Genomic DNA, 42,221 nt, shown 5'->3' with positions numbered 1-42,221 from the left:
ATCTAGTACTAATGTTAGTAATCGATGCTTCGATTCTTTCCATCCATTGATTTATTGTCCTAAGATCCATGTATAATACTTGAGATATCGCAGATAGAATTTTTGAATACTGTTCGATATAACTACTATCTCCTACTTCAACAATGAACCAACTATTGTTTTTATTTCCAAGATGGTTCTGTAAAATCACACTAGAAGATACTATTTCAAATATAAATTCATAATGATTCGGTTTTCTTAATGTTAATGTTCTATTAAAAAACCTATTTAGATATCGTTGTGAATCAAAACCGATCCCATAAACCGCTTTTATTGAGTGTTCTAGTTGTTCTTTATCTGTAGCAATAACAAATACAACTCTTTTCATATCAAATAGATGCTTGATTGTCTCCAACATTTCGATTGCATAAGTAGGTCTGCATCTATCTAATTCATCGATAAATATGAATAATGGATAATCATAACCATTATTTGTACCAATAACTGATTCCAACCATGAATTAATTGCTTTCTTAAAATCCTCTATAGATTTATTAGCTTCCTCATGAGCACTCATTGCTGCCTCAACGAGTTTAGCACCTATGTCAGCCACCCCCTCACCACTTATGAGGTCTGTTGCCTTATCAATATCTACACCAAACTTTGTTTTAATTACAGCTTTTGTAGCCTCAGGTGCAACTGATTTTATCATTCTCCAGGCATTTTTTATGAATGGAGACTTAAGCAATGACTTATCTGTTTTATTTATTAGGCTATGTTGTATCTCTGTAATCACTGCCAGAAAAGGATCTTTTGAGTGGTCACTTTTCCACGCATCAATGAAAACAACTGGATATTTATCCTCTATTTCTTCAGCCCATCGACGTAAAAACCATGTCTTACCTGCTCCCCATTGGGCATTTAAATTTAAAACATAATTCTCACTCTTACCTTTTTCTATTAAGAAATTGGTCAGAAACTCTGCATACTTCGCTCTATCAAGTTTATCAGCAGGGTACTCACTTCCACTTGTTTTTGACCAATCAAATAACATTTACACTTCCTTGAAGTTTATTTTAAACATTGCCCACAGAACCTTTATCAATTTTTGACCTTATATCTTCAATTACTTTTTCATAATAAGATTCACCACTGTCATCAATCGATATTATTCTCATCCCTACACTTTGAAGAAGTTCAATCTTGGGATTTTCGTTGGCATTCTCACATTGCCTGTGGTAATAGAATATCTTATTTTTTACTATATTATCGGATATTCGTCTTGCCCTGTATGTTAATAGCCACCAAAGATCTGATTCAACAAAAGACAATTCCAATCCAAAAATATATATATCTTGAGTAAAAAATAATTCGACCCACGAGTCAATGTTTATTTTTTCATTATTTATCAATCGACTCACTAGAGGCTTATATTTAACTGTATATGCACCGTCAGTACCATTTACAACATAATCTCTCATCTTTTGCATATAACCAACGTAATGCTCATATCCAAGTGTAATTGTATTAGGGGAAGATTGTACACCATGTATATGCCAGATATATGTTTCACGGTCAGGAAGTAAATTCTTTCTAAATAAATTAAATTTTTTTTCCTTTATAACTCCGTCATTAACACTACCTGTAAATTTATCATTTAATGATAGCTCCAATGATAAATCATAGTTTGTTGTCAATATGTTCGATGCTCCAATACTGCATATTTCGGAGTGAATTTTACTTGGTCTTATTGATTTAGAGAAATCTGCTACAATTTTTTTCAATTCTACTTCTATAGCAGCTGCCTCCCTACAATCGCAACCTTCATTTAAAGATGATAAGTATATTTCCTCATATTCCATAGGAAATGGTTTGTTATCATCACTACGAACGGTCTTGCTACACTTTTTTTTGAGAATTAATAATAAATCCTTCCATGTACTACCGGGAGTTACATTATTAACTCCATTTCCAACTAGTAAAGTGAATTTATTCATTTGCTATACTCTAGTAACTTCTCTCTATGCCAAGCCAAATATACTTTAGCCTTTTCATAAATATGGATTTTTACATCAGTGGGTACATTAAGTGCATGGATAACTTCATATATCTTAGGATCATTCTTAATAACAATACTCCCATCATCCGTGAAACTAATTAACCTATGATCAAACAATACATCTACATGTGGAGCTAGCATTAATCCATTATAAGGGTCTAATCGCTCCTCATCTGAACTATCTCGCCAAGGTTTAATATGACTAGCCCTAAGCAACTCAGGCATAGATACGCCTGTAACAGGGCACTGAGGATAGAGGGCCAGCACATTTTGCCGGAATAAGCCTTGCCCCACTCGCGCCTGAATCAATCGTTCTGCCGTAGTGGGATCTCCAAGTTTATGAGCCTTGATTTCAGCAATATCCTTTTCAATTTCTTTATAATCAGAAGTATCGTTTTGTTGTATTAAACTGATTGATTGACATAGTTTTAACAGTAAATGGCCGAGCTCAGGGCTGATTTTTGACAAGTACATCTCATTGCCATTGCCATTAAGCGGTTTTATCGGTGAATGAGTTTCAGGTAATAACGGAGCGATTTCCTCAAGATGTACTTTTGGCGAGATAGGAGTATTTAACATTGTAAAATCTACATCAACCTTCCACCCTTGGTCGTCCCAAAAGCTATCAAAGGCAGGAGGTTGCATAGCGTCATAGCAATTGGACTTAGCAACACCGACTGCTCCTATTTTAGTGAATGCATAGGAAAATATTACGTCACCAGGATTGACTAATTTAAGCGTATCGTATGCTGGCCTCGGTTTTCCGTCCTTTGCTCGACGAGGAGCCCAGATAAATCCCTCTTTACGCGCAATTTTGAATGTTTGTTTGTGATTAACCCAAAAGAATTGTTGCTCGGCTGGTTTATTGCTCATGATTATCTTAAAAAATTATATTTGTAGATAAATTACAGCCCAATCCGTTGCATATCAACTAATGTAACTAAATATTAACCGTCCGTGATTGAAATCACAAAACCATTAATTACATGACGTTACGCTATTATAAAATATAATAACCAACCGAAATTAATGAAAATTGAAGTATGGGTATAAAACACGATTAAAAAGTTCTAAACATCCATTTTTATAATTAATTTAGGATAAGTAATATTGAATCTGTGCCTGGGCGTGCTTAAATCCATAACAAACTTTAGCCATATATCCCGCTCTTGTTAGCCTAGTTATCCACGCAACCTGTGCTTCTGTTGGCATTCCTTTTCCCGACTTCATCTCTATCCACAACCCCGCATACCCGCCACGCGGTAGCGCCAGAAACAAATCTGGCACTCCTTTCCTCAATCCTAGTCGCTTAGCATCCCTCGCCGCCTTTGGCCCGCGCTTCCCCTCATTGGGGATATGGATCAGATAATCCCCGATACAAATACCATCGATAACAGTTTTATCTGCCCACGCAATCAGCGCAGCCTGTTCCTCGGTTTCGATTTGGTGGTTAACTTTACGGACCTTGCCGTTGCGTATCTCAAACTTGGCTACTGTTCCGATAATTCCAATGACATCAATACTATTGATCATTTTCTGGGGAAAACTTTTGTTTAGAAACTTTATTTATAATTGCCCTGCAAAAAAGCATGAATAATGCGCCAGGAAATAATAAAAAAATCAGTTGTGGTGAATCTTTTACCACATGAACACTTAACCCAGATATAAATATGCCTACTGATATCCCTAACAGACTTAACGTTAGGTCGCCTAGCCAAGGTTTAGCTCCTAATGCCTTAATGTATAAGTCGCCTCGCCACTTACCCTCAGGGGTTCCAAGCGAAAACTGTCTTGATATAAGAAGAAACATAACGCTCATACAACCCGACACTGTTGCTATGAATGCAGCACTGAAAAAGGCTATTTGTGTTGATAGAGATGTTTCACTGTAACCAGCAATCCCCACCATTGATATGGTGAAAAAAGAAAATAGTGCTCCATGTAATTTCATTTCAAAACCAAACTCATTATTCATTTATTAATTCCTTTTCAAAACACCAATTAGTCCCTCATTAATCCATACTTTTTGTGTGTCGTGAATAGCTTGCAATAAGATTTCATCCTTCTCTCCCGTCCTCCAGTCATATGGTATCCTCGTTGCGGACAGTTCTGACCTGTTTCACCAGCCTATGGCGGACAGGATTAATTTCACGCAGACGTGCGCTTATAGCGGCCTGAGTATCACCTTCACCGGGAAACATCTGTGACAGTATCTTTTCAAGGTCGCGTAATGTCCGCCAATCAGCACCACTGGCGGCGTTGATCACACGGTTTAACTGGCTGTTTGCATCACTGATACGGCCAGCAAGGCGCATCGACCTGATACCGTTATTGATGCCAACCCTTTCGGCATTGAGGACGAGAGGTTTTATCACCATTACGCGCCCTCCCCGATAAATACATGACGGGTTACTGTTTCTTTGTCCCATCCCTCGGACACTGACCACTCAGGTGATCTACCTGTCCCCTGCGCTGCCCTAGTCAATCGCTCATAAGCCGCAATGAAAGCCATACGCGCACCCACTTTGTCACCCTCCAGCATGATGGGTTGGGCAATGCTCCATGCCTGGGCAATTTCATTCGTCCAAATGACGGTGTTAGCTTCATCTTGCGCGGGTAATGCCAATGCCCACGCCTCATTCGCTGAGAGCCAATCCGGTTTACCGGCAATATGTTGGATATTGCGAATAATATCGGCAGGTTTTGGCGAGAAACGGCCTTGATCCGGATCTGTCAGCCAGTTACTGAATGCCTGGCGTACTGTGTCGATATCGTATGGCAGCAACGCATTCCAATAGATATCGAGCACGGCTTTTGATGCATCTTTCCCGTATATCGCCAGAGTGGCTTTCATGACTTCCGCGAATTCACGCCTATCAAGATCCCGCATACGCACACCCACCATTAACAAAATCATCAGCAACTTGTGCATTGCGGGCCTCTAGTGCTTCCTGACGGCTCATGCCGGTATTACCTGCATACTGATTTTGTGGCCGACTACGATTCTGTAACCATTCAAATTTGAACCCCTGCCAACCAGCAGCCATCGCTTCAGATAACGCATCATCCACTGACCAACCAGACGCAGCCGCTTTTCTCAATTCCTTACCCAGCATGTTCACCACAGTTTGAGTAATGGGTGCGCGTTTTGCTTTTCGGTGTTTTAGGTAGTCATCCCAAATCTCTGGACTAACCGCCATTGGGAAAGCTGAGAAGTCTATTGCCGAACTTTTAGCCGCCTTACGTGTGCGCTTCTCTGTAGTAATCTCTGTAGTAATCTCTGTAGTAATCTCTGTATGATCGAAATGGGGAATCCCTTGCCCGCCAGTTAGGGAATCCCTTGCTGGCGGCTTGGGCTTTTCCTCTTTCGCCAATTGGGCTTTCCCAGTTTCCCGAAATGGGTTTTCCCCATTTGGGGATTTATCAATAGGTTGCGATAACATTCCGTCCAACCGGTCGGTATCAATCTGATAGTAAATACGGTGCTCCAACCGCTTATTTGTTTCTTTCAAAACCCCCGCTTGCTTGAGTTTTTTACGGGCTGTAAGTTGTTCCTCGTAGGTCAATCCTGTTTCAGATTCAATCTCTTCCGTAGTTTTAAAAATGCCAAACTCTGAAGTTTCTTTGCCAGTCCAATAGAAGAACTGGCAGAACAAAATGACTGCGTTTACGCTCCCAAGATATGGAACCAGACCAGGGTAGTAAGCAATCGGTCGGCCAAATTGGTATATGAGTTCAGATGGCGTCATAGATCCCCCTACGGCTGCTTTGTATCTGAGGGACTGTGTTGCCGCGAATAATACGCATTGGTAACCCCTGCCAGAGCCCCTGTGATAGCCATACGGCGGGCCTCCTGCCCGTCAATAGCCAGTTTTTTACCCACAATGTTGGCAATCATTTCTACCGATTGTGTGGTGGTTATCGCAGCCCCTGCCGTTATACCGGCAGGTTGATAAATTGTGGTCATTGGTCAGTCCTTAAATATCTTTGGTGATTACACGCATGGACATAAACTGTGAATCGTTTCTTTTTTAGTCCGCCATGGAGGCGCAATGTCCAGTGATAATTCCCTTAGTTACATTAGAGCCTTGGTCGATGTTGTCGCTATTACCGTGCTATCCGGCAGTGATGAACAACATAAGCTCCGCATCAAGCAAAGTTTGGATGCCATCATGAATCATCCGACACTGGAGATTTCACCTGAGGGTCAGGAATTATTTGCTCACTTTGCTGCCCTTCTGGATGGCTCAAGCACTGAGGTTTTCCTTTCAGCGCGGATAAGCCAAGAAGATCCAGATCCTGAAAAGTCACACTCCTCCCCACATTTGCGTTTATTGAGAGGGGGCAAAGAGAAGTAGCAGTTTTTTGTGTCTTACGTTTAGCTCTCCAGCTAGCGAGCCAACGCTTTGGGCTAATAGTCATTGGTCAGTCCTCTATCTTTACTGATGAGCTGGTTTGGTCAGAACCAGACTGAGATTTTCAGGGTTACGGCCATAGTCGGCCGGGTTATAGGTGTATGGGATGTTCGTAGACATATGGCAAAGTAAGGCAACCTTTTCAGGTAACCCACGCTTACGGTAGGTTTTGATCGCTTCATATGAACACTCAAGAGCTGCAGCTGCTTGATATGGGCTGCTAAAATAATTGATTACCTGCTCAGCCACTTTTACCCGCTCGTGAAGTGGAGTGATGTTGGTGCAGTTCATTGTAAGTTTTCACCTTCAGTTTAAAGGTAGAATTATACCCATAAAGCGAATATATACCGAAACTATACCGAGCGCAAAGTTTACTAAAGTTGAGTTACTTTTATACCTATGACTACATACAGTACTTTCGGTGAACGTCTGTTAGCACGGCGCGATGAACTTGGCATGACGCAGGAAGATCTTGCGGCAAAGGCTGGGGTTACTCGCATGGCTATCAGTAAAATTGAGCTTGGGATGACACAGAAACCCCGAGCAGACAATCTATTTGCAATAGCCAAAGCATTACAATTAAATCCAAATTGGCTGGTATCAGGGAAAGGTGAAAAGGAAGCGAACAACCAATCACAAATAAGGGTTGATAATGCCTCATCTGCGGAGGTGATAACCAGGGAGGTTCCTTTGATTAGTTGGGTGCAAGCAGGTGCATTTACTGAAGTGACCCTATTGCCTCGCGATGAATATATCTATTACCCATGCCCAGTGATGTGTAGCCCGGAAAGTTTCGCACTTCGTATTGAAGGTGAGTCAATGCTTCCCCGCTTTGAGCCGGAAGATATTATCTACGTTGATCCTGAATTGAATGATCCGCCTAGTGGTAAATTCGTTATTGCCAGAATGGAAGGTAGTGCTGAAGCGACATTTAAACAATTACAAATTTTGGATAATCATAAGTATCTCAAAGCGCTCAACCCCGACTATCCAGCGGATGCTCGATTTATAAAAATAAATGGTAACTGTGAAATCATTGGTACTGTGGTATGTCATGTGAAACCAGTGTAAGGATATGAAATGAAAGTTAATTATCCGATAGCAAAAGATGATGAACCAGGATGGCTGGGTAAATTAGCTAGTGGAAAACTAGGTGTTGCTAAGACTTACCTCCACTTTCTACTCGCTATTATTTTTATCTCTGTAGCTACTTTTTTTGCAGAGTATGCTAACTGGAATTTCTGGGTTATTGTGCTGGTAATGGTCCTTTACTCAATCTACATATTCAATGTTGCTCAAGGTCTTTGGCGTACATCTAAAAACATAAACAACACAGCTTTCAGCATCTTGACTAAGTTCGTGTCCGTATTCTCTTTCTTCTGTGGGATATCCTCTTTATTAAGAGCGGGTAGCCTCGTACTTCTATACCTTCAGTCATAATCTATACCATCTGAATTAACCGGCAAATGCCGGTTTTTTTGTCTCAAATTTATCCCAACACAAAAGTACCGAAACTTTTCGATCTTTTTAGTTGCAAAAGTACCGGTATAGTTGTACCTTTCAAACATCCCATAAGGATAAGCTCTTTAACAAATAGGTTAAGTGACACTAAAACGGTCCGCGTGTACCGGTCACGGCTCAGCTAAACCACGAATCACCAGTGTGCCTTCTATGAGGGTATAGCGGTGATAGACACTACTGAGGACTGACCAATGGCCACAACATCTCGACAAAAGCGTATGGCAAAAAAACGTAATGCCCATATCCAGGCACTGGTAAAACGTGAAAGTAACCGAGTTGAAAAAGCAGTATTAGTGATGGTGCGGTGCAAACCGATGCCAGACATATCAGCAGTACCCAGCAAGCCCCGAACTTCAGCAGATCCAGAAAAGCGGATTGCAGCAGTTGCCCGCCAAAAGATGAGTGGTTGCAGTCAGTTACCTCGCGGCGTTCGTTAAGCATTAATTAGCAGGAAAGCAAAATAAACCATCGGAGCTACAGCTTAGGCTGTGGCTCTTTTTTTTACCTAAAAGGAACCAATATGAGCAATTTACCAGCAATTAGTATGAAGCAGATTGAATCTTCCCAGATCCACAGCATCGGCCATGACCCAGTTAACAACACTCTGGCGATTCGTTTTAAGTCGAAAGGTGAACCGGCTGCTCTGTATTACTATCAAAATGTGTCCGCAGATGATTACGCGGCATTCTCTGGCGCCGAATCAATTGGTTCCCATTTCTACCGCAATATTAAAGCGGATACCGAGCGTTATACATTCCAACGCATTAACGAAAAGAAAGACGGCGAATAAGAGATCTTCTCTTGGCCCTGCTCTTCGGGGCATTTGCCTGTGTCGCACTCAGGTTTAACTCGCGAATATTGGGAGGTCAACGCCTATCGTTTATTCATTAAATTAAGTAGAATATCTTAATAATTGATGGCTATTTTAGGCGGTCTAATGAATGATCTGTTGAAGTCAGTTAAAGAAACCGTTATCGATAGAGTACGGAATCCGTTTTTCTTTTGTTTTATCCTCTCTTGGTTATACTTCAATTGGCAATCAGTGCTCATTGTTACTCTTAGCAAGAAACCGATTGAAGAGCGGATTGCTGTTCTCGCTGGAAAACTTGATCCTTGGCATCTTAACTCTCTTATTCTTCCAGCAATTTCCGCCTTTATTATTGCGGTTGCATTTCCTTATCTTGGCGTAGCTATCCGTCTCCTTCATTTACAGTATGAAAATATTTCTGAGGGTTTTATTAGAAAACAAAAAACTCGCGCCTATGAAACAATTAGCCATGTCGCACAATCAAAAGTTAAGAGCGACAATGCGGAATACTTGGAAAAAGCAAAAATTGCTACGAAATTAGCTGAGGAAGAAGAATCACAGCTTAAATCAAAACTAAATATGGATGCATTAAATACCCATTATGAAACATTAAACCTCTCGATAGAGACACTTGAAAAACAGATTAAAAGTGCAAATGAGACGATATCTACCCTCAGTGAAAAATCAATAAGTCTTCAAAATGAAATAAATGAAAGCGAAAATATATTAGTTGGTCTCAAGGGTAAAATAAAAGAATCAAATAGAAAAGAGGGTCAATCTACAACCAAACAAAGAAACATTACTGTAGCAAAGGTACTCGGATCTCCTGCATTCAAAGATGGGAAATATTTAGCTAATAAAGAAATTATGTCTCAGGTTTCAGCATTGTATAATCCTGCTTCTGTCCTACCCAACAACCTCAAAGAGTTAATCAAAATAGCTGAATCCCCTGTTGCCAAAGAATTAGGTTCAATACTTAAAAGTGATCTTAATTTTGGTAACGTCCCAAAAGAGTTACTTGAAGGGGTAAAGTTTGGGGAAAAACTAAACGTAGCTAATTGGAGTATGGGTAAAGGAATCTCAGCCATTCCAACAATCATAAATTCGTCTAGAGATACTGACCCAACTGAAAACCAGGAAGATTCAGATCCCCCGGCTAAAAATGATACCTAACCAGCATATTATTTAATATCCCCCCCCCCTTTAAAGGCCACTTATGTGGTCTTTTTTATTATATGAATAAGAAGGGCCTATGAATGAATACAACTATCAGCGAATGGTTGAGCAATCGCTGGAACAGTATGACCGCTTATTGATTTCGGATCCTGATGAGCAAGAGGAATTAGGCAAGCGGATTGAGTTCTTACGTCGCCATTCGAAAATGCTCAGTGCTTTTAAGTCCGCTGTCAAAAATGGCTGCTTTATTGCGGGCGCAAGTACCCATTATCTTACGGCACTTACCGAAACAACTGCCATGGAACTCTATCTGGATGAGGTACAGGAGGAAATATTTCTCCGTGTTGCCAAGGCAGAAAGAGCCATGGAGTTAGACGCAACACAAACCACCTTCATAGACTAGAAATGATAACCGCGATAATTATTTGATAGCCTTTTCAATAAAAATAGCTCTGCAATTAGCAAGGAATTCATTCTTTGTTGCTATTGGATCTGCTTTAATCTCAGCTCCCATTTCTGGGTTAGCCTTAGCCTGATTTAATATCGATCTTAAATAGTAATAAGCCGATTTATTAAATTCAGCATCAGCTGATTTTCCTATTTTTTTATTGAAATCATCCCAAACGCTAACGCCTGCGGCGATAGCAAGCTCGTCTGATTTTCCTTCGCTGAAATAGGCTGTTAGTGTTTGAAAACCGGCAAGGCAGTTTGTATCTAATATCGTTAGAGTCTTATACCAGGACGCCTCTGATTCTTTGCCTTCACATCCAGTCAGACGATACTCACTTTTCTCATTCTTAGATAGATCTGAACTCACGTAGATCGTTTTGTGTTGAGTATAAGCGAAGGGAATGAAATCAGCCTCTTGACTATTTCCCCCTGTAATACGGACCTCACCACAAACAAACGTTTCGCCGGTAGAGTTGGTTACTTCAGTGATTGACCGATATTCCACTGTTTTCGGGTTCTGCATGCCTTCACGCATGACTTTTTCCATGGCTGGAATATCTACAGCAAACACTGATGGAATACTAAGAATTGATGTTAATAAAACTGCAAGTTGTCTTTTCATACCTTTTCTTACTTATCCATATCCTAAAAGAGAAAAGCCCCAGCGATTAAGCCGGGGCTATCCCAGGAGTGCGGGACCAACCGCAAACCTACTGAGGACTGAACAATAACCACGAGGATTATTATCAGCGTGGTTGAGTGACCAAACCCAACCATGGGAAAGCATACCATGACTATCGAATTCATCAAGAAACTCCAATACCGCCACCGCGTTACCAGTGACAACATCCACGACTACCCAAAACAATCTGGCCTGAAATTCTTCTTTGCCTGCGTTTTAGGTGCATTCATGTTTCTGGCTATCGCTGTCAAAATCTGAGGACTGACCCATGACCACCCAAGCAGTAACAACCAATACTCTTCCGCCCGCCGTGGTTGGGTTGAATATTGACGAACCAACGTGGAACGCGCTGAAAAATAGTATTTACCCTGGTGCTAAAGATGATTCAGTCATCATGGCTGTGAGTTATTGCCGCGCCCGCCAGTTAGATCCGTTGATGAAACCCGTGCATTTGGTTCCTATGAGCGTGAAAGATGCTCTAACCGGTAAATATGAAATGCGCGATGTGGTGATGCCCGGCGTTGGACTGTATCGCATACAGGCAGACCGCTCCGGTAACTATGCCGGAGCGCAGGAACCAGAGTTTGGCCCTGACCTCACGCAAAACTTTAACGGGATAGAAATCACTTTCCCTCAGTGGTGCAAATACACCCTGAGCAAACTCATGCCTAACGGCACTATCGTGGAGTTCAGTGCGAAGGAGTATTGGCTGGAAAACTATGCCACCGCGGGCCGTGATACCCAGGCACCCAATGCCATGTGGAAAAAGCGGCCTTATGGACAACTAGCCAAATGTGCGGAAGCGCAGGCATTGCGTAAAGGTTGGCCTGAAATTGGTCAGCAGCCAACAGCAGAAGAAATGGAAGGTAAAAGTCTTGATGTGAATGAAGGTAAAGAACACAACCAAGGCACCCAACAACCTACTCAATCGCAGGCACTACCAGAATATAGCGCGGAACAATTTCAACGCGCTCTTGCTGACTGGACAACATTAATCAGCAAGGGCAAGAAAACCGCCGCGCAAATCATCAACACAATCGAAAGTAAATACACCCTCACCTCGGCACAAATCAAATCCATCGAATATCTGGAGGCAGAAGATGCAAATCATTAATGTCCAGCAAGGCACGCCTGAATGGCATGCTCTACGCAGTCGCCATTTCACCGCCAGCGAAGCCCCAGTGATGATGGCAGCCTCCAGTAAAATGCGCCGCGATGAATTACTGAGCATGAAGGCTACCGGATCAGAACGGGAATTCAGCGATTGGGTACAAACTAATTTGTTTGATAAAGGCCACGCGCAGGAAGCCACTGCGCGGGTAATCGTGGAATCTATTATTGGCAACGAATTATTCCCTGCTACGGCCATCGATGACGATGGCTATTTGTTGGCTTCCTTTGATGGTATGACCATGATGGAAGATGTGTTGTTCGAACACAAAATGTGGAATGCCACTCTGGCCCAAGCGGCAAAAGATAAAGACCTGCCACCAGAATATTACTGGCAGCTCGAGCAACAGCTCCTTGTGAGTGATGCCGAAAAAGTCATTTTTGTGGTATCGGATGGCACCGAAGAAAACTTTGTCTGGATGGAGTATTTACCGGTACCGGGCCGCCGCGAAGCATTAATGGCAGGCTGGCAGCAGTTTGAGCAGGATCTGAACGGTTACACAGCCCCTGAGATAAAAGATACCCCGCAAGGTAAAGCCTTAATGCGCCTCCCTGCCCTATTGGTGGAGATCGAGGGCGCGGTAAAAGAATCAAACCTGACTGTCTACCAGAATCAGGCACTGGCCTTTATTGAATCCATCAACACTAACTTGGTGACCGATCAGGACTTCGCTGACGCAGAAGAAACGGTTAAGTTCTGTGAAAAAGCCGAGAAAGAACTGGATTTGATTAAACAGCAGGCGCTGTCTAAAACTGAGCAGATTGATTTACTGTTCCGCACCATTGATACCTTGCGTGATGAAATGCGAAACAAGCGGCTGGACCTGTCAAAATTAGTTAAGTTGCGCAAAGAAGCTATTCGTCTTGAGATACTGAATAAAGTAAAAATCGCTCTTTCCGAGCATATTACCAGTATCAATAAACAGTTGGCTATCGTTACGCTACCGACTATCCCGGCTGATTTTGCCACTGCTATCAAAGGCAAGAAAACCCTGACCTCTTTGCAAAGTGCTGCCAACGATGAGCTGGCCAGAGCCAAGATTGCTGCAAACCAATTAGCCGAGAAATATCAGGCCAACTTGGCGCTATTTGTGGATGTTGAACCGGCTTATAAAAATCTGTTTGCTGACATCAACCAAATAATCGGCCATGAGCACGAGCATTTAGCGTTGATGATTGAGCAACGCATCGCCAAGCAAAAACAAATTGAGGAACAGCAGCGACTACAGGCAGACCAACAACAGGAAGAATTGAAAAAACGGCAACTTGCCGCCGCCGCAGAAATCCCCGCAGAAACAGTCACTGTTGGGGCAGATACCGTTTCGCATCAATCATTGCACCCCACAGGTTCTGTAAGTTTTCCAGACAAACTAGGTAGTCCTGTAAATAAGACTGCAGCAGACAAGCCTGTTAACTGGATTGCGCAAATTGATGCCGATTTGGTCGCAGCAGGTATTGAACTCACGACTGAAACAGTTAACCGCCTATATAACGCGGTGAAAGCTGGCCGGATCCGCTATTTCTCTATCACGCAGTAATCCTTTCATAACCTGTCAACTGCAGGTAATTCACAGATAACCCAAATGACCACACAGGCAACAACTGCCAGTGTGCTGGAGTCATCCCTGCGCCCGGTTCGGGCGCAAGAATCAAAAGGAGTCTTCATGATGGATGAAGCACTAAACCAAAGTACCGGCAGCTATTTCAAAGAAGATGACCGCGGAAACTATACCGCCTGCATCATCTGGTTAATGCGCTGTCGCGCTGAGATCCGCAGTGGTAACCCCTACCAGCCGATGCCAAAACCGATTTATCCCGGTGATAACTTATGGGGAGGAATGCCCCGAGTAAATACGGTCAATATTGGCATTCGTAAGCGCTACTCATTAGAGGTTTTGCTGGCTATTTATCAGTTTCACCGTGCCGGCCACAATGAAAACCTCATTGCCAGCGATACCGGTATACCAGTGATGACTATCCGTAAAATGTTAGAGCACAAGACCCAAACTCAGCGCAAAGCATGGCAACTGGCCTACCAGCTCCATATCCCCTCTAAACGGGACATTATTAGTCGATTGGCACGGGAGGTTTAGTTTTAGCGGAAAAAAGCACAGATATGAGTAATCGACTTCGAAAAAATAAACTAAGGATTGACTAATGACCAATAAAAAAGGCGGAAAACTCTACCCATTCAAACTATATTCCCTCGCCATTTTTTTGGTTAGAATATACAAAACAGGAACAACCGTTAATAAATAGTCTCGAAGAGTTTAGAAATGAATAATAGTTTCTATGTTAATAATTTTAGTTTGTGCAGATGATACAGGTTAAAATTACACTCAGTATTTTTCAACCTGCTATCACACGGACTTACTCCTACCTATTAACTCATTATTAAGTATTAGCACAAGAAAAAATAGTTGAAAATAAAAATTCATGGCATAAAAAACAGTAAGAATTTGAAAGGAGGGCGAATCTGTGAGTAATACATCCACCCCAAATAATGAAGATCCTATTTCAGAAAATACCACATTGGTGCTTGCATGTACTGACGATCTAGCTGCCATAGATTTAACAACAGTATTGAAGGACTTTTCTCAATGCGAAGATTACGTTATGGCTCAATCACTATTCAAATTAGCAAAAGATGCCGAGTCCACTAACAACATACATGCACAACGCAGCTATCATCTTCTTGCAGTCCTCTGCTCACTACATTTACGAGTAGAAGATCCGGCAGAACCTTGGAGTCCAAAATGGCAAGGGGCCGATAGCCGGTCATACATAGCGAGTGATTTTCGTGGGGAGCAAAATGAAATTTTAGAAACAATTGTAAATAAGATAATCCATCCAGCTCTTCGCGCACGAGTAGCCGATGTTGTTTGGTATAACAACCGAAAATGTAGAGATGCCGCAGTTGCAGCAGTAGAAGCCTATTGTGACACTATTAAACAACGTCTTAGCGGTAAATTTTCATCTCAATTCCATGAAAAAGAAGATTCTATACTCGATATTATTAATTTGTTTCATCGCTCACTTCAGATCAATGCACTTTCGCAAAGACGTGGCTACATACCCCAGGAAATTGAAAATATTTTCGAGGCAATGTATGAACGAGCCCTCACAACAAGCCAATATGTGGCCTTCGTAAAAATAGCTGAGTTAGGGGCCAGCTATAAGCTAGTTGAGTGGTCTAAAATTGCTTCAGATGCCGAGAGATTGGCCGATCAAAACATAGATCAAGATTGCTATCCTATGGCCCTTCGGGAGGTTTGGAATTTAGCAGTAAAAGGTTATTCAAAACTTAGCGACACCATAGCTCAGAGACGCTGTCAGGAAAGGTCAGTAGAAGAGTTATTACGGATGCGAGGTCTGGTTAGTACTGCATTAGCAAAAGCATATTGGACCCGTAAAGCTATCGGTGAACTTCGAGCCGCGAGAAGTTTTAAGGAACGAATCGATTCACTTCGGGTGGAGTTACGTGATTTACAAGATGCAGCATTAGACGAACAAGGGCAATTCAGTGTGCCAATTGATTTATCAAAAGAGCAACAGGGCACGATAAAAGTGTTCTCAAATCTCACTCTTCCCGATGTCTTGCTCGAGTTCGCACTCCTATCATTTTCTCCAAAAGTTAGCACATTGCGCGAACAAGCATTAGAAAATCAAAAGAATAGCTTTTTTGGTTCTTTATTTGGTTCAAGCTATGTAGATCGCGAAGGCAAGACATATGCTGAAACCTCGGTAACTCCCCGCGGAATAGAACCTGACAGCGAGTGGTTTAAGGAACAATCACTTCAATATCTCGATATTATTCGTCACCATATTGTAGGTGGTGCTATCGAACCCGCACGGCTCAATGTAATGAGCAGATTTCCTCTGGAGCAACGCCACTTTGCCCCCATTGTCAATATGAGTCCATTTGTGCCGCAGGGTCACGAACATTTATTCTCCTTGGGCTTCACACGATTTTGGCAAGGTGACTATGCATCGGCTTCTTATTTGCTTATACCTCAGCTAGAAAATTCCCTTCGTTACGTTCTACTGAACGCTAATCGAGAAACTTCAAAAATAAAACCCGATCTACTTCAGGAAGACCGCTCATTATCTGGATTATTGACATTTCTTCGACCGCAGCTTGAAGAAATATTTGGTGTAGACCTCATTAACGAAATCGATTTGCTATTCAACTACAAGCCAGGTCCAGCTCTCCGCCATGAGATGGCTCATGGAAAATTATCTGCTGGCGACTGCTATTACCCTACAACTGTATATGCTTGTTGGCTTATTTATCATATTACCTGTTTACCACTGATTAGCTCTTGGAAAGTTCATGTATCGCCATTGATTGAACAGGCTATGATTTGAATAGCAATAAAGATTATCGTCGTTGACGATATAGACCATAGCCACTTAAAAACATAGCCCCTTCCTACCAAAGACCAAACGACCAAAACTAAGGGCGTGGCATTGCTGCGCCCTTTTCTACTGAGGAAAGACCAATGACCAAACTACTGACACTAGAAGAGTGGGCGGAAGAAACCTACCGCAGTAAGCAACCAACACCCCAGACACTCCAACGCTGGGCGCGAGGTGGCAATATTTACCCTGCCCCTGAAAAGCATGGGCGTGAATATCGAGTGAGGCCGGGAGCTATTTATATTCAACCCAAAAGCTACCGACTGGCTAAAGAAATACTTAAGACATCATCCAGCACAAGTTCATCACTGATAGAGAGGATAATTCATGGCAAAGCGGCCAAAAAGATATGATGCCAATTTGCCAAAAAATCTGACATATCGGCGATATTACAAATCTTATTATTGGCGAAATCCACTCACAGGAAAAGAGATCCCTTTGGGGCAAATCGCCCGTAGAGATGCTATCTCTCAAGCAATTCAAGCGAATAATTATATTGAATCAAATTTTCAGCCTGTTGCTTTGCTGGAGCGGCTTCAGGCTCCAGCCCCTACCTCTATAGATCTCAATGTGAATTCAGTATCTACCTGGCTGAAACATTATACCAAGTTACTATACCGCCGGGAGTTAGCTGAAAATACAATGAAAATGCGGATACTTCAGATTGGTTACATCAATCAGAAATTTGGCAAAATGCAGATTGATGCCATTACCACAAAGCATATTGCGGATTTTATTAATGCCTATGTCGATGAGGGTAAGAGTTCAATGGCGGTTAATTTACGGTCTGTCTTATCCGATGTGTTTAGAGAGGCCATCGCTGATGGATTAATTAGCAGTAACCCTGTGGAGGCTACGCGTACCCCATCACCAAAAGTTAAGCGGGAACGGCTCGACTATGATGCTTTTCGTAAGATTCAATTAGCAGCATTGCAGCAACCCAAATGGGTATCACTCAGCATGGCTCTGGCATTAATGACCGGGCAGCGCCGGGATGATATCCGACAATTAAAAAGAGGTGATGTGCATGATGGAAAACTGTGGGTAATACAAGGTAAGACCGGTAATCAAATTGCTATCTCACTCTCACTACGACTGGAAATAATGAATACCACTGTTGGTGAGGTTATTGAGCAGTGTCTAAATAATAGTAAGAGTGAATATCTTATTAGTTCTGCCAGTAAAAAATCTGGTCGCGAACCCGGCGCATTAAATGCCGACTCACTCACTAAAGCATTTGTTAAAGCATTGAAGGCTACCGATCTAGTTTATGAAATATCCCCTCCCAGCTTTCATGAAATTCGCAGCCTGGCCTCACGGCTCTATGAGGCAGAATACAGTAAAGAATTTGCTCAGAAATTACTCGGCCACAAGTCGATGAAAATGACGAATGTATACCTTGATTCACGTAAAAATGAGTGGGTAGAAATTTAGGCCGGATATAGGATTTCGTGGATATTTCGTTTATTTTCGTTTGTTGAAAAATAAAACCATATAAATCAAAGCATTAAAAAAAGACCGAATACGATTCCTATATTCGGTCTAGGGAAATGGCTCTTGGGAGAGAGCCGTGCGCTAAAAGTTGGCATTAACGTAGGCTTATTCAGCCGTACTCCTTAAGCGTAGTCGAGTACATGTGTTTCGCCAACTTAGCAGCAGAAGTAATTAATAACGGCTATAAACTAATTTGAGTGAGGGAAAGTTAGTGCTTATGCCGAAGAAGATAATTATCTGTTAAACATAGGCTAATACCGCTAAATACCCCGGCTCTGTGCTCGGGTTTACTTTTGACACAATGTCATGGCGCGTTGCTGGAAAGGCTCCAGACTCATCTTTTGACCCGGTTTTTGGCTGTCATCCAACAGCAGAATATCTAATGGTTTTGCCAGAACATGACCCGACTTCATCTGTTCAGTCGCAATATCATTTAGCGGATACTGCGCTAGTGTGCTTGGATTTATCACAAATAAGGCATTACCGGAGCGGCATTCCAGCATCACTTCTTCGCGATTAAATGCCCATTGTTTGCCAAACTCAAACTTGCTGACCGTGATAATCTTTCCGGCAGCAATAGCGTTAGCGGATAACATGAGTAACGACAACGTCAGCACAAAACCCTTCATCTTAATTACCCTTAATTAACTGATTATTTAGATTTTCTCTCATAGTGAGGCGTGGATGCAAGCTTGCTGGCGCTGTTTGTTAGATCTATCCCGCCCTATACCGGTGCCATCGTGGCAAAAATACTGACCAACAGCAGTACCCCTGCACCAAGGATTATCTCGACGCAGCTGTTAACCACCAGCCAATAGTGGCCTTTCACCGGCAACCTTCGCAGCATTGGGACAATCCAATAGCGGTTAATCAGTGCGACAACAATCATGAATAACACCAATATTACTTTGCAGAGCAATAACATCTGATAGGTGGATGTTAATGTTAAAGAGGTCTCCCGCAGTATAATAATGCTGTTAATAATACCGGTCACTAAAACCAAGGTTACCGCTAAATGCCCCCAACTGGAAAAGCGAATCAATGTCGTGATAGCTTCGCGTTTCACATCACTATGGCGGGTATAAGCAAGACAAATTAAGAGTGGTGGCAGACATCCCAGCCAATAACCCGCGCTGAGTAAATGTATCACTTGATTGATTTGATGAATCCATCCCAAGGCACCATCGTGCATCGCCGCATGCCCGGTAAAAGCCAGACTTGCCAGTAATACAGTGGAACACCCGGCCATTAACCGGTAATAAATACGGGTTGAACCCAGCAATACGATCCACATGCTCAAGATGGATAGGCCAAGATGCCATTGCCATATCTGACCAAAGCGGGTGCCAAATACTGCCCACCAAACACTCAGTCGGTAGGTATCGGCCCAGCCATCCCCCATCATACCGGCTTGAATCGCCAAAAGTCCGACAGCAGAAGCTAGCCCCAGAAAGGTACTGAAGATAAGCAGAGGCGATAAACGCGGTTTGAGTATCGAAGAAAAACGGTCTGGTGCTAATAAGGCGGTGAAAATACTGATGCCAAACATCAACATCACCGCCAAAAAGTGCAGAAAGCGACACAGAACGAATAGAGTCGCCAGAGACATATTATTTCACTGTGAAGCTGTATGTGCCTTTAGTTTTATGGCCATCAACAGAGACGACATGCCATGAAACGTTATATTTTCCTGCTTTTAACGCATCATCAATTGGTAAAATCAATTGCGTATTATTGACTGGGTCTAATTTTAGCTCACCGGTTTTTACCACATCATTATCCGGGCCAGTCACTTTCACACCACTGAAATTCAGCTCAATTCCTTCAGAGAACCCCAATGTCAGGGCTTCCGGCGCTGAACCTATGGTGGTATCGGCGGCAGGTGACTCAATTTTTAAATGTGCGTGGGCCAGCGCTTGCTGGCTGGATAATCCAACAAACAACACAATAAGCGCCGACAGCATGCGGCAAGAAGAACGTACTTTACGAATAAACATAATGTCCCTTAATCGATGGGGGAGAATAATCAATCTGCTACCAACCATATCCTATATTGGCAGCGTGAACCCCTATCACTTCCAGTGAATTGCACTACCTGTGAGGTAGGACACAAAATAAAACGCCAAATTCTGAATGGCGATTGAAATATCACCAATTGTCGAACAGCTATTAAGCTCACGAGCTTTTGTTGTTATTGCAAATGATAACGATTTGAATATGGCAAGTCGAGAAACCATAGCTAAACAACTCGTTATTAGCACGAAACAATAAAATGAGAGGAAGGAGTGCGGATAAATATCATGCGGTTACAACGAAAACCGCAGCTCCGAGTTCCACCAGTGGGAATCAGAAACTGCGGCAAATAGTCTGTCAGTGCTAATCAAGCCAAGTATTAAGCCTGAATGTGGCTCTGAGCCGCCATTGTTTTCAAATCTTTATCAACAAAGAACAATGAGTTACCGCTATTACCCACCAGTGCCAATTTATCCAGAATAGATTTGAACAGTTTTTCTTCTTCATGCTGTTCAGCCACATACCATTGCAGGAAATTGAATGTCGAGTAGTCGTGAGTGGTCATTGCTACATGGGCAAGCTCGTTGATTTGAGTCGTGATCAGTTGCTCATGCTCATAAGTCAATTTGAATACATCCGCCAATGACGCAAAATCGATTGGCGGCGCAGTGATGGTACCCAACACCGGCATAGAACCCGTGCCGCTGAGGTATTCAAACAAACGTTGCATATGTTGCATCTCTTCCTGAGAATGCTCTTTTAAAAATGCCGCCGCACCTTCAAACCCTTTATCGCTGCACCAGGCACTCATCTGCAAATAAAGATTGGCAGAGTAAAATTCTAGATTCAGCTGCTCATTGAGCTTTTGTGCCATTTCTGTCTTCAACATAAATGATTCCCTAATATTTATAATGCAGGTAAGCAACGATTAACTTGGCGTATTATGCCAAGTTAAAAACAAAATAAGAACACCCTATTCACATTAATACTTTATAAAAATAAGACAATCAATTAACACAATGATTTTAAACAAAAAAAATAAATCTAGCTGGGTTTGTTTAATTATTATAGTAATCATTATCATTACCGTGCAAATACTAAAAAGAATGATTCCTATTTGAGGATTAATTAAATGAAAATAAGTCTTTCGCCTGAAGGTGAATATAATTTCCGGCTGAAAGTTTAGAAATAGACATGCTTGATAATCCTCGCCACTTGCCAATCACGACCGTCTGCATTACCTTTTGCGCCATAACCTCCCACCAGCCAAGAAGGAGAAAAGAATGGGATATAATTTGGCAGAGCTTTCTGACGAAGAAACAGCAAAAATGAACGTTGATCTGGCCGCTTCAGGGGTCGCATTTAAAGAGCGCTACAATATGCCGGTGATCCCTGAAATGGTGGCAAGGGAGCAACCAGACGAGCTGCGCGACTACTTTTTGCAGCGTTTGGCGCATTACCGTAGCGAATCGAATAAATTCTCTCGCTTGCCGTATGAGCCGAAGATGAAGTGATGAACAAAATGCTCCCGCAAAGCTGGCTCTGCGGGAGTTAATCAGATGAAGTGCTAGGATTTACGCGCAAACTTATCCGTTGCCAGAATCAACTGATGCAAGATCCCCGGTTCATCAAAGGAGTGCCCTGCCCCTTCAACCAGATGCAATTCAGCCTCCGGCCAGGCTTGGGCTAAATCCCACGCATTCTGTGGCTGACAAGCCATATCATAGCGGCCGTGAATAATAACCGCAGGAATATGGCGAATACGTGTCACGTTATCCAGTAGCTGGTTATCGCTATCCAAAAAGCCCATATGGGTGAAGTAGTGATTCTCAATGCGGGCAAAAGCTAGCGCAAAGTCATCTTCACCGAAAGAAGCCGAACTCTTGGTGGGTAACAGAGTGACAGTCTCGCCTTCCCATAAGCTCCAAATTTTAGCCGCCTCGAGCTGCACAGCCTTGTCCGGTGATGTCAGGCGTTGACGATAAGCGGCAATTACATCACCCTGCTCTTCTGGCGACAAAATAGAGAGCACCCGTTGCCATTTGTCTGGGAAGAAACGTGAAGCGCCATCCTGATAATACCAATACAGCTCTTTTTTGCGCAGAGTGAATATCCCACGCAACACCATCTCACTGACCCGGTCGGGATGGGTCTCGCCGTAAGCTAATGCGAGTGTCGATCCCCAAGAACCACCGAATATCAGCCACTTATCGACACCAGCCATTTTACGTAGCCGCTCGATATCATCGACTAAATGCCAGGTCGTGTTGTTATCCAGACTGGCGTGAGGTTTTGAACGCCCGCATCCACGCTGATCAAACAACAAAACTTTGTATTTTGTGGGGTTGAAAAGCTGCCGGTGATACGGCGCAATCCCACCACCGGGGCCACCATGGATAAATACCGCAGGTTTACCCTCCGGGTTGCCACACAGTTCCCAGTAAATCTGGTGACCGTCGCCTGTGTCTAACAAGCCACTGTCGTAAGGTTCATACGCTGGATAAAGCCCACGTAACTGTTCCATTATTTTTCCATGTTTGTTAAGACATTAAAGTTATCAAAGCCTATACAGCACGCAGGGTCAACGATAAAACATGACATTTACGCCAATCAGTCAATTAATTCCATCAACTGGCGATAATTGCACCATATCTCAATGAGTTTTTAGAAGTAGCATCACAAAATAACAAGTATTAAACACTAATAAGAGAGATTAAGGTTTAATAATACTCTTGCTAAACAATACATTAATCATAGTGATGCTTTCTTCCCTTGCAACTCGCGCTCATAAGGTGGTTAATAGGAGTGCGTACCAACCTAACCGAAGGTAAAGAGAGGCAAGCCATGAGTAAGGGAATGGACAGCAAAAAGAACGCGAAGAAAAAGCCACTAAAAACGCCAGCTGAGAAAAAAGCTGAGAAACGCGCTAAGAAATCATCTTCCACTAGCGCAGAATAACGGATTTTTCGTCTCGTTAGTCAACCCGCCACGATAGGCGGGTTTTTTGTTGCTAATATTTAAGGATTACAGGAGGTAAGCATGTACTTTCGTGTCATTGATACTGAGACCTGCGGCTTAGAGGGCGGCATCGTCGAAATTGCATCTGTTGATGTGGTTGATGGGGTATTGAGCAACCCTATGAGTGACCTGGTCAGCCCTGATAGGCCAATCAGTATTGATGCTATGGTCATTCACCATATCACTGAGGATATGGTGGAGGGCAAACCACGGATTGCTGTGGCGGTGAGGAAGTATCAAGGCAGCCCTTACTATGTTGCCCATAATGCCCCCTTCGATCGTGGCGTGTTACCCGAGATGGGCGGCCAATGGATTTGTACTCTTAAGCTGGCACGGATGCTTTATCCTGATATTAAGCACAGCAATCAATATCTGCGTTACGCTTTGCGCCTGAATGTTTCAGTACCGGATAACCTCTACCCACACCGCGCTTTATATGACTGTTATGTCACCGCCGCGCTGTTACAGCGTATCATGCAAGACTCTGGGTGGAATGCCGAGCAAATGGTGGAGCTAACCCAGCAACCGCTGTTATTGCAGACCTTTAAATTTGGGAAGTATCGCGGGAAGAGTATTGAACAGATAGCCCGAGAAGATCCGGACTATCTGCGCTGGATGTTAGCGTCAATCTCTGACCTTACGCCAGATATGCGCCATACGCTGACACATTACCTGGCGTAATGTTCTATGTGAGATTATGCCAAAGCCAGTATGAATGCATATTCCAAGGCAATATCTTCATAAGCTTTAAAACGCCCTGATTTTCCGCCATGCCCTGAATCCATATCAGTATAAAGCAGTAACTGATGGTCATCTGTCTTCAATTCACGCAGTTTGGCGACCCATTTCGCTGGCTCCCAATATTGCACCTGGGAGTCATGCAAACCGGTGGTGACCAGCATATGCGGGTAGTCTTGAGCTTTGACCTGATCATATGGGCTATATTGCTTAATATAATCGTAATAAGTCTTATCGTTCGGATTACCCCACTCGTCATATTCGCCAGTGGTCAGAGGGATAGATTCATCCAACATGGTGGTGACCACATCAACAAATGGCACTTGCGCGACAATACCTTTATATAATTCAGGAGCCTGATTGATTATCGCCCCCATCAGCAAGCCTCCGGCACTGCCGCCCATGGCGAAGACGCGGTCAGCATCACCATAACCTTCAGCAACCAAGGTTTTGGTGACATCAATAAAGTCGCTAAAGGTATTTAACTTATTAAGCAATTTGCCATCTTCATACCACTGCTGGCCCAACTCACCACGGCCGCGAATATGTGCCAGTGCAAAGACAAAACCGCGATCCAATAGACTTAACCGACTGCCGCTGAATGCCGGGTCCATACTGCTACCATAGGAGCCGTAACCATAGACCAACAATGGATTATGGCCTGAGACAAAGTGCTCGCGGTGATAAACCAGAGAGACCGGGACTTTGACGCCATCTGATGCGGTAACCCAAATTCGCTCGCTGCGATACTTTTCCGGGGTGAAATTTTTCACTTCTTGCTGTTTAAGCAACTGACGAGCACCGGTGTCCATATTCAGTTCATACATGGAACTCGGCGTGGTCATGGAAGAGTAGCCATAGCGTAGCAGTTCAGTTTCCGGCTCTGGGTTATACGCCAGCCAGGTGACATAAGTCGGGTCATCAAAAGTAATGGATTTCTCTTCATGGGTGACCCAATGAATTTGTCGCAGATGTGTCAGCCCTTCACTGCGTTCCTCCACCACCAGCCAGTCGCGGAATAGGCTGAACCCTTCCAACATCACATCAGTTCTTGGCGCAATTAATGAGATCCATTGCGATTCATCAGCAAAGTCAGATTGCACATGCCCTGCTTCGGCGATTTGGTACAGACCGAAATTCTTGCCATCTTTATTTGAGCGAATATAAAAATGCTGCTTATAGTGATCTAAACCATATTCATGATCTTTACGGCGAGGCGCAAACATCTGCGGTACTGGTTCGGGTTGATCGGCATCCAGCAATAAAATTTCAGACGTTGTAGTGCTGCTCAGGTGGATGACAATAAAACGCTCAGAAGTGGTCTTTTCCAAGCCAACATAGAAGGTATCGTCAGTTTCCTGATAAATCAGCTGGTCTAACTTAGGGTCGGTCCCCACAACATGGCGATAAACCTGATAAGGCAACAATGTTTTTTCATGCTTACGCACGTAATACAGCGTTTTGGAATCATTCGCCCACTCAAAATTACCCGACGTATTACTGATGACTTCTTCGTGCCAGGTATCACTTTGTAAATGCTTAACCCGAATATCATATTGACGACGTGATAAGAAATCCTCAGCCACCGCCAGCAGTTGGTTATCCGGGCTGACATCCAGCCCACCCAAGGTATAAAACTCGCTATCTGCCGCGCGCTGGTTACCATCCAACAGTGTTTCCCAACTGCTATCAGCCCAAACCGGCTGGCGCACATAAATGGCATATTCATTGCCCGGCTCAAAACGTGTTTGGTAGCGGTAGCCATTGCGCGTATAGGGAACGGACTCTTCCTGCGGCGGAATGCGGGAAACCATCTCCTGATAGAGGGTTTCGCGTAGCGGCTGCTGCGGTTTTAAAACCGCCTCAGTAAACTCATTCTCAGCTTGTAAATAGTTCAGAACATCAGCGTCTGTGCGCTCATCATCACGTAACCAATAATAATCATCTGTACGAGTATCACCGTGTATTGTTATTGGATAAGGGCGTTTATCTGCCTTTGGCGGTCTGGTCATTAGTTGAGTTATCCATCTGTGTTCGTTAGCGCGAGAGTGACACGATTACCTGCTGATGCCAAGTATCTATAGATGCTTATAATTTAATGAACGATAGCTAATCAAATGATAAATAAGATGTTTAAAAAGTACCAGACCACTTTTAGACGTGAAAAAATAAACAGGCGCAGGAGAGTGAGCCCCTGCGCCTGTTTAGTCGAGATTCATTCTTCTCAATAGAAATTATTGAGGCCCATTATAAGTGATGGAGCCCGCTTTGCAGTCGAGTACCACTTGATAGGTTTTATCGCCCTTATTGCCACGGGCGGTTAATGGCACCTGCCAAACATCATCCTTGCCTGTAATGTCTACTGCGCTAATCCACACCACCGGGCTATCAGTACCCAATTGCTTTTTATCGGCTTCCCAACGTGTTATGCGGTTTTGCAGAAAGTCCCGTTTAACCTGCGTTGCGACCTGAGATTGATTTAAACCGGTACAAGCTGGCACTTTGGCTACCCGCGGCTCTTGGGCTTGCACACTATGGGTAATCCCTGCCAATGCAGTGACCAATATCAAGGCGATTCCTGTCTTTCTCATCATTCCTCCACATATTATTATTTCTATCCTATGGCAGGAACAATGATTGAACGGTAGGTTACAGAGTGGGCCGCATTGCCAACCAGCAGGATGGATGCCGCTAAATTAACACCGAGTAAATTCAATCAAATAAAACTGTTCCAAGCCCGGATAGATATCCTTAATCACTTTTTTCAGCTCATCCAACGACATATTTTCTTGCTCAGCATGGCGTTCAGACAGTGCATCCAAGGTGACTGGAGTGACAGACTTGACCACGATGTTGCAGAAGAATACGCCGTCTTCATTACGACATACGCGCAGGGTTTCACCTGGGCGAAAATCGGCTTCACTGCTATCCCGGATAGTGATCGTTTTGCGATCAGCCAGAATATCCGCCTCAAACCGGCGAAAGAAGGTGATTTCACGATTCATTTTAGATCCCTTTTGCACTTTCTGCCGAAAGTTGGCAGATTAAGCGGCTTGATTTTCTTCAGGTTTAGATTTCTTCTCTGGCGGGTGCTTTTCTGCTTTGGCTTTCGGCTGCACCTCTGTCGGGGTTGTCGGGCTGGCGCCACGCAAAATTTGCCCCAGCGCATCTTTGTTCTCTGCAAGGAAGAAGCTCAATGACTCACGTTGTTCTTCTTCAAGTGTTAATGGCGCTTGTGACAACCATTCAGACAAATTGTCAGCCAAATCCAACATTTTATCGTAGGCATCGGCTTCTTTTTTGGTTGTGAAAGTCATTTTTTCCTCACCCTGTCTTACTACGACGAATTTTATTTCAACGGCCATTGATATGCGTCCTTTTTACTTACAGATTACTGTACATAAACACAGTATAAGGTGATTTATTGGGACGATGCAACCGCCATCGCCCGACTGTGATTATTTTAATAAACGGGCTTTACAGTTTTTGCCTTTGATCTTGCCTTGCTGCAACTGTGCCAGAGCGCGTTTAGCGCAAGCCTTGCGGATCGCAACATAAGCATGGACCGGGAACATATCAATTTTACCTACATCCGCCGCAGTCAGACCGGCATCCCCGGTTAATGCGCCCAGAATATCCCCTGGCCGAATTTTCGCTTTACGCCCGCCATCAATACATAAGGTCACCATTTCAGGTTCGAGCATGGCGTTCGTACTGCGGCTTACCTGCTCTGCTGGCGTCCATTTCAGTTTGATTTGCAGATAATCTTCAATAGCATGGGCGCGAGCCATCTCTTGTGGCGTACACAAACTCACGGCCAGACCACTCATCCCTGCCCGGCCGGTACGGCCAATGCGGTGCACATGAACTTCAGGATCAAATGCCAGCTCGAAGTTAACCACCAACGCCAAGTCTTTAATATCCAGACCGCGGGCCGCGACATCTGTGGCCACCAAAACCCGGCAGCTACGGTTAGAGAAGCGCACCAACACCTGATCACGGTCGCGTTGCTCTAAGTCACCATGCAGAGCCAGCACGCTGATACCACGAGATTCCAAGGCTTCAAACACACTTTGGCAATCTTTCTTGGTGTTACAGAACACCACGCAAGAAGCTGGCTGATAGTGGCTAAGGACCGCAATCAACAGAGGTAGACGTTTTTCACGGGTGGTTTCGAAAAAGACCTGCTCAATGGCCGGTGCTTCATCACCATCTTCAACTTCAACATTGACGGGTTGGCGCTGAACCCGCGCACTGATGCGCTCAATACCCGCCGGATAAGTGGCAGAGAACAATAAAGTCTGGCGCTGTGGTGGAGTGTAGGCAATCACATCGTCAATGGCATCGGTGAAGCCCATGTCCAGCATGCGATCGGCTTCATCCAATACCAAAATCTTGAGGTCATCCAGTACCAGCGTTTTCTTACGCAAATGTTCCTGAATACGCCCCGGCGTCCCTACCACGATATGTGGCGCATGCACCAAAGAGTCCAGTTGATGGCCCATTGGTTGGCCACCGCACAGTGTCAGGATTTTAATATTCTGGGTGAAACGAGCCAAGCGGCGTAACTCTTTGCTAACCTGATCAGCCAGTTCGCGAGTTGGGCACAATACCAGCGCCTGGGTGACAAATTCGCCGACGGCAATTTTATCTAGCAAACCAATACCAAAGGCCGCGGTTTTACCACTGCCGGTTTTGGCTTTTGCCCGGACATCCTGCCCATTGAGGATTGCCGGTAACGCTGCGGCTTGTACCGGTGTCATCTCGGTATAGCCAAGTTCATTAAGATTGGACAACTGCTCAGCAGGCAGTGTCAGGGAAGAAAAGGAAGTTGTGCTCACGGCAGTAACTCTTATAACTGGATGGAATGGCAGCGATGGCCTGAAGGCAAGCGCAAGATTTTGGCGCGATAATACCAGAGATGGAGCCATTGCCGGAACTATACTGTTGCGACCTGAATACGCAATCGTTTTCGTGGCTGATTTATCCTATACTACGCCGGTAAAATTTTCCCACTGATGTAGGTATCTAACTATGCTGACTATTGGAACTGCTCTGCGTCCCAACGCCACCCGTGTCATGTTGCTTGGCTCTGGTGAGCTGGGTAAAGAAGTGGCTATTGAGTGCCAGAGGCTGGGGCTGGAAGTGATTGCTGTTGATCGCTATGCCGATGCCCCGGCGATGCATGTCGCCCATCGTAGCCATGTGATTAATATGTTGGATGGCGCAGCGCTGAAACAGTTAGTCGAACAGGAAAAACCGCACTATATCGTGCCGGAAATTGAAGCTATTGCCACTGATATGCTGGTCGAATTAGAGAATATGGGCCAGCACGTGGTGCCTTGTGCACAAGCCACTCGCCTGACCATGAACCGCGAAGGCATTCGCCGTCTGGCCGCAGAAACACTGCAATTACCCACCTCCAGCTACCAGTTTGCTGATACCGAGAGTGCCTTCCGGCAAGCCGTCAATGAGATTGGTTATCCGTGCATTGTTAAACCGGTAATGAGCTCTTCGGGCAAAGGTCAGAGCCTGATCCGTCAGGAAGACCAACTTCAGTCTGCATGGGATTATGCACAGCAAGGTGGCCGCGCGGGCGGTGGTAGAGTCATTGTTGAAGGATTGGTGCGCTTTGATTTTGAAATTACGTTGCTAACCATCAGTGCAGTTGATGGCATTCACTTCTGCGCGCCTATTGGTCACCGTCAAGAAGAGGGTGATTACCGTGAATCCTGGCAGCCACAGGTGATGAGTGAAATCGCCTTGGCGCGGGCAAAAGATATCGCCTCTCGCGTGGTGACCGCGCTGGGTGGCTACGGGCTATTTGGCGTGGAATTGTTTGTCTGTGGTGATGAAGTAATTTTCAGCGAAGTTTCGCCGCGCCCACACGATACCGGAATGGTGACGTTGATTTCACAAAATATGTCTGAGTTTGCCTTGCATGTGCGCGCCTTTCTCGGTCTGCCGATTGGCACTATTCGCCAGTATGGCGCTGCGGCCTCCGCCGTTATTTTACCGGAATTAACCAGCCAGAATATTGCTTACCATGGTCTGGAAACCGCGCTGGTCGGTGATACGCAAATCCGCCTCTTTGGTAAACCTGAGATTGACGGGAAACGGCGTTTAGGTGTGGCGCTGGCTGTCGCCGATGATATTGACACTGCCATTGAAGTGGCGAAACGCGCCGCCGGGGCCGTCGTTGTCAGTGGGAAATAATCCCTGCCCCCATAAATAAACCCGCCTGCGCTGCGGGTTTAAATGGTTGCTCAACAAGGGTTTAGCCCTCGTAGTGGTCTTCTATTTCGTCGGCATCCGGCTCATCATCACGGCGATAATCAGACTCGCCGTGGTCATCAAAGTCACTGTCTTCAAAGATAGGCATGGCTTGCGGATCGTCTTGGTGCCGCTCACGGATTTCGGCGGCAACCAAGGCAATCGCCTCACCACTGCTCATTCCTTCCGACATGAATTTGTGAATACGTTCGACAGCTTCTTGCTGTTCCTCATGAGAAAGTGAAGGCATACCCGCTAACATTGATTTATCTCCTGCATATAATTGATTAAGTATACCCGTTTATTCTGATTTCAGGTGAACTGACTGCCCTAAGTAAATGGGAGCCAAATACATGAGCGATTTATGCTAATCTTCCCCACTGCACGTTGTGAAGATGCCATTACGCCACCTAATATTGCTAGCCGAAACAAAAGAACAGTGACTCATGAGTGTGAAAACCCTGACCTACCAAACCTTACCTTATCAGCCTGACGCCCTGCTCCAGCAATTTGCTCCTCTCGCCCATCAAGCTTGGGCTATGCTGCTGCATTCCGGGTTTGCTGAACATGCCCATAATCGTTTTGATATTCTGGTGGCCGACCCGCGGGTAACCCTCACTACCCGCGGTGAGCAAACCGAGATTATCAGCGCGCAAGGACGGGAGCTCTCTCTTGACGACCCATTCTCTTTATTACAGCAACAGTTGGATAAATTCTCCCCGCCAATACCCTCCCACCCTGACCTGCCATTTCTGGGCGGCGCATTAGGGCTATTTGGCTATGATCTGGGGCGACGAGTGGAGCAATTGCCGGAACGGGCAGAGAAAGATATCGCCTTGCCGGATATGGCGGTCGGCTTGTATGACTGGGCGCTTATTGCCGACCATCATTTGCAGCAACTGACGCTGGTCTGTCACGGTGATGCTGAGCAACGTCTTTTGTGGTTACAGCAGCAGAAAATTCCTGTCACCGCTGGGCCATTCAAATTGACTAGCCCATGGCAGGCCAATATGTCGCGTGAGCAATATGGTGAAAAATTCCGCCAAATTCAGGAATATCTGCACAGCGGCGACTGCTATCAAATTAATTTGGCCCAGCGATTCAGTGCAGAATATCAAGGTGATGAATGGCAAGCCTTTCTGTCATTGAGCCGCAGTAATAGAGCGCCTTTTTCAGCTTTTATTCGCTTAGCGCAAAATGCCCTATTGAGTGTTTCGCCAGAGCGTTTTTTATGGCTGGAACAGCATCAGATTCAGACTCGCCCCATCAAAGGGACGCTGCCACGGCTGAGCGAGCCGGCGCAGGACCGTTTGCAAGCTGAGCGGCTCGCCAATTCGCCTAAAGATCGTGCGGAAAACCTGATGATAGTTGACCTGCTGCGCAATGATATTGGCCGGGTCGCACAACCGGGCACCGTGCGGGTACCCGAGCTGTTTGTGGTCGAACCTTTCCCTGCTGTGCACCACTTAGTTAGCACCATCACGGCAACCCTGCCCGCTGAATCTACTGCAACCGATTTACTTCGTGCTTGCTTCCCCGGCGGCTCGATAACCGGAGCGCCTAAAATTCGGGCGATGGAAATCATCGAGCAGTTGGAACCACAACGTCGCAATGCCTATTGCGGTAACATTGGCTATATTAGTTGCTGTGGCACCATGGATACCAATATTACTATCCGCACCCTGTTGACTGAAAACGGCAAGATATATTGCTCTGCTGGCGGGGGCATTGTGGCTGACAGCCAGGAACAGGCTGAATATCAGGAAACATTTGATAAAATCGCCCGCATATTACCTCAACTGGAAAATATATAATTAATGAGTGGGCCATTTGGTGAGTGACTTGTCTGTGAATCAATCTGTTATGAATAAATTACTGGTAAATAAATCGGTTGCCGAGAGCCCATTGTCTGAATTTATCAGCCGCTTTCAGCTACAACAGCCGCAGCCGGGGAGTTTTTCTAGCCATAACAGCCATGCCGCAGTATTAATCCCTATTATTTGCCGGCCCGAACCCACATTGCTGCTAACAAGGCGCTCGGACCATTTGCGCAAACATGCCGGTCAAGTGGCTTTCCCCGGTGGTAAAGCTGACCCACAAGATGGCTCGTTGATTGCCACCGCACTGCGTGAAGCCGAAGAGGAGGTCGCGATCCCGGCCTCATCTGTCCATGTGCTGGGGCAATTGGCCCCACTGGACAGCTCCAGTGGTTATCAGGTCACCCCGATTGTGGGTTTAGTCCCAGCCAATATCGCCTTTCATGGTAATGAAGAAGAGGTCGCCGGGCTGTTTGAAATCCCGCTACATGAGGCGTTAAGTCTGTCTCGCTACTATTCGTTGGATATCCATCGCGGGGGAGTCAATCACCGGGTCTATCTTTCATGGTATGAAGGCCAATTTATCTGGGGTCTGACCGCCGCGATCATTCGCCGCCTGGCACAGCAGGTCAGTATTTGACCCTAAAGTCACAGTCTCAATAGGGGCAATGAGTGACAAACTTCACAGCATTACGGCTAAAGAGTCTGAATTGCAGCATAAAGCGATCCCTATCACCCCATCACATCGATTTTTACTCTACTTTCTCTGCACAACCATTTTAAAAAAACTGTAAACTGGCCTGTCAGCGTTATGAAATATCTGTAAAATATCTTTCATCACTATAAACCACTAAAAAAGTAAGGTTAAAAGCGGATAGTGATAGCAATAAATTGGTAGCGAAATGTCACTGTTGCGGTATCCAATTGATACCGCCAACACCAGTAGGACCCAAATTTACAGGGCCTGTGGTAGCAATACTTCACACAAAGTAACCTGCTGCTATCCACAGAGCTCTTATACTTAATACAGCGATCCTCAGCCAGATACCGATGAACTGGAGATCACCAAAGGTTTTGTTAAGGAGTTTTAGCGTGATTAGTGTTTTTGACATGTTCAAGATTGGTATTGGCCCCTCCAGTTCTCATACTGTTGGCCCAATGAAAGCCGGTAAAGAGTTTGCTGATTTGCTGGTCACTCAAGGGTTGATGCCATCTGTCACGCGGGTAGCCGTTGATGTTTACGGCTCACTGTCACTGACAGGGAAAGGTCACCATACCGATATCGCCATTATTATGGGATTGGCGGGCAACATGCCCGATACTGTTGATATCGATAGTATTCCGGCATTTATCCGTGATGTTGAATTGCGCCAAAAACTGATGCTGGCTAATGGCTTGCATGAAGTTGACTTCCCTCGTGAAGGCGGGATGGTGTTCCGCAGCGATAACCTGCCACTGCATGAAAATGGTATGCAGATCCACGCCTTTGCTGGCGATGAGAAAGTGCTCAGCAAAACCTACTACTCAATCGGCGGTGGTTTTATCGTTGATGAAGAGCATTTTGGCAAAGCAGCGGTAAATGCGGTCAGTGTTCCCTACCCGTTTAATTCTGCGGCAGAAATTCTGGCAAATTGCGAGCAAACCGGCATGTCCATCTCCGGTATGGTGATGCAAAATGAACTGGCGATGCACAGCAAAGAAGAGATCGAATCCTACTTCACTGCTATTTGGCAGACGATGCGGGCATGTATTGATCGTGGCCTGAATACCGAGGGCGTGCTCCCCGGCCCGCTGCGAGTTCCTCGTCGTGCTTCAGCCTTACGTCGCCTGCTGGTCTCTTCAGATAAACTGTCTAGCGATCCGATGAATGTCATTGATTGGGTCAATATGTTCGCACTGGCGGTCAACGAAGAAAATGCTGCGGGTGGCCGAGTGGTCACCGCGCCCACTAACGGTGCTTGTGGTATCGTCCCGGCAGTACTGGCCTATTACGACCACTTTATCGAGCCAGTAACCCCAGAAATCTTTATTCGCTACTTCCTGTCATCAGGTGCTGTCGGGATTTTGTATAAAATGAATGCATCAATTTCAGGTGCTGAAGTGGGCTGTCAGGGTGAAGTCGGGGTGGCCTGTTCTATGGCTGCCGCCGGTTTAGCCGAATTGCTGGGGGCAAGCCCGGTTCAAGTGTGTATCGCCGCTGAAATTGGCATGGAACACAATTTGGGCCTAACCTGTGACCCGGTTGCCGGTCAGGTTCAAGTGCCTTGCATTGAACGTAATGCGATTGCTTCGGTTAAAGCGATTAACTCTGCACGTATGGCAATGCGCCGTACCAGCGAACCTCGAGTCTCGCTGGATAAAGTGATCGAAACCATGTTTGAAACCGGCAAAGATATGAATGCCAAATACCGCGAGACTTCCCGTGGCGGCTTAGCTATCAAAGTGCAGTGTAATTAATATCTGTCACTGACCGCGTCACGCAGCAAAAGGGGAGCCGAAGCTCCCCTTTTTATTGGGCTTTGCCAGAGTTATTGCTCTTCCTGCTCATTACTCAGTTTCGTAATGCGTACCAGCTCAATGCGATAATCTGAAACTTCCATGACCTCAAAGCGCAGGTTATGCAATTCAATCACATCGCCCGCTGTTGGCATATGGCCTGAATGCGACAGCAGCATGCCGGCAAGTGAAGCATAATCAGCCGTTGGGCTCACCAGTTCCTGGCAATCCAGCGCCTGCTCCAGAGAGTGCAGATCTGCTCCCCCTTTCACCAGCCAACCATCACCATCAACAATGATATCCGGCGTTTCATCTTCATCTGGGAATTCACCCGCAATAGCTTCCAGCACGTCCAGTGGTGTTACCAACCCTTGTACCACGCCAAATTCGTCATTAACCACCACTAAGCGACCTTTCGCTTTGCGCAATACGCCCAGCAGATTAATCACATCCATGGTATCAGGCACCACTATAGGTGGTGTCGCTGCGGCAAACTCGCAAATCGACTCCCCGCGCTCAATCGCCACTAACAGATCTTTAGCACGCACCACGCCAATTATCTGATCCAGTGAGTCGCGACAAACAGGGAACAGGCTATGCGGCGTATCCAATAACTGCTCACGAATCTCCGCTTGCGAGCGATTACAATCCACCCAAGATATTTCAGTGCGCGGTGTCATCACGCTGCGCAATGAGCGCGATGCCAGGGTCAGCACGCCGCTTATCATATAGCGCTCTTCTTCAGCAAAAGCCTCGGTCGGCAATGCCAATTGCGAATCACCGCTTTGTGGCTCCTGCTGCTGACGCCCGCCCATCAGACGGATAATGGCTTCCGCCGTGCGTTGGCGTCTTGGCAAACGAGACTCATGCTTAATAAAGTTGCGGCGCGCGATCTGGTTAAACAGCTCAATCAGGATAGAGAATCCGATTGCAGCGTACAGGTAGCCTTTTGGAATGTGGAAACCAAAGCCTTCGGCAATCAGGCTCAGACCAATCATTAACAAGAAGCTCAGGCACAGCACCACCACCGTGGGGTGGGCGTTGACAAAGTTAGTCAGGGTTTTCGATGCCAGCAGCATCACGCCCATCGCAATTACGACCGCAGTCATCATGATGGCTAAGTCGTTAACCATCCCAACCGCAGTAATGACCGCATCCAGTGAGAAGACGGCATCCAACACCACAATCTGGGCAACAACAGCCCAGAAACTGGCATAACCTCGGTTTGCGCTGTCATCATGCTGGTTACCCTCCAGCCGTTCATGTAGCTCGGTGGTGGCTTTAAATAACAGAAATAGCCCCCCCACCAGCAAAATCAGGTCGCGCCCAGAGAAACTGAAACTGCCGACACTAAAGAGCGGCGTTGTCAGCGTCACCATCCAAGAGATGACCGACAGCAAGCCCAAGCGCATAATCAATGCCAGAGACAGGCCGATGATTCGAGCTTTATCTCTTTGTTTAGGCGGGAGTTTGTCAGCAAGAATAGCAATGAATACCAGGTTATCGATACCCAGAACAATTTCCAGTACCACCAACGTAAGTAACCCTGCCCAGATTGAGGGGTCCATTAGAAATTCCATGTCAGACTCCGAGAATAAGAACACGATTCAGATGATGTGCGACCAACAACAGAGACAGCAAAACGCCGCAGCACGGTTGTCAGTATAGATACGCAGAAAGATCGGGTGATATTAGACGCAGCAAATGTGCGTGATTGGATAACCAGATTTAAACCCACTGGTTGGGTATTAACGCTAAAGAAACAGTAACTTCGGTGACAGTCCATAGGGAGAGCTGAGGCCCTTAACTCCTGACAATTAATAGAGCCGTTAACTTTATCAGGAATTTTTTTGTCAGCATAGTCAGATTTATTATCTGCTGCCTGACAAGCCATTCAGTCATGAGGCTAAAAATGGCTATCCGCCATGAGGCTATTTTTTTATGACTAAAATTTCTCCTGCTCAAAAAGCAGGCTAATTGTCAAATTTCACACAACTAGCACAAATAATAAACATAACAATCATATTGTGATGAGTGAGTTAGGGTGAAACATATCAATATTGTTCATCTATGTGTCTATTTATTATCCGAATGAGCTAAATCATTCATAACATGTCCCAATAAATGAGCATCGTCACATAATTTATTTTTTCACTGACTAAAATAAATCACATCCAGCACTTTACGGTATGTACCTGAATCGATTCATTGTGGTTGCGAATAAATCGTCAGCAGTGAGCTGACATTGTGACTATCATAATAGATTCAATGTGTACTGAAATGTTGTTGGGGAATACTGGTGTTTCTGTTACGTGCGAGAACTCAATTCTGAGTTAACAGAGGGGGTAGCGAGTGAGTATAGCTATTATCATTGGCACACATGGGGCTGCGGCAGAACAACTGCTGAAAACAGCTGAAATGATTTTAGGCGAGCAAGCTAACGTCGCTTATATCGATTTCGTCCCCGGTGAGAATGCCGAAACGTTGATTGAGAAATACAACGGTAAATTGACCGGGCTGGACACCAGTAAAGGTGTTCTATTCTTGGTTGATACCTGGGGTGGTAGCCCGTTTAACGCTGCCAGTCGTATTGCTATCGATAAAGAGAACTATGAGGTCGTCACCGGGGTTAACATTCCGATGCTGGCTGAAACCTTTATGGCCCGTGATGATAATCCATCATTTGCTGAATTGGTTGCAGTCGCGGTAGAAACCGGTCGTGAAGGCGTTAAAGCACTGAAAGCGCCTGAAGTTAAGAGTGATAAGCCCGAGACGCAACAAGCTGCTCCTGCGCCAAAAGCCAAGGCTCCGGCCGTCGCTTTAGGCCCGAACGATCATATGAAGATCGGGTTGGCGCGTATTGATGATCGCTTAATCCATGGTCAGGTCGCCACTCGTTGGACCAAAGAGACTAACGTAAAACGCATTATTGTCGTCAGTGACGAAGTTGCCGCCGATAAAATGCGTAAGACATTGCTGACACAAGTTGCTCCTCCGGGTGTGACTGCGCACGTCGTTGATGTTGAGAAAGCTATCCGCGTATACAACAACCCGAAATATGCTAATGACCGGGTTATGTTGCTCTTCACCAATCCAACAGACGTTGTACGTTTGGTTGAAGGTGGCGTGGATATTAAGTCAGTAAATATCGGTGGTATGGCATTCCGTCAGGGCAAAACCCAGGTGAACAATGCGGTCTCCGTTGATGAAAAAGATATTGAAGCATTTAATAAACTGAATGCCCGCGGTATTGAATTGGAAGTCCGGAAAGTGTCTTCGGATTCCCGGCTCAAAATGATGGACTTAATTAGCAAACTTAATAAATAGCTTTACTCAAAAACTACGTAGCAAGGTTATGCCCTGTTCTGTTTTGGGACTCGGTTATTTTTACTCAGCTTTTTTGGTCATAGGAGAAGTACAATGGAGATCACAACTCTTCAGATTGTGCTGATTTTCATAGTTGCATGTATCGCCGGGATGGGCTCCATTCTGGATGAGTTCCAATTTCACCGCCCTCTCGTCGCTTGTACCTTAATAGGACTGGTTCTGGGTGATATGAAAACCGGTATCATCATCGGTGGTACCTTGGAAATGATCGCACTTGGCTGGATGAACATCGGGGCCGCAGTGGCACCGGATGCGGCTCTGGCATCGATTATTTCTACCATCCTGGTTATTGCTGGCGGACAAGACATCGGTGCCGGTATTGCACTGGCGATTCCGCTGGCGGCAGCCGGTCAGGTATTAACCATCATCGTACGTACCATTACTGTGGCATTCCAGCACGCCGCCGATGGTGCAGCCGAACGTGGCAGCCTGCGAGCGATTACCTGGATTCATATCTCCGCACTGTTCTTACAAGCAATGCGTATTGCCATTCCTGCACTGATCGTCGCCCTGTCCGTGGGTACATCTGAAGTTCAGATGATGCTCAGCTCAATTCCAGAAGTGGTTACCAGTGGTCTGAATATCGCCGGTGGTATGATCGTCGTAGTAGGTTACGCCATGGTTATCAACATGATGCGTGCTGGCTACCTGATGCCATTCTTCTATTTAGGTTTCGTTACTGCCGCATTCACTAACTTCAACCTGGTAGCGTTGGGTGTTATTGGTGTGGTTATGGCCGTTCTTTATATCCAGCTCAGCCCGAAATACAACAAGTCTCAGGTTGTAGTTCAGTCTGGCCAGGCCAATAACGATCTTGATAACGAATTAGACTAGGAAAAGGTGAGAGAAATGGTTGATACAACAACTGTTACTACGGCAACTACAGGTGAAAAGAAACTCACGCCCGCAGATATTCGCGGTGTGTTTCTCCGCTCTAACCTCTTCCAAGGGTCGTGGAACTTCGAACGTATGCAGGCGCTCGGCTTCTGTTTCTCCATGGTGCCAGCGATTCGTCGTCTGTACCCAGAGAACTCTGAAGAGCGTAAACAGGCAATAAAACGCCATCTGGAATTCTTCAACACCCAGCCTTTCGTTGCGGCCCCAATTCTGGGCGTAACACTGGCAATGGAAGAGCAGAAAGCCAATGGTGCCGAAATTGATGATGCAGCAATTAACGGTATCAAAGTCGGTCTGATGGGGCCTTTGGCCGGTGTGGGTGACCCAATCTTCTGGGGTACTGTACGTCCGGTATTTGCCGCCCTCGGTGCAGGTATCGCCATGAGCGGTAGCTTACTGGGGCCATTGCTGTTCTTCGTGCTGTTTAACGTGGTGCGCTTGCTGACTCGTTACTATGGCGTGGCATACGGCTATAAAAAAGGCGTCAATATCGTTAGCGATATGGACGGTGGTCTTCTGCAAAAACTGACGGAAGGGGCGTCTATCCTCGGCCTGTTTGTGATGGGGGCCTTGGTTAACAAGTGGACGCACGTCAACATACCGGTGGTGGTGTCCAAGATAACCAACCAGAATGGCCAAACCACAGTCACTACTGTGCAGACCATTTTGGATCAGTTGATGCCAGGCTTGGTGCCGTTGCTGTTAACCTTCGGCTGTATGTGGCTATTACGGCGTAAAGTTAACGCACTGTGGATTATTATGGGCTTCTTCGCCATCGGTATCTTCGGTTACTGGATTGGCTTCTTAGGGCTGTAATCCCGCGCGAGTATTAGATGTCACTAAAACCGGGAGCATGCTCCCGGTTATTTATTTCAGATAGGATCTCATCCTATGCCCTATCGGTTTAACGTGCAGGAAGGCGGCAAAGAGGTTTATTCCGATGAGCTTACACCGGCCGCGAACAGAGTTACCACCACACCTGCAATTTGGAAGATGACGGGTATACAGGAGTTATTGCATGTCGGTTACTGACCTTGTTTTGATAGTTTTTATTGTCCTGCTGCTTGCTTATGCCATCTATGATGAGTTCATCATGAATATGATGAAAGGCAAAACCCTGCTACAAGTCCACCTGAAACGTAAAAACAAAATCGACTGCGCAATTTTTGTCGGGCTGATTGCTATTCTTATTTACAATAATGTTATGGCGAATGGTGCAGCTTTAACCACCTATTTATTAGTGGGTTTAGCGTTAGTTGCGGTTTATATCTCTTATATCCGCTGGCCCAAGTTGTTGTTTAAAAATACAGGGTTCTTCTACGCTAATGCTTTTATTGAATATAGCCGAATAAAAAGTATGAATTTATCTGAAGATGGGATTTTAGTGATTGATTTAGAGCAGCGCAGATTACTAATCCAGGTTAAGCAATTAGATGATCTAGAAAAAATTTATAATTTTTTCATTGAAAATCAATCATAAAGCCGCACCTTTTGGGAAGTTAATCTATTGAACATTGAGTTAACTGATTAATTTCCCGACATTATCTCTCACCCCTTCCCCGCTTATTTCCACACCATTATTGATGCTTATATGTGCTATTTATCACTAAAACTTCGATAATGAAAATCATTATCAATACTGCCAAGTTGCCATATTATATTTGGGGTTGTCGATATTAGAATTTATATGTTAAGGTTGCGCCGTTCATGGGGAGTAGCCGGTTTCTGTTCGATATATTGAATTGATATATCGATATATAGAAACGCCCGTATCAACATACTCGTTCTGTTTTTGGAACGTGGTGCGGGCAGCCAGGTAAGGTTGGCGAGACCATAGACACGTAGCTCCGTCGTTAGGTTGGGGGTGGGTTACGTGTATATGGAGCCGCCCGGCCGAGACTATTTCTATGAATCTATCTGCAACTCTTGTTCTTGCTTTTGCCATGTCTATGGATGCTTTTGCTGCATCTATTGGTAAAGGTGCCAGTCTACATAAACCCCGTTTTAGAGAAGCACTACGCACCGGTCTTATCTTTGGTGTGATAGAAGCTATTACCCCCCTTATTGGGTGGTGTATTGGCCTGTTCGCCAGTCAGTATATTTTGGAATGGGACCACTGGATCGCTTTTAGCCTGCTGTTTATTTTAGGTTGCCGCATGATTTTTGAAGGCGCTAAACAGCAAGTTGAAGAAACTGAAAAAATGCGAAGCCACAGTTTTTGGGTTTTAGTTATGACCGCTATCGCCACCAGCCTTGATGCCATGGCTATTGGTGTTGGCTTGGCGTTCTTGCAAGTCAATATTGTTCACACCGCAATGGCTATTGGATTAGCGACCATGATCATGGCAACGCTCGGTATGTTGATTGGCCGTTATATCGGCCCACTGCTGGGTAAGCGTGCTGAAATCGCGGGCGGTATCGTGCTGATTGCCATCGGCTTTAATATTCTTTATGAACACATTTATCGTGTCGCCGCATAATAAGCGTCATTTTATTCTCGTGGTAAAATAAAGTCAGTGGCGCAATATTATTAGCAGCCAAAAATAAACCCCGCATTCCTGAAGAATCGCGGGGTTTATTATTGCTGAGATGCCCATCAATCAGACTGGCATTAACATCTGATTAGAAATCCATTGAGACTGATAATTTCAACTCACGCGGATTGCCTTGATACATATAAACACCACTATCTTCCACAGACTCCCAATAACGTTCATTGGTCACGTTCTCAACGTTGGCACGCCAGATTAAGTTAGTCTCTTTCAACGGCATAGTATAACGCATGCCCAGATCCAGACGAGTCCACGGCTTGAGCTTCAAGGTATTGGCTTCATTAGCATATTGTGAACCTGAGCGGGTCACAGTACCAGTAGCCGTTAAGCCTTCAACCGCTTTGATATCATACTCACCGCCAAGAACTAACTGATAACGAGCTACACCGATAGCATAGTTACCATTATTCTTACTGTCTTGCGCTTGCGTCAAAGTTGGATCCAACCAGACCGCACTACCCAACAGACGAGTACCAAAGACGGGTTCACCAAATACATTCAACTCAACACCCCGGTTACGCTGTTCGCCACTTAAGGTGTATTTGTTGGTTATCGCATCAATAGAACCAGCAGGTCTGGTGATTTCAAACAGTGCTAGAGTACCGCCATAGCGCTTGTTATCAAACTTCACCCCAACTTCATTCTGTTTAGCATGCACAATACCGGTTACATTACCAGCATTAGCGGTGTACCAAGGCGCCACTCTCCCCGGAGATAATGCTTCAATGTGGTTAGCATACAGAGAAACATTTTCCCACGGTTTTACCAGCAGACCATACACTGGCGTCACTTTCATCGCATCTTGGATATTGGCACTATCGGGTACGCCATTGTTAAAGTTGCGGATAACCAGATCC

At 45.1% G+C, this 42,221-nt stretch carries 51 protein-coding genes and 1 riboswitch (1 of these 52 only partly in view); of the genes, 27 read left to right on the top strand and 24 right to left on the bottom strand.

Annotated features, from left to right (window positions below):
• The 9 genes from FTA96_RS17170 to FTA96_RS17130 form a co-directional block, all read right to left on the bottom strand.
• A partial coding sequence (locus FTA96_RS17170; protein ID WP_222424314.1) for a KAP family P-loop NTPase fold protein occupies positions 1 to 1,033 on the bottom strand: 1,033 nt, incomplete at its 3' end.
• 22 nt (positions 1,034 to 1,055) lie between these two features.
• The gene (locus FTA96_RS17165; protein ID WP_145574380.1) at positions 1,056 to 1,976 is read right to left on the bottom strand and encodes an SIR2 family protein; all 921 of its coding nucleotides are present in this window, start codon (positions 1,974 to 1,976) and stop codon (positions 1,056 to 1,058) included.
• Positions 1,973 to 2,911 (bottom strand): HNH endonuclease, encoded by a 939-nt coding sequence (locus FTA96_RS17160; RefSeq protein WP_145574378.1) that lies wholly within the window; start codon positions 2,909 to 2,911, stop codon positions 1,973 to 1,975. The genes FTA96_RS17165 and FTA96_RS17160 overlap by 4 nt, the downstream gene beginning before the upstream one ends.
• A gap of 222 nt (positions 2,912 to 3,133) precedes the next feature.
• Positions 3,134 to 3,571, bottom strand: coding sequence for a VRR-NUC domain-containing protein (locus FTA96_RS17155; protein ID WP_145574376.1), 438 nt, complete (start codon positions 3,569 to 3,571; stop codon positions 3,134 to 3,136).
• Positions 3,561 to 4,013 (bottom strand): hypothetical protein, encoded by a 453-nt coding sequence (locus FTA96_RS17150; RefSeq protein WP_145574374.1) that lies wholly within the window; start codon positions 4,011 to 4,013, stop codon positions 3,561 to 3,563. The genes FTA96_RS17155 and FTA96_RS17150 overlap by 11 nt, the downstream gene beginning before the upstream one ends.
• A gap of 106 nt (positions 4,014 to 4,119) precedes the next feature.
• Entirely contained in the window at positions 4,120 to 4,416 is a 297-nt protein-coding gene (locus FTA96_RS17145; protein ID WP_145574372.1) for a hypothetical protein, read from the bottom strand.
• On the bottom strand, positions 4,416 to 4,970 hold the full coding sequence (locus FTA96_RS17140) for a hypothetical protein (RefSeq protein WP_186372886.1): 555 nt from the start codon (positions 4,968 to 4,970) through the stop codon (positions 4,416 to 4,418). Before FTA96_RS17140 ends, FTA96_RS17145 begins: the two co-directional genes overlap by 1 nt.
• The gene (locus FTA96_RS17135; protein ID WP_145574370.1) at positions 4,915 to 5,787 is read right to left on the bottom strand and encodes a hypothetical protein; all 873 of its coding nucleotides are present in this window, start codon (positions 5,785 to 5,787) and stop codon (positions 4,915 to 4,917) included. The genes FTA96_RS17140 and FTA96_RS17135 overlap by 56 nt, the downstream gene beginning before the upstream one ends.
• 8 nt (positions 5,788 to 5,795) lie before the next feature.
• Complete coding sequence (locus FTA96_RS17130; RefSeq protein ID WP_145574368.1) at positions 5,796 to 6,005, bottom strand: hypothetical protein; 210 nt, start codon at positions 6,003 to 6,005, stop codon at positions 5,796 to 5,798.
• A gap of 85 nt (positions 6,006 to 6,090) precedes the next feature.
• Here FTA96_RS17130 and FTA96_RS17125 point away from each other — a divergent pair, with 85 nt between their 5' ends.
• Entirely contained in the window at positions 6,091 to 6,396 is a 306-nt protein-coding gene (locus FTA96_RS17125; RefSeq protein WP_145543544.1) for a hypothetical protein, read from the top strand.
• 81 nt (positions 6,397 to 6,477) lie between these two features.
• Here FTA96_RS17125 and FTA96_RS17120 read toward each other — a convergent pair whose 3' ends face one another.
• Positions 6,478 to 6,744, bottom strand: coding sequence for a hypothetical protein (locus FTA96_RS17120; protein ID WP_145526759.1), 267 nt, complete (start codon positions 6,742 to 6,744; stop codon positions 6,478 to 6,480).
• A gap of 108 nt (positions 6,745 to 6,852) precedes the next feature.
• Here FTA96_RS17120 and FTA96_RS17115 point away from each other — a divergent pair, with 108 nt between their 5' ends.
• From FTA96_RS17115 to FTA96_RS17090, 6 genes are all read left to right on the top strand, one after another.
• Positions 6,853 to 7,524 carry a LexA family protein gene (locus FTA96_RS17115; RefSeq protein ID WP_145526757.1) on the top strand — a complete coding sequence of 224 codons (672 nt, stop codon included), beginning with the start codon at positions 6,853 to 6,855 and terminating at the stop codon, positions 7,522 to 7,524.
• Between the two features lie 9 nt (positions 7,525 to 7,533).
• Positions 7,534 to 7,893 (top strand): hypothetical protein, encoded by a 360-nt coding sequence (locus FTA96_RS17110; RefSeq protein ID WP_145543543.1) that lies wholly within the window; start codon positions 7,534 to 7,536, stop codon positions 7,891 to 7,893.
• 272 nt (positions 7,894 to 8,165) lie between these two features.
• On the top strand, positions 8,166 to 8,411 hold the full coding sequence (locus FTA96_RS17105) for a hypothetical protein (RefSeq protein ID WP_145526753.1): 246 nt from the start codon (positions 8,166 to 8,168) through the stop codon (positions 8,409 to 8,411).
• Positions 8,412 to 8,494: 83 nt separating this feature from the next.
• Positions 8,495 to 8,764 carry a KTSC domain-containing protein gene (locus tag FTA96_RS17100; protein WP_145574367.1) on the top strand — a complete coding sequence of 90 codons (270 nt, stop codon included), beginning with the start codon at positions 8,495 to 8,497 and terminating at the stop codon, positions 8,762 to 8,764.
• A 147-nt stretch (positions 8,765 to 8,911) separates the two neighbouring features.
• Entirely contained in the window at positions 8,912 to 9,955 is a 1,044-nt protein-coding gene (locus FTA96_RS17095) for a coiled-coil domain-containing protein (RefSeq protein ID WP_145574365.1), read from the top strand.
• A gap of 79 nt (positions 9,956 to 10,034) precedes the next feature.
• Positions 10,035 to 10,361 (top strand): hypothetical protein, encoded by a 327-nt coding sequence (locus tag FTA96_RS17090; protein ID WP_145526747.1) that lies wholly within the window; start codon positions 10,035 to 10,037, stop codon positions 10,359 to 10,361.
• Positions 10,362 to 10,379: 18 nt separating this feature from the next.
• Here FTA96_RS17090 and FTA96_RS17085 read toward each other — a convergent pair whose 3' ends face one another.
• The gene (locus FTA96_RS17085) at positions 10,380 to 11,030 is read right to left on the bottom strand and encodes a hypothetical protein (protein WP_145574363.1); all 651 of its coding nucleotides are present in this window, start codon (positions 11,028 to 11,030) and stop codon (positions 10,380 to 10,382) included.
• A gap of 168 nt (positions 11,031 to 11,198) precedes the next feature.
• Here FTA96_RS17085 and FTA96_RS23315 point away from each other — a divergent pair, with 168 nt between their 5' ends.
• The 7 genes from FTA96_RS23315 to FTA96_RS17055 all read left to right on the top strand — a co-directional run bounded on the left by FTA96_RS23315 (position 11,199) and on the right by FTA96_RS17055 (position 18,113).
• Positions 11,199 to 11,348 (top strand): hypothetical protein, encoded by a 150-nt coding sequence (locus FTA96_RS23315; RefSeq protein WP_186371291.1) that lies wholly within the window; start codon positions 11,199 to 11,201, stop codon positions 11,346 to 11,348.
• Between the two features lie 10 nt (positions 11,349 to 11,358).
• Positions 11,359 to 12,204 carry a phage recombination protein Bet gene (bet, locus tag FTA96_RS17080; RefSeq protein WP_235897503.1) on the top strand — a complete coding sequence of 282 codons (846 nt, stop codon included), beginning with the start codon at positions 11,359 to 11,361 and terminating at the stop codon, positions 12,202 to 12,204.
• Positions 12,191 to 13,798 carry a YqaJ viral recombinase family protein gene (locus FTA96_RS17075; protein ID WP_145574362.1) on the top strand — a complete coding sequence of 536 codons (1,608 nt, stop codon included), beginning with the start codon at positions 12,191 to 12,193 and terminating at the stop codon, positions 13,796 to 13,798. Before bet ends, FTA96_RS17075 begins: the two co-directional genes overlap by 14 nt.
• 45 nt (positions 13,799 to 13,843) lie before the next feature.
• Positions 13,844 to 14,353 (top strand): hypothetical protein, encoded by a 510-nt coding sequence (locus tag FTA96_RS17070; RefSeq protein ID WP_235897501.1) that lies wholly within the window; start codon positions 13,844 to 13,846, stop codon positions 14,351 to 14,353.
• 385 nt (positions 14,354 to 14,738) lie between these two features.
• Positions 14,739 to 16,628 (top strand): DUF4209 domain-containing protein, encoded by a 1,890-nt coding sequence (locus FTA96_RS17065; protein ID WP_145574360.1) that lies wholly within the window; start codon positions 14,739 to 14,741, stop codon positions 16,626 to 16,628.
• A gap of 134 nt (positions 16,629 to 16,762) precedes the next feature.
• Positions 16,763 to 17,032, top strand: a complete 270-nt coding sequence (locus FTA96_RS17060; protein WP_145574359.1) for an excisionase — start codon at positions 16,763 to 16,765, stop codon at positions 17,030 to 17,032.
• Positions 17,007 to 18,113: a site-specific integrase gene (locus FTA96_RS17055; RefSeq protein ID WP_186372885.1), complete on the top strand. Its 1,107-nt coding sequence runs from the start codon at positions 17,007 to 17,009 to the stop codon at positions 18,111 to 18,113. The genes FTA96_RS17060 and FTA96_RS17055 overlap by 26 nt, the downstream gene beginning before the upstream one ends.
• Before the next feature lie 347 nt (positions 18,114 to 18,460).
• Here the strand turns inward: FTA96_RS17055 and FTA96_RS17050 are convergent, their stop codons facing one another.
• The 4 genes from FTA96_RS17050 to ftnA all read right to left on the bottom strand — a co-directional run bounded on the left by FTA96_RS17050 (position 18,461) and on the right by ftnA (position 21,075).
• Entirely contained in the window at positions 18,461 to 18,802 is a 342-nt protein-coding gene (locus FTA96_RS17050) for a YebY family protein (RefSeq protein ID WP_050146200.1), read from the bottom strand.
• A 95-nt stretch (positions 18,803 to 18,897) separates the two neighbouring features.
• The gene (gene copD, locus FTA96_RS17045) at positions 18,898 to 19,782 is read right to left on the bottom strand and encodes a copper homeostasis membrane protein CopD (protein WP_050152220.1); all 885 of its coding nucleotides are present in this window, start codon (positions 19,780 to 19,782) and stop codon (positions 18,898 to 18,900) included.
• Between the two features lies 1 nt (position 19,783).
• Positions 19,784 to 20,170, bottom strand: coding sequence for a CopC domain-containing protein YobA (gene yobA / locus FTA96_RS17040; protein ID WP_004709445.1), 387 nt, complete (start codon positions 20,168 to 20,170; stop codon positions 19,784 to 19,786).
• A 395-nt stretch (positions 20,171 to 20,565) separates the two neighbouring features.
• Positions 20,566 to 21,075 carry a non-heme ferritin gene (gene ftnA, locus FTA96_RS17035; protein WP_050109139.1) on the bottom strand — a complete coding sequence of 170 codons (510 nt, stop codon included), beginning with the start codon at positions 21,073 to 21,075 and terminating at the stop codon, positions 20,566 to 20,568.
• Between the two features lie 394 nt (positions 21,076 to 21,469).
• Between ftnA and FTA96_RS17030 the strand changes: the two genes are divergently transcribed.
• Positions 21,470 to 21,700, top strand: a complete 231-nt coding sequence (locus FTA96_RS17030) for a DNA polymerase III subunit theta (RefSeq protein ID WP_050135401.1) — start codon at positions 21,470 to 21,472, stop codon at positions 21,698 to 21,700.
• 53 nt (positions 21,701 to 21,753) lie between these two features.
• Here the strand turns inward: FTA96_RS17030 and pip are convergent, their stop codons facing one another.
• A complete protein-coding gene (gene pip, locus FTA96_RS17025; protein WP_050121131.1) occupies positions 21,754 to 22,710 on the bottom strand; it encodes a prolyl aminopeptidase in 957 nt (318 codons plus the stop codon).
• A gap of 281 nt (positions 22,711 to 22,991) precedes the next feature.
• On the opposite strand from pip, the gene FTA96_RS23310 reads away from it, so the two are divergent.
• Positions 22,992 to 23,144 carry a hypothetical protein gene (locus FTA96_RS23310; protein ID WP_155410770.1) on the top strand — a complete coding sequence of 51 codons (153 nt, stop codon included), beginning with the start codon at positions 22,992 to 22,994 and terminating at the stop codon, positions 23,142 to 23,144.
• 81 nt (positions 23,145 to 23,225) lie between these two features.
• Positions 23,226 to 23,885, top strand: coding sequence for an exodeoxyribonuclease X (gene exoX, locus FTA96_RS17020; protein ID WP_145574357.1), 660 nt, complete (start codon positions 23,226 to 23,228; stop codon positions 23,883 to 23,885).
• 14 nt (positions 23,886 to 23,899) lie between these two features.
• Here exoX and FTA96_RS17015 read toward each other — a convergent pair whose 3' ends face one another.
• The 5 genes from FTA96_RS17015 to dbpA all read right to left on the bottom strand — a co-directional run bounded on the left by FTA96_RS17015 (position 23,900) and on the right by dbpA (position 28,783).
• Positions 23,900 to 25,954, bottom strand: a complete 2,055-nt coding sequence (locus FTA96_RS17015) for a S9 family peptidase (RefSeq protein WP_145574355.1) — start codon at positions 25,952 to 25,954, stop codon at positions 23,900 to 23,902.
• Between the two features lie 222 nt (positions 25,955 to 26,176).
• Positions 26,177 to 26,533 (bottom strand): protein YebF, encoded by a 357-nt coding sequence (gene yebF / locus FTA96_RS17010; RefSeq protein ID WP_050109134.1) that lies wholly within the window; start codon positions 26,531 to 26,533, stop codon positions 26,177 to 26,179.
• 105 nt (positions 26,534 to 26,638) lie between these two features.
• The gene (gene yqfB / locus FTA96_RS17005; RefSeq protein ID WP_050109133.1) at positions 26,639 to 26,947 is read right to left on the bottom strand and encodes a N(4)-acetylcytidine aminohydrolase; all 309 of its coding nucleotides are present in this window, start codon (positions 26,945 to 26,947) and stop codon (positions 26,639 to 26,641) included.
• 39 nt (positions 26,948 to 26,986) lie between these two features.
• On the bottom strand, positions 26,987 to 27,307 hold the full coding sequence (locus FTA96_RS17000; protein ID WP_050121126.1) for a YebG family protein: 321 nt from the start codon (positions 27,305 to 27,307) through the stop codon (positions 26,987 to 26,989).
• Between the two features lie 93 nt (positions 27,308 to 27,400).
• Complete coding sequence (gene dbpA / locus FTA96_RS16995; protein WP_050109131.1) at positions 27,401 to 28,783, bottom strand: ATP-dependent RNA helicase DbpA; 1,383 nt, start codon at positions 28,781 to 28,783, stop codon at positions 27,401 to 27,403.
• 193 nt (positions 28,784 to 28,976) lie between these two features.
• On the opposite strand from dbpA, the gene purT reads away from it, so the two are divergent.
• Positions 28,977 to 30,158: a formate-dependent phosphoribosylglycinamide formyltransferase gene (purT, locus tag FTA96_RS16990; protein ID WP_050109130.1), complete on the top strand. Its 1,182-nt coding sequence runs from the start codon at positions 28,977 to 28,979 to the stop codon at positions 30,156 to 30,158.
• Between the two features lie 61 nt (positions 30,159 to 30,219).
• Here purT and FTA96_RS16985 read toward each other — a convergent pair whose 3' ends face one another.
• Positions 30,220 to 30,477 (bottom strand): YoaH family protein, encoded by a 258-nt coding sequence (locus FTA96_RS16985; RefSeq protein WP_050109129.1) that lies wholly within the window; start codon positions 30,475 to 30,477, stop codon positions 30,220 to 30,222.
• Positions 30,478 to 30,661: 184 nt separating this feature from the next.
• On the opposite strand from FTA96_RS16985, the gene pabB reads away from it, so the two are divergent.
• The 3 genes from pabB (at position 30,662) to FTA96_RS16970 (ending at position 34,489) form a co-directional block, all read left to right on the top strand.
• Positions 30,662 to 32,029 carry an aminodeoxychorismate synthase component 1 gene (pabB, locus tag FTA96_RS16980; protein ID WP_050109128.1) on the top strand — a complete coding sequence of 456 codons (1,368 nt, stop codon included), beginning with the start codon at positions 30,662 to 30,664 and terminating at the stop codon, positions 32,027 to 32,029.
• A gap of 49 nt (positions 32,030 to 32,078) precedes the next feature.
• Positions 32,079 to 32,672 (top strand): CoA pyrophosphatase, encoded by a 594-nt coding sequence (locus FTA96_RS16975; protein WP_050109186.1) that lies wholly within the window; start codon positions 32,079 to 32,081, stop codon positions 32,670 to 32,672.
• A 452-nt stretch (positions 32,673 to 33,124) separates the two neighbouring features.
• The gene (locus FTA96_RS16970) at positions 33,125 to 34,489 is read left to right on the top strand and encodes an L-serine ammonia-lyase (RefSeq protein ID WP_032911133.1); all 1,365 of its coding nucleotides are present in this window, start codon (positions 33,125 to 33,127) and stop codon (positions 34,487 to 34,489) included.
• A 71-nt stretch (positions 34,490 to 34,560) separates the two neighbouring features.
• On the opposite strand, the gene FTA96_RS16965 is transcribed toward FTA96_RS16970, so the two are convergent.
• Positions 34,561 to 36,108 carry a TerC family protein gene (locus FTA96_RS16965; RefSeq protein ID WP_050109127.1) on the bottom strand — a complete coding sequence of 516 codons (1,548 nt, stop codon included), beginning with the start codon at positions 36,106 to 36,108 and terminating at the stop codon, positions 34,561 to 34,563.
• 772 nt (positions 36,109 to 36,880) lie between these two features.
• Here FTA96_RS16965 and manX point away from each other — a divergent pair.
• From manX to mntP, 6 genes are all read left to right on the top strand, one after another.
• Complete coding sequence (gene manX, locus FTA96_RS16960; RefSeq protein WP_050109126.1) at positions 36,881 to 37,855, top strand: PTS mannose transporter subunit IIAB; 975 nt, start codon at positions 36,881 to 36,883, stop codon at positions 37,853 to 37,855.
• 93 nt (positions 37,856 to 37,948) lie between these two features.
• Complete coding sequence (locus FTA96_RS16955) at positions 37,949 to 38,749, top strand: PTS mannose/fructose/sorbose transporter subunit IIC (RefSeq protein WP_050109125.1); 801 nt, start codon at positions 37,949 to 37,951, stop codon at positions 38,747 to 38,749.
• Between the two features lie 15 nt (positions 38,750 to 38,764).
• On the top strand, positions 38,765 to 39,628 hold the full coding sequence (locus tag FTA96_RS16950; RefSeq protein ID WP_087818121.1) for a PTS mannose transporter subunit IID: 864 nt from the start codon (positions 38,765 to 38,767) through the stop codon (positions 39,626 to 39,628).
• 75 nt (positions 39,629 to 39,703) lie between these two features.
• On the top strand, positions 39,704 to 39,844 hold the full coding sequence (locus FTA96_RS23305) for a hypothetical protein (protein ID WP_155410771.1): 141 nt from the start codon (positions 39,704 to 39,706) through the stop codon (positions 39,842 to 39,844).
• Positions 39,831 to 40,292 (top strand): DUF986 family protein, encoded by a 462-nt coding sequence (locus tag FTA96_RS16945; protein WP_050109123.1) that lies wholly within the window; start codon positions 39,831 to 39,833, stop codon positions 40,290 to 40,292. The genes FTA96_RS23305 and FTA96_RS16945 overlap by 14 nt, the downstream gene beginning before the upstream one ends.
• A 217-nt stretch (positions 40,293 to 40,509) precedes the next feature.
• Positions 40,510 to 40,709: riboswitch (yybP-ykoY riboswitch) on the top strand.
• Between the two features lie 10 nt (positions 40,710 to 40,719).
• A complete protein-coding gene (mntP, locus tag FTA96_RS16940) occupies positions 40,720 to 41,292 on the top strand; it encodes a manganese efflux pump MntP (protein WP_032911140.1) in 573 nt (190 codons plus the stop codon).
• 142 nt (positions 41,293 to 41,434) lie between these two features.
• On the opposite strand, the gene FTA96_RS16935 is transcribed toward mntP, so the two are convergent.
• Positions 41,435 to 42,221, bottom strand: the final stretch of a protein-coding gene (locus FTA96_RS16935; protein WP_050135411.1) for a TonB-dependent receptor. 1,487 nt of this gene lie beyond the right edge of the window; only the last 787 of its 2,274 coding nucleotides appear in the window; the start codon falls outside the window, past its right edge; its stop codon occupies positions 41,435 to 41,437.

The organism is Yersinia alsatica, assembly GCF_902170305.1.
Lineage (GTDB): Bacteria > Pseudomonadota > Gammaproteobacteria > Enterobacterales > Enterobacteriaceae > Yersinia > Yersinia alsatica.
Note: the sequence above shows the minus strand (reverse complement) of the source record. Positions and strands in the feature narration are given on the sequence as shown.

What these genes read in the sequence shown, in the direction of transcription:
- exoX (WP_145574357.1), top strand. Translation starts at nt 23,226, where the DNA reads ATGTACTTTCGTGTCATTGATACTGAGACCTGCGGCTTAGAGGGCGGC.
- FTA96_RS23315 (WP_186371291.1), top strand. Translation starts at nt 11,199, where the DNA reads ATGACTATCGAATTCATCAAGAAACTCCAATACCGCCACCGCGTTACC.
- pabB (WP_050109128.1), top strand. Translation starts at nt 30,662, where the DNA reads ATGAGTGTGAAAACCCTGACCTACCAAACCTTACCTTATCAGCCTGAC.
- FTA96_RS17115 (WP_145526757.1), top strand. Translation starts at nt 6,853, where the DNA reads ATGACTACATACAGTACTTTCGGTGAACGTCTGTTAGCACGGCGCGAT.
- FTA96_RS16975 (WP_050109186.1), top strand. Translation starts at nt 32,079, where the DNA reads ATGAATAAATTACTGGTAAATAAATCGGTTGCCGAGAGCCCATTGTCT.
- FTA96_RS17075 (WP_145574362.1), top strand. Translation starts at nt 12,191, where the DNA reads ATGCAAATCATTAATGTCCAGCAAGGCACGCCTGAATGGCATGCTCTA.
- FTA96_RS17130 (WP_145574368.1), bottom strand. Translation starts at nt 6,005, where the DNA reads ATGACCACAATTTATCAACCTGCCGGTATAACGGCAGGGGCTGCGATA.
- FTA96_RS17105 (WP_145526753.1), top strand. Translation starts at nt 8,166, where the DNA reads ATGGCCACAACATCTCGACAAAAGCGTATGGCAAAAAAACGTAATGCC.
- FTA96_RS16950 (WP_087818121.1), top strand. Translation starts at nt 38,765, where the DNA reads ATGGTTGATACAACAACTGTTACTACGGCAACTACAGGTGAAAAGAAA.
- purT (WP_050109130.1), top strand. Translation starts at nt 28,977, where the DNA reads ATGCTGACTATTGGAACTGCTCTGCGTCCCAACGCCACCCGTGTCATG.
- FTA96_RS17000 (WP_050121126.1), bottom strand. Translation starts at nt 27,307, where the DNA reads ATGGCCGTTGAAATAAAATTCGTCGTAGTAAGACAGGGTGAGGAAAAA.
- pip (WP_050121131.1), bottom strand. Translation starts at nt 22,710, where the DNA reads ATGGAACAGTTACGTGGGCTTTATCCAGCGTATGAACCTTACGACAGT.
- FTA96_RS17015 (WP_145574355.1), bottom strand. Translation starts at nt 25,954, where the DNA reads ATGACCAGACCGCCAAAGGCAGATAAACGCCCTTATCCAATAACAATA.
- FTA96_RS17140 (WP_186372886.1), bottom strand. Translation starts at nt 4,970, where the DNA reads ATGCACAAGTTGCTGATGATTTTGTTAATGGTGGGTGTGCGTATGCGG.
- FTA96_RS17120 (WP_145526759.1), bottom strand. Translation starts at nt 6,744, where the DNA reads ATGAACTGCACCAACATCACTCCACTTCACGAGCGGGTAAAAGTGGCT.
- FTA96_RS17125 (WP_145543544.1), top strand. Translation starts at nt 6,091, where the DNA reads ATGTCCAGTGATAATTCCCTTAGTTACATTAGAGCCTTGGTCGATGTT.
- FTA96_RS17070 (WP_235897501.1), top strand. Translation starts at nt 13,844, where the DNA reads ATGACCACACAGGCAACAACTGCCAGTGTGCTGGAGTCATCCCTGCGC.
- yqfB (WP_050109133.1), bottom strand. Translation starts at nt 26,947, where the DNA reads ATGAATCGTGAAATCACCTTCTTTCGCCGGTTTGAGGCGGATATTCTG.
- FTA96_RS17030 (WP_050135401.1), top strand. Translation starts at nt 21,470, where the DNA reads ATGGGATATAATTTGGCAGAGCTTTCTGACGAAGAAACAGCAAAAATG.
- FTA96_RS17060 (WP_145574359.1), top strand. Translation starts at nt 16,763, where the DNA reads ATGACCAAACTACTGACACTAGAAGAGTGGGCGGAAGAAACCTACCGC.
- FTA96_RS17095 (WP_145574365.1), top strand. Translation starts at nt 8,912, where the DNA reads ATGAATGATCTGTTGAAGTCAGTTAAAGAAACCGTTATCGATAGAGTA.
- FTA96_RS17085 (WP_145574363.1), bottom strand. Translation starts at nt 11,030, where the DNA reads ATGAAAAGACAACTTGCAGTTTTATTAACATCAATTCTTAGTATTCCA.
- FTA96_RS17160 (WP_145574378.1), bottom strand. Translation starts at nt 2,911, where the DNA reads ATGAGCAATAAACCAGCCGAGCAACAATTCTTTTGGGTTAATCACAAA.
- FTA96_RS16965 (WP_050109127.1), bottom strand. Translation starts at nt 36,108, where the DNA reads ATGGAATTTCTAATGGACCCCTCAATCTGGGCAGGGTTACTTACGTTG.
- mntP (WP_032911140.1), top strand. Translation starts at nt 40,720, where the DNA reads ATGAATCTATCTGCAACTCTTGTTCTTGCTTTTGCCATGTCTATGGAT.
- FTA96_RS17110 (WP_145543543.1), top strand. Translation starts at nt 7,534, where the DNA reads ATGAAAGTTAATTATCCGATAGCAAAAGATGATGAACCAGGATGGCTG.
- FTA96_RS16985 (WP_050109129.1), bottom strand. Translation starts at nt 30,477, where the DNA reads ATGTTAGCGGGTATGCCTTCACTTTCTCATGAGGAACAGCAAGAAGCT.
- FTA96_RS17145 (WP_145574372.1), bottom strand. Translation starts at nt 4,416, where the DNA reads ATGGTGATAAAACCTCTCGTCCTCAATGCCGAAAGGGTTGGCATCAAT.
- FTA96_RS17100 (WP_145574367.1), top strand. Translation starts at nt 8,495, where the DNA reads ATGAGCAATTTACCAGCAATTAGTATGAAGCAGATTGAATCTTCCCAG.
- bet (WP_235897503.1), top strand. Translation starts at nt 11,359, where the DNA reads ATGACCACCCAAGCAGTAACAACCAATACTCTTCCGCCCGCCGTGGTT.
- yobA (WP_004709445.1), bottom strand. Translation starts at nt 20,170, where the DNA reads ATGTTTATTCGTAAAGTACGTTCTTCTTGCCGCATGCTGTCGGCGCTT.
- FTA96_RS17055 (WP_186372885.1), top strand. Translation starts at nt 17,007, where the DNA reads ATGGCAAAGCGGCCAAAAAGATATGATGCCAATTTGCCAAAAAATCTG.
- FTA96_RS23305 (WP_155410771.1), top strand. Translation starts at nt 39,704, where the DNA reads ATGCCCTATCGGTTTAACGTGCAGGAAGGCGGCAAAGAGGTTTATTCC.
- FTA96_RS17050 (WP_050146200.1), bottom strand. Translation starts at nt 18,802, where the DNA reads ATGAAGGGTTTTGTGCTGACGTTGTCGTTACTCATGTTATCCGCTAAC.
- FTA96_RS17155 (WP_145574376.1), bottom strand. Translation starts at nt 3,571, where the DNA reads ATGATCAATAGTATTGATGTCATTGGAATTATCGGAACAGTAGCCAAG.
- FTA96_RS17165 (WP_145574380.1), bottom strand. Translation starts at nt 1,976, where the DNA reads ATGAATAAATTCACTTTACTAGTTGGAAATGGAGTTAATAATGTAACT.
- ftnA (WP_050109139.1), bottom strand. Translation starts at nt 21,075, where the DNA reads ATGTTGAAGACAGAAATGGCACAAAAGCTCAATGAGCAGCTGAATCTA.
- FTA96_RS16955 (WP_050109125.1), top strand. Translation starts at nt 37,949, where the DNA reads ATGGAGATCACAACTCTTCAGATTGTGCTGATTTTCATAGTTGCATGT.
- copD (WP_050152220.1), bottom strand. Translation starts at nt 19,782, where the DNA reads ATGTCTCTGGCGACTCTATTCGTTCTGTGTCGCTTTCTGCACTTTTTG.
- FTA96_RS16945 (WP_050109123.1), top strand. Translation starts at nt 39,831, where the DNA reads ATGTCGGTTACTGACCTTGTTTTGATAGTTTTTATTGTCCTGCTGCTT.
- FTA96_RS17135 (WP_145574370.1), bottom strand. Translation starts at nt 5,787, where the DNA reads ATGACGCCATCTGAACTCATATACCAATTTGGCCGACCGATTGCTTAC.
- FTA96_RS17090 (WP_145526747.1), top strand. Translation starts at nt 10,035, where the DNA reads ATGAATGAATACAACTATCAGCGAATGGTTGAGCAATCGCTGGAACAG.
- FTA96_RS17150 (WP_145574374.1), bottom strand. Translation starts at nt 4,013, where the DNA reads ATGAATAATGAGTTTGGTTTTGAAATGAAATTACATGGAGCACTATTT.
- yebF (WP_050109134.1), bottom strand. Translation starts at nt 26,533, where the DNA reads ATGAGAAAGACAGGAATCGCCTTGATATTGGTCACTGCATTGGCAGGG.